Genomic DNA, 57,671 nt, shown 5'->3' with positions numbered 1-57,671 from the left:
TCGGTGTGCACCGTGACGGCGCCGGCGCGGGCCAGCGCCAGCACCTCCGCCAGCTCGGCGCGGCTGCCCCAGTACGGCGAGCAGACCGACACCTCGTACGCGGTGGTGCCGAAGCCGACCGGCAGGGCGCCGCCGCCCAGCCCGACGATCGTGACGTCGGCCTCCGGCGCGGCCATCGCCCCGGCAGCGGCGGCGGTCGGCGGGGCGCCCACGAAGTCCAGCACCAGCTGGGCGCCGAGGCCGCCGGTCCGCTCGCGGACCGCCGCGGCGGCGCGGTCGTCGGAGAGCACCGTCTCGTGCGCACCGACCTCGCGGGCGAGCGCCAGCTTCTCCTCGGCGACGTCCAACGCGATCACCTGCGCGGCGGTCATCGCCCGCAGCAGCTGGATCGCGACGTGCCCCAGGCCGCCGGCGCCGATGACCACGGCGGTCGAGCCCGGCACCAGCTTCGCCAGCGACCGCTTGATCGCGTGATACGGCGTCAGACCGGCGTCGGTCAGCGGCACCGCCGCGACCGGGTCGAGCCCGCCGAGCGGCACCAGATGGCGCGGGTCGTCGACGACCATGTACTCCGCCATGGCACCGGGCGCGCCCAGCCCGGGCGGGAAGATGCCCAGCCCGGCGGCGCGGTGGCAGTAGTTCTCCCGGCCGCGGGCGCACGCCGCGCAGGTGCCGCAGCCCCACGGCCCGTAGACCGCGACCTGCTCGCCGACGGTGAGCCCGGTGACGCCCGCGCCGAGCGCGGCGACGGTGCCGACGCCCTCGTGGCCGAGGGTGAGCGGCAGCGGGAAGCGCAGCGCGTCCGCGGGCATCCCCATCACGGCGATGTCGGAGTGGCAGACGCCGGCGGCGGTCACCTCCAGCAGCACCTGCCCCGGCCCGGCCTCGGGCTCGGGGACGGTGACGACCTGCGGCGCCCCGCCGACTTCCCGGTACTGAACAGCCTTCATCTCGCGCTCTTCTTTCGATGTGTCCCGAAGGTTCCCGTATCCCCCCGCTCCCCCGGCTTCCCCGCCCGGTCGCGCCGTGGTCAGCGCGCGGAGTACCCGCCGTCCACCAGGTGGTAGCTGCCGTTGATGAACGACGCGCGGTCGGACAGCAGGAAGGCGGTCAGCTCGGCGACCTCGTCGGCGGTGCCCAGGCGGCCGGCCGGGTGCAGCGAGATCAGGTGCGCGCGGCCCTCGGCGTCGTTGTGGGCGAGCAGCGGGGTGTCGATGAAACCGGGGCCCGCGGCGTTGATGCGGACGCCGCGGTCGGCGTATTCGAGGGCGGCGGTCTTGGTGAGGCCGACGACACCGTGCTTGGCGGCGACGTACGCGGGGGACCCGGCGAAGCCGTTGGTTCCCAGGATCGAGGCCATGTTGACGATCGCGCCGCGGCCCGCGGCGGCCATCACCGGCAGCTCGTGGCGGAGCGAGTGGAAGACGCCGTTGAGGTTGGTGTCGATGACCTTGTGGTAGGCGTCGACGTCGTACGCGCCGGTGGGCGCCGACGGGCCGGCGATCCCGGCGTTGTTGACCGCCAGGTCGAGGCTGCCGTAGGTCTCGACGGTGAAGGCGACGGCCGCGGCGACGGAGTCCGCGTCGGTGACGTCGACGGCGACGGCCGCGGCGCGCGCACCCTCCGCGGTCAGCTCCGCGGCGGCGGCACGGGCCTTCGCCTCGTCGAAGTCGGCGAGGACGACGGCGGCGCCGCCGCGGACCAGACGGCGGGCGACGGCCAGACCGATGCCGGAGGCGCCGCCGGTGATCAGCGCCGCCTTCCCGGCGAACTCGTCGGGGACGACGGCGGGGGCGGCAGGGACGCTGTTGTGCTGCATGTGCTCAGATCCTTGGTGGACCGCGGTGAGCCTTACGGGTCTCGGGGCTCCGGGGCGGGTCCTTCGTGGTGGTGCGGGAACCGGTCCGGCTCCCCGGGGTGCGCCGCCGGGGCGGCGGGTCCGAGCGCGTCGGCCAGGGCGGCGAAGGCGCGCTCGACGAGTGCGGGCAGGGCGGCGACCTCGCCGCCGCGGACCCAGGCGTGCTGGGCGGCGACCAGGGCTCCCGCCCCGGCGCCGACGAGTACGGCGGGCCGCAGATCGACGGCCGGGTCGGTGCCCATCCGGTCGGCCAGGATCGCCACCGAGTCGTCTTGAGCCGCGACCCGGGCGTGCTGGAGCGCGGCGTAGAGCGTCGGCTCCTGATCGGCGAGGGTCAGCAGCGCGAAGACGCGCGGCCGGCGGTGCCAGGCCGGGTGCACGGGGTCGGCGACCCAGTGGAGGACGGCGGCGCGGTAGGCGGCGAGCGGCGGTTCGGCCGCGGGCCGGGCGCGCAGGGCGTCGTTGATGCGCTCGGCGTCGGCCCGGATGCAGTCGGCGACGGCCTCTTCCTTGCCGCTGAAGTAGCGGCTGAAGGTCCGCCGGGCGACGTCGGCGCGCTCGGCGATGTCCTCGACGCCGAACTCCCGCAGCCCGCGGTCGAGCGCCAGCTCCAGGGCGGCCTGCGCCAGCGCCTCACGGGTACGGCGCGACCGGCGGGCCCGCCGGTCGGGCCGCTCCCCTTCGCTCTTCTCCGCGCTCATGCCGCCACCGTACACCCGAAAATGTCCCAGCGGGACATATGTCCCGACGGGACACCGGGTGGGACGCCGGACGGCCGGACGAAGACACGAACGGGTGCGGCCACTCCGGCCGCACCCGCGCGGGGCTCAGTGCCCGGTCGTGCCGCCGTTGTCGCGGCGGTCGAGGGCGCGCTGGAGGGCGGCCGCCGCGTTCTTGCGGTCGGCGTCGTTGCTGCGACGGGCGGAGTGACGGGTCCTGCGGACGGCGGTCTCGGCCATGATGCACGTCTCCCATGCCTAGGCCCCACGGCCCGGACGAGCCGGACGGAAAGGGTCACATCAATCGGAAGGCCGGAGGGGCGGGGGCCGGCGCGGCAGGGGTCACCTGCCCTCAGCGCGAGCCACATCCGCCGTCGCTCGATGGAGCGATTCGTTCGGCTCCTACAACGCTAGGCGAGCGGAGCCGTGATGTCTGCACAATTACTTGGCCTTCCTACTATCTGAGACGGCGAGCCGGCGGCGGCCGCCGCCGGCCCCTCTTCCGCGGCGCCCCGCCCCAAGATCGTCAAGGCCGGCCCCGTTGGTCATACGACCTGGTGAACGCGGCCCGGAAGCGACCGACCCGGCACGGCCACCGCCCTACGGTGGCGGCGTCGCTTGTGCCACCGGGCCTAGCCCGCCCGAACTTGAGGAGGAGGTGCTGCACCATGACCGCTCTCGCACACGAGGCGCCCGAGACGACGACGCCAGGACCTGATCTGGACGAGGTCCTGTGGCAGGCATGGAAAGCCATGGAACTCCCCGAGGGCTTCCACGCCGAGATCATCGAGGGGTTCATCGAGGTGTCGCCCACCGGACGTTACGCACACGCCCGGATCGCCAACCGGCTACGCCGCGCTCTGGACGCCCACCTGAGCGGGGACGCCTACGCCGCCTACCAGGACATCAACATCGTCCACGGCCGCAAGGTCTGGATCCCCGATCTCGTCATCGCGCCCGAGGATGCCGACGCGCACGTCACCGACGACGGCATCGGACTGCGAGCATCGGCCGTGGCGCTGATCGCCGAGGTGGTCTCCCCCGGGCACGACGTCATCACCCGCGACCGGATCCGCAAGCGTGCCGCGTACGCCCGCGCCGGGATTCCGGTGTACGTCCTCATCGACGACTTCGACGAGCAGGGCACCGTCACCGTGCTCACCTCCCCCTGCCCGGAGAAGGGCACCTACGCCGATTCCTTCCGCAGGCCCTACGGCGCCGAGGTCGCCGTTCCGGAAGGGCCGGCCAAGGGCTTCGTGCTCGGCGGCGCCGTCACCGGCCCCCCGCGGGCGTCCTGACCCCCACGCATGCGAAGCGCCCCCGGCCGGTCGGGCCAGGGGCGCTTCGTGCGGCAGGAAACCGCAGGTCACCGGCGAACTGGGGGGAGGTCGCAGGCCGGTGACCACCGGGGGCGCGGCAAGGCCACCCGGTGTTCGGGGTGTCAGCCCATGTGCGGGTAGCGGTAGTCCGTCGGGGCGACCATCGTCTCCTTGATGGCGCGCGGGGACATCCAGCGCAGCAGGTTGAACTTCGAGCCGGCCTTGTCGTTGGTGCCGGAGGCGCGGCCGCCGCCGAAGGGCTGCTGGCCGACGATGGAGCCGGTCGGGCGGTCGTTGACGTAGAAGTTGCCGGCCGCGAAGCGGAGCTTCTCGGAGACCTCGGCGACGACCTGCCGGTCCTTGGCGAGGACGGCGCCGGTCAGCGCGTAGGCCGACGCGGACTCCATCTGCTCGACCGTCTTGTCGAAGTCGGCGTCCTCGTAGACGTGGACGGCCATGATCGGGCCGAAGTACTCGGTCTTGAAGACCTCGTTCTCCGGGTCCGAGCAGACGATGACGGTCGGGCGGACGAAGTAGCCGACCGAGTCGTCGTAGGTGCCACCGGCGACGATCTCGCAGGTCGGGTCGGCCTTGGCGCGGTCGATGGCGGCCTTGTTCTTGGCGAACGAGCGGTCGTCGATGACGGCGCCGATGAAGTTCGACAGGTCGGTGACGTCACCCATGGTGAGGCCCTCGACCTCGGCGACCAGCGCGTCCTTGAGGCCGCCGTCCCAGGTGGAGCGGGCGATGTAGGCGCGGGAGGCCGCGGAGCACTTCTGGCCCTGGTACTCGAAGGCGCCACGGGTGATGGCGGTCTTGAGGATCGCCGGGTCGGCGGTCGGGTGGGCGACGATGAAGTCCTTGCCGCCGGTCTCGCCGACCAGACGCGGGTAGGAGCGGTAGTTGGTGATGTTCTCGCCGACGGCCTTCCACAGGTACTGGAAGGTGGCGGTCGAGCCGGTGAAGTGGACGCCGGCCAGCTCCGGGTGCGGCAGCGCGACCTCGGAGACCTCCTTGCCGTCACCGGTGACGAGGTTGATGACGCCCTTGGGCAGGCCCGCCTCCTCCAGCAGCTCCATCAGCAGGATCGCCGAGTGGGTCTGCGTCGGGGACGGCTTCCACACGACGACGTTGCCCATGAGCGCCGGGGCGGTCGGCAGGTTGCCGGCGATGGCGGTGAAGTTGAAGGGCGTGATCGCGTAGACGAAGCCCTCCAGCGGGCGGTGGTCCAGACGGTTCCACACGCCGTTCGGCTGGATGGGGGGCTGCTCCTGGAGCAGTTCCCGGGCGAAGTGCACGTTGAAGCGCCAGAAGTCGACGAGCTCACAGGGCGCGTCGATCTCGGCCTGCTGGGCGGTCTTGGACTGACCCAGCATCGTCGAGGCGGCGATGGTCTCGCGCCACGGGCCGGACAGCAGGTCGGCGGCCTTCAGCAGGATCGCGGCGCGGTCGTCGAAGGACATCGCGCGCCACGCCGGGGCGGCGGCCAGGGCGGCGTCGATCGCCTCCTGCGCGTCGGCCTTGGTGGCGTTCGCGTAGGTGCCGATGACGGCCTTGTGGTTGTGCGGCTGCACGACGTCGAAGCGCTCGCCGCCGCCCATCCGCTTGACGCCGTTGATGGTCATCGGCAGCTCGACGGGGTTACCGGCGAGCTCCTTGAGCTTGGCCTCCAGGCGGGCCCGCTCCGGGGTTCCGGGGGCGTAGCCGTGGACCGGCTCGTTGTACGGGGCGGGGACGTGGGTCACAGCGTCCATGACTGCCGTGTCTCCTTCGTTTCGACGTCGGTTTCCATCGTGGTGCGAGCGGCGCGGCCGCTGCGGGTGGGCGGCGCGGGCGCTGCGAGGGGACTCATGCCCCACCCTCCAGCATCCACCCGCGCCGGCCCGTCCGGGGCCGTCAGCCGCGGGTGGCGAGCGACCGGAGGAAGAAAGCCAGGTTGGCGGGGCGCTCGGCGAGGCGTCGCATGAAGTAGCCGTACCAGTCGGTGCCGTACGGGATGTAGACGCGCATCCGGTGGCCCTCGGTGACCAGGCGCTCCTGCTCGGCCTCGCGGATGCCGAAGAGCATCTGGAACTCGTAGTCGCCCGGCTTGCGGCCGTTGCGCTGGGCGAGGTCCTGGCCGATGGCGACCATGCGCGGGTCGTGGGAGCCGATCATCGGGTATCCGTCGCCCGCCATGAGGATCTTCAGGCAGCGCACATAGGCCTTGTCGACCTCGCGCTTGTCCTGGAAGGCGACGGTCGCGGGCTCCTTGTAGGCGCCCTTGACCAGCCGGACCCGGGAGCCCTCGCCGGCCAGCGCATGGCAGTCGTCCTCGGTACGGAAGAGGTAGGACTGGACGACGGCGCCGGTCTGCGGGAAGCGCTCGCGCAGCTCGGAGAGGATGGCGAGGGTGGAGTCGACGGTGGTGTGGTCCTCCATGTCGAGGGTCACCGTCGTACCGGCCTCGGCGGCGGCCTCGACCACCGGGAGGACGTTCTTGAGGGCCAGTTCGTGGCCGCCGGTCAGCGCCTGGCCGAAGGCCGAGAGCTTGACCGACATCTCGGCCTTGGTGCCGAGGTCCTGCTCGGAGAGCGCCTCGGTCAGGCGGAGGTAGGCATCGCGGTTGCGGAGCGCCTCGGAGGGGTCGGTGATGTCCTCGCCGAGGTGGTCGAGGGTGACCTCCATCCCCCGCGCGGCCAGCGACCGCACGACGGCCATCGACTGGTCGAGCCGTTCACCGGCGACGAATCGGTCGACCACCGGGCGGGTGATCGGAGCGGCCGCGACGATGCGGCGGATGCTGTCGCTGCGCGCGGCGGCGAGAAGCACGGGACCCAGCATGGGGCACCTCCACGATTCAGGATGACAAATGCCGGGCGGGCGCCGTTTGGGGGCGGGCGCTGCGGCAAGGTGAGCCACCTGAAACTTAAGGATCTCGCCACCTTTCAGCCATCGACAGCTGTCACGCCTTCGTGTCCCGGATCTCAGACAGATGTATGAGAATGAAACAGACGGCGAGAGGGACGGCCGCGCCACCGGGCCGCCGATGCGGGCGGCGCGCGGGCCGGGGGGAACGGGTACGGCAAGTGACACGGAAGGAGACGGCCGGCGGATGCGGGGCGACTACCAGCAGCTCGTGGACGACATCTCAGCGGCGCTCGGAGCGCCCGCGACCCTGGAGGACCGCGATTTCGGGCTGATCGCGTTCGGCGCGCACGAAGGCGACGACGATCTCGTCATGGATCCGGTGCGCACCCGCTCGATCCTCCAGCGACGCTCGTCGGCCGCGGTGCGCGCCTGGTTCGAGGCGTTCGGCATCGCCCGCGCCAAATCGGCCCTACGCATTCCGCCGGACCCGGCGGCAGGCGTGTTCAAAGGCCGGATCTGTCTGCCCGTACGCCACCGCGGCATCGTGCACGGCTACGTCTGGCTGCTGGACGACGGCCACCTCACCGACCTGGAGCTGGGCGGCCGGGACACCCCGCCCGACCCGCGCATCGAGCACGCCATGGAGACCGCGTCGCGGATCGGCGCACTGCTCGCCGAGGACGCCCGCGCCGGTTCGGAGCTGGGCGATCTGCTGCGCGAACTGCTGCTGGCGCACCCCGCGGACCGCCCGGCCGGCGCCGTGCTGCTGCGCGACGCGCTCCGCGAGACCCTGCGCTTCACCCCGGGCGCGCCGCTGACGCTGGTCGCCGTGCTGCCCTGGGACACCACCGACACCGACGCCGCGCCGCCGCCCAGCCTGCCCGGGCTGCTGGCCGCGTGCGCGATGTACCCGGAGGGGCCGGGCGGCCGGGCCGACACCCCGGGGACGCTGCCGCTGGACGGCACCACCCCGCCCCGCGGCATCCCCGTCCTCACCGCCCCGCGCCCGCGCCAGCCGGCCCCCGCGCTGGCCGCGCTGGTACGGCTGCGCTCACCGGGGGCGCTCGGGCCCGCGCACACCGTCGCCGAGCATCTGCTGCGCTCCCCGCGCGCGGGCGCCGTCGCACCGCAGCCGGGCCGCGGCGCCGTCCGCAGCCAGCCGCAGCCGGAGGCCCGGATCGGCGCCGGGGTCGCCGGAATCGCCGCCGGGACCACGGAGTTGGCCGCGCTGCCGGGCGCCTGGCACGAGGCGCTGGACGCGGCCCGCGCGGCGCGCGCCGAGCCGAGGCTGGGCACCGTCGCGGAATGGGCGGCCCTGGGTTCGTACCGCTTGCTCACCGCGTTGCCCACCGAGCCCCCGGACGCCGCCGTGCGCCCGCTGCTGGACCCGGCCCACACCGAACTGGCCCGCACCGCCGAGGCGTTCCTCGACTGCGCGGGTCAGGCCGGCCGCACCGCTCAGGTCCTCGGCATCCACCGCCAGACGCTCTACTACCGGCTGGGCCGCGTCGAGAAGCTCACCGGCCTCGATCTGGACGACGGCGAGGACCGGCTGCTGCTGCACATGGGACTGAAGGCCTCGCGGTTGTAGCGCTTTCCGGGGCCCGTAGTTTCATGAGCACTTCCGCGTGATCATGAGCAGTGATTACGTTCAGCAGCCGTCAGTAGTCGACTGTTCACGATCTTCCGGTTTGGGCGGTACCGGACGTTCGCATCGTTCAAGAATGGCGACGGAGCGTCCACGCAGGGGCCACGGCAAGCGCACGGTCCCGACGGCGTCGCTCCGGTCCGGGGACGGATCGGCTTGTGGGTTCCCATTCGCCCAGCTCCGGTTGAGGGATCTCACCGAGTCCGAGCTGTGGCGCCGGGTTCGTTCGGTACACGGGAAGGCGCACTACTCGGGCGACTACGCGTCCTCGACGACGGGCGGCCAGGTCGTCCACGAAAGCCGGCCGGAGCTGGCGCGTCTGCTGCTCGTGGACTTCGATCCGGTGGTGTGCGGCATCTTTGCCCAGCCTTGTCGCATGGTGGCGCGGATCGACGGCAAGGTGCGCAGTCACGTTCCGGGCTTTCTCCTGCGGTCAGCTTCGACGGTGAGCAGTTCACCGTCGCGGAGATCGAGGGCCGACGGATTCTCCTGCGGCAGTCAGGACCGGCCAGGCCACCGAAGCTGAGGCAGGCCGACATCTCGGTGCTGCTCCCCCATCCCACCACCGCGGTCTTGGCGCCAGCCCCGGAGGCGGAGACGGCGACTGCGCTTGCGCTGAAGGGAGAGCCGCGTGCGACTTCGCGCCAGGGAAGCCGGTGCTGCACCGCTACGCCGTCAAGGCCGCCGAGCTCGGCGTCGGGGTCAGTACGGTCCGCCAGTGGACGGCGGCGCTGAAGAAGTCGGGCCCGGCCGGACTCGTCACGGACCGGCCGGTACGCAGTGTGGTGGAGGGGGCGGATCCCCGCTGGGCGGAAATGGCCGAGTCGGTCCTGAAAGCGAACGTCAAGGCGGATCACCGGGTGCGGGGGCTGATCCTGACCGAGATCGAGGAGCGACCGGTCAAGGAACACGGGAAGGGCACAGTTCCGCGGCCGGCCCGCTTGACTTCCTGGCCGCGGTGGCCGTCGCGAAGGCTCTGGACCTACCGCTGTCGGTGGCCGTCCTGGTGGTCGTACTGCTGTCCATCGAGGTCTCCAACATCTTGCCGACCTTGCCGGGCCAGCTGGGCACCTTCGAGGCGGCCGTGCTGGGCGCTACAGCGGGCATCCTCGGGCAGGCTGATGGTCCGGCCTTCGCATTGGTCTTCCATGCTCAACAGATCCTTCCGCAGATCCCTCTGGGGATGATCGCCATGGCAGACACCGCTGTTTTGCGAAACCGATCGAAACGGAATTCATGATGACCGAAATGTGGAAAACAGATACTCCCAAGGTAGTTACCCTCCCTTCAGGGCGGATAATTCGCGGACGCGGACTCAGATACGACCTGCCGGAGGGGCAAACTCCCACGTTAGCCGTGCACTTGACGGACCACGAGCCGCCCGAGCAGCCGTGGGAGTCCCTGTGGGTTCCCTGGCGCGACTTCTGGCTTCCCGCCGACCCGATGGACGCGATGCGCAAACTTCGCGTCGCCTACGACCGGGCCACGGACGAACGCGTGGAGATCTGCTGCGGAGGCGGCATCGGCCGGACTGGTACGGGGCTCTCGGCACTCTGCATCTTCGAAGGCATGGATCCCAAGGAAGCGGTCAAATGGGTACGGCGGAATTACCACCCCCGTGCGGTGGAAGTACCGTGGCAACGACGCTTCATCCGCCAGGTCCACGCCGCCGACGCATCCGGCTCGGGACAGTCGTAGCCGCCGGCTCCTGCGGTGTGCGACGGATACACGCCGCCGCGACATGGTGATCCACTGACGGTGGACAGGAAAAGGGCAGAATGCCCGGCTGGAAAATTCCAGCCGGGCATTCTGCTTTGCCGCTTTGCCTGTGCCCTCTCGGTCGCGGTCGCCCCCTGGAACATCAAAGCGGCCGACAACAGCCGTGCTCGCGGGTCTGCTCGACGACGCCGTTGCTCGTGCGCAGTGATCAGCTCGGCGCTGGAGGTGTCGGTGACCACGTCCCTCGCGAGGTGTGGCCCCTCCTGAACGAGGTCGGCGTGGTGGGCTGTTGCCGCTGCGGGTCGTTTGCCGGACCGTCGTGTCCAGGTTCGGGGCGGGGAGGCAGCGATGGCGTCGTGGCTGGATGAACTGGAACGGCAGGCGGCTACTGCGTAGGGCGGATCGTTGACCTCCAAGGGCCCGGGTTCCGGGCGGCCGGACGGCGTCGGGTGCGGCGTCGCGGGCCACGGCGGGCGGGGGGCCACGGGCGGGCGGTCGCGGGCCACGGGCGGGCGGGGGCCGGGCGCCGGCCCCCGCCGCTCCCCCGGGTGCGACGCCCCACCCGGCTACCGGCGGCGCTCCGGCCCCGGTCCCTTGCGACCTCCTCTACGGGTGGACATGCCGTCGTCGAACTCCACTTCCTCCTTGCGGAGTTCGGCGTTGATCTCGCGCTGCTCGGTGACCCGCTCGGTCTCCAGCCGCACCCGCTCCACCGGCACGGTCCGCTTGGTGACCACGGCCTCCTCCTCGTGGAGGACGACCTCGACCTCGCCTTCGCCGAGCCGCGGCGCGGTGCGCCCGCGCATCCGCTCCTCCTCGCTGATCGTCTCGCGGACCAGCCGCACCTCCTCGTGGCTGACGGGGACGGTGCGGTGCACGTCCTCGGTCACCACGTGCTTGCGCAGATGCGCCCGGCCGGCCTCGCGCTCCTCGGTGCCGATCTGGATCCGCTCCTCGGAGAGCACGATCTCGGGGATCTGTTCGCGGGTCTTCCCGGCCTCCGTGGCCTCGCCCTCCGCACGGCCGCGGGACATCGCCGCCCCGCCACCGGCGCCGGCGCCGGCCATCGGCCGGCCGGTGTGCTCGGTGCGGGCCGCGCGCTCGCCCTCGGCCATCGTGCGGTCGCGCTCCCCGGCCCGGGTGCGGTGCCCGGCGGCGGCCATCCCGGTGGTGCCCTTCATCGTCCCGGGCGTACCGGTCGTGGTGCCGGCCGGACTGCCGGTGTCGGCGCCCGTGGGGCCGCCGGCCGTCCCCGGCCGCTTCAGCCCGTAGTGGCGGTAGAGCTGATCCTCCTCGGAGGGGTCGAGGTGTCCGTCCGCGTCGATCCGCGGCGCCTCCTTGATGGTTTCCTTCGTGTGCGGAACGTGCAGTTCGTCGTCGACCCGCCGGGCCCCGGCGAGCGGGATGAAGGTCTCCTTCATGCCGAACAGCCCGGTCCGCACCGTGATCCACTCCGGTTCGTTGGTGGCGTCGTCCCGGTAGACCTGCTGGACCGAGCCCACCTTGGCGCCCTCCGCATCGACCACGTTCAGGCCGGTGAGGTCCTGAGGGGTGCCACCCAGGGGTGCATTCATGGCGTCTTCTCCTTCCGCACGCGCCGGAGGGGGCACGCGCATTTCCCATTGCGCGTCCACCCGACCCGCGCAGCGACTCGGGAACGGACCCACCGGGCGGCTCCGGGGCCCCCGGGACGGTCCTGACGCCGCTCCCGCCCGCCCCGGTCACTACTCCATTCGGGTGAAGGCAGGGCGCGGGAGCCGCCGGGCCGCTCACCCGGCCGGACGCGCACCGGTCGCGGCCCTGCGCCCGTACCGTGCCCGGGCACACGAACGGGCCCGGACCCCGCGGCAGCGGAATCCGGGCCCGTCGGGAACGGTGCGGCTCAGCCGAGGTTCACGGCGCGCACCGACGAGGCGCCGATCTCGTCGGAGATCTCCGCGAGCACGCTCGCCGGGATGGTGTCGTCGACGGTCAGCGCGACCAGCGCCTCGCCGCCCACGTCCGCCCGCGAGACCTGCATCCCGCCGATGTTGATCCCGGCCTCGCCGAGGATCCGGCCGACGGTGCCGACGACGCCGGGGCGGTCGCCGTAGCGCAGGAACGCCATGTGGTCGGCGAGCGCCAGGTCGATGGAGTGCTCGCCGACGGCGACGATCTTCTGGACGTTCTTGTGGCCGGAGAGCGTGCCGGAGATCGACACCTCCTGGCCGTCCGCGAGGGTGCCGCGGACCGTGACGACGTTGCGGTGCTCGGCCGACTCGCTGCTGGTCGTCAGCCGCACCTCGACGCCGCGCTCCTGCGCGAACAGCGGGGCGTTGACGTACGACACGGTCTCGTCGACGACGTCCTCGAACACGCCCTTGAGCGCGGAGAGTTCAAGCACCTTGACGTCGTGCTGGGTGATCTCGCCGTACACCTCGACATCGAGGCGGACCGCGACCTCACCGGCGAGCGCGGTGAAGATCCGGCCCAGCCGCTCGGCCAGCGGCAGCCCCGGCTTGACGTCCTCGGCGATGACGCCGCCCTGGACGTTGACGGCGTCCGGCACCAGCTCACCGGCGAGCGCGAGCCGCACCGAGCGGGCCACCGCGATACCGGCCTTCTCCTGCGCCTCACCCGTCGAGGCACCGAGGTGCGGGGTCGCCACGACCTGGTCGAACTCGAACAGCGGCGAGTCGGTGCAGGGCTCGGAGGCGTAGACGTCGAGGCCGGCGCCGGCCACCCGGCCCTCCTTGAGGGCGGCGGCGAGGGCCGTCTCGTCGACGATGCCGCCGCGCGCGGCGTTGACGATCCGGACCGACGGCTTGACCTTGTGCAGCGCGTCGTCGCCGATCAGACCGACCGTCTCGGGGGTCTTGGGCAGGTGGACGGTGATGAAGTCGGAGACCTCGAGCAGCTCGTCCAGCGAGAGCAGCTTGACGCCCATCTGCGCGGCGCGGGCCGGCTGGACGTACGGGTCGTAGGCGACGACCTTCATGCCGAACGCGGACATCCGCTGCGCGACCAGCACGCCGATCCGGCCGAGACCGACCACGCCGAGGGTCTTCTCGCTCAGCTCGACGCCGGTGTACTTGCTCCGCTTCCACTCGCCGTTCTTCAGGGCGGCGTTGGCCTGCGGGATGTTGCGCGCGGTGGCCACCAGCAGACCGCAGGCCAGCTCGGCGGCGGTGACGATGTTGGAGGTCGGGGCGTTGACCACCATCACACCGGCCTTGGTGGCGGCGGAGACGTCGACGTTGTCCAGGCCCACACCGGCGCGGGCGACGACCTTCAGCTTCTTGGCGGCGGCGATCGCCTCGGCGTCGACCTTCGTCGCGGAGCGCACGAGGATCGCGTCGACCTCGGCGATGGCGGGCAGCAGCTCGGCGCGGTCGGCGCCGTTGCAGTGCCGGATCTCGAAGTCGGGGCCGAGCGCGTCGACGGTCGCGGGCGACAGTTCCTCGGCGATGAGTACGACAGGTTTGCTCACGTGGTCTTCAGTCCTCACTAGTCCTTCGCGGACGGCCGTCCCGACGGCCGAAGGCGGTGAAGGGGGCAGCCGCGTGAAGACGCACGACGTTGTGAGCCTGACGCGCTTGTGCCTGGCAGTGTAGTGGCGGCCCGGGACTTCTCCTGCGCCGGAGCGTCAGGATCACCCGAGCGGGGTTCTACGCGATGGACAAGGCGGCCGCGTCCCGCTCGTGCGGGCCCGCGGCCGCAAGGGTGACGGGGGCCGCGGGCGGTGCCGCGGCCCCCGTCACCCGGATGCTCACGCCTCGTCGTCGACCCAGCTCATCAGCTTGCGCAGCTGCTTGCCCGTGGTCTCCAGGAGGTGGTTCTCGTCGGCCTTCTTGTACTCGTTGTACTTCGGCAGACCGGCGTTGTACTCCGCCATCCAGTTGTTGGCGAAGGTGCCGTCCTGGATCTCGCCCAGGACCTTCTTCATCTCGGCCTTGGTCTGGTCGGTGATGATCCGCGGGCCGGTGACGTAGTCGCCCCACTCGGCGGTCTCGGAGATCGACCAGCGCATCTTCTCCAGGCCGCCCTCGTACATGAGGTCCACGATGAGCTTCAGCTCGTGCAGGCACTCGAAGTACGCGATCTCGGGCTGGTAGCCCGCCTCGACCAGCGTCTCGAAACCGGCCTTGACCAGCGCGGCGGTGCCGCCGCACAGCACGGCCTGCTCGCCGAAGAGGTCGGTCTCGGTCTCCTCGGTGAAGGTCGTCTTGATGACGCCGGCGCGGGTGCCGCCGATGCCCTTGGCGTACGAGAGGGCCAGCGCGAAGGCGTTGCCGGAGGCGTCCTGCTCGACGGCGGCGATGCAGGGCACGCCGCGGCCTTCCTCGTACTGACGGCGGACCAGGTGGCCGGGGCCCTTGGGGGCGACCATGCAGACGTCCACGCCGGCCGGGGCCTTGATGAAGCCGTAGCGGATGTTGAGGCCGTGGCCGAAGAAGAGGGCGTCGCCGTCCTTGAGGTTGTCCTTGACGGACTCCTCGTAGACCTTCGCCTGGATCGGGTCCGGCACCAGGATCATGATGACGTCGGCCTCGGCCGCCGCCTCGGCGGGGGTGACGACGCGCAGACCCTGCTCCTCGGCCTTGGCCTTGGACTTGGAGCCCTCGTGGAGGCCGACGCGCACGTCGACACCCGAGTCGCGCAGCGACAGCGCGTGGGCGTGGCCCTGGCTGCCGTAACCGAGGACCGCGACCTTGCGGTTCTGGATGAGGGACAGGTCGGCATCGGCGTCGTAGAACAGCTCGGCCACTTCGGGTATCTCCTTGGTTCTGGCGGGTGCCCACACAGTACGTCGGGCGGGGTGCGGAAGGTTGCGGGGTCTCGCGATGCGAGCGGCGCGGGCGCCCCGGGTCGGGCGACGCCCGCGCAGGTCAGGCCGTGCGGTCCAGGGCGCGCAGCGAACGGTCGGTGATGGACCGGGCGCCGCGCCCTATGGCGATCGTGCCGGACTGGACCAGCTCCTTGATGCCGAAGGGTTCGAGCATCTTGAGCATCGCCTCCAGCTTGTCGCTGGAGCCGGTGGCCTCGATCGTGACGGCGTCGGGTGAGACGTCGACGGTCTTGGCGCGGAACAGCTGGACGATCTCGACGATCTGCGAACGGGTCTCGTTGTCGGCGCGGACCTTCACGAGGACGAGCTCACGCTGGATGGCGTGGCCCGGCTCCAACTCGACGATCTTCAGGACGTTGACGAGCTTGTTGAGCTGCTTGGTGACCTGTTCGAGGGGGAGCGACTCGACACTCACCACGATGGTGACGCGGGAGATGTCGGGGTGTTCGGTGACACCGACCGCGAGGGAGTCGATGTTGAAGCCGCGGCGGGAGAACAGCGCGGCGATCCGGGCGAGGATGCCGGGGGTGTTCTCCACCAGGACGGAGAGCGTGTGCTTGGACATGTCGTCTTCTCTCTATCTTCCGTGACGTCCCGGGCTCAGTCGTCCGCGCTGTCGCCGAAGTCGGGGCGCACGCCGCGGGCGGCCATCACCTCGTCGTTGGAGGTGCCGGCGGCCACCATCGGCCAGACCTGCGCGTCCTCGTGGACGATGAAGTCGATCACGACCGGGCGGTCGTTGATGGCGTTGGCCTTGGCGATGACGGCGTCCAGCTCGGCCGGGTCCTCGCAGCGCAGGGCGACACAGCCCATCGCCTCGGACAGCTTGACGAAGTCCGGGACGCGGGTGCCGCGCGGCTTGTCGTCGACGGGCCCGGCGTCCGGACCGCTGTGCAGCACGGTGTTGGAGTAGCGCTGGTTGTAGAAGAGGGTCTGCCACTGGCGGACCATCCCGAGCGCGCCGTTGTTGATGATCGCGACCTTGATCGGGATGTTGTTCAGCGCGCAGGTGGTCAGTTCCTGATTGGTCATCTGGAAGCAGCCGTCGCCGTCGATCGCCCAGACGGTGCGGTCGGGCATGCCCGCCTTGGCGCCCATCGCGGCGGGGACGGCGTAGCCCATCGTCCCGGCGCCGCCGGAGTTGAGCCAGGTGGAGGGCTGTTCGTAGTCGATGAAGTGGGCGGCCCACATCTGGTGCTGGCCGACGCCCGCGGCGTAGATGGTGCCCTGGGGGGCGAGCTTGCCGATGCGCTCGATGACCTGCTGCGGGGAGAGGCTGCCGTCCTCGGGGAGTTCGTAGCCCAGCGGGTACGTCTCGCGCCAGCGGTTGAGGTCCGTCCACCAGGCGGCGTGGTCGCCGCGGTGGCCCGCCTCGTGCTCCGCCTGGACGGCGACGATCAGATCGGCGATGACCTCGCGTGCGTCACCGACGATCGGCACGTCCGCGACGCGGTTCTTGCCGATCTCCGCCGGGTCGATGTCGGCGTGGATGACCTTGGCGTACGGGGCGAAGGAGTCCAGCTTGCCGGTGACGCGGTCGTCGAAGCGGGCGCCGAGGGTGATCAGCAGGTCGGACTTCTGGAGCGCGGTGACGGCGGTGACCGAGCCGTGCATGCCGGGCATGCCGACGTGCTGCGGGTGGGTGTCGGGGAACGAACCGAGCGCCATCAGCGTGGTGGTGACGGGCGCGCCGGTCAGCTCGGCCAGCACCTTCAGCTCGGCGGTGGCGCCCGCCTTCATCACGCCGCCGCCGACGTAGAGCACCGGGCGCTTCGACTCGACGATCAGCCGGGCCGCCTCGCGGATCTGCTTGGCGTGCGGCTTGGTCACCGGGCGGTAGCCGGGCAGTTCGGTGTGGGGCGGCCAGGCGAAGGTGGTCTGCGCCTGCATCGCGTCCTTGGCGATGTCGACGAGGACTGGGCCGGGGCGGCCGGTGGCGGCGATGTGGAACGCCTCGGCGATCGTCCGCGGGATCTCGGCGGGGTCGGTGACCAGGAAGTTGTGCTTGGTGATCGGCATCGTGATGCCGCAGATGTCCGCCTCCTGGAAGGCGTCCGTGCCGATCGCGCCGGAGGCGACCTGACCGGTGATCGCGACCAGCGGGACGGAGTCCATGTGGGCGTCGGCGATCGGGGTGACGAGATTGGTGGCACCCGGGCCCGACGTGGCCATGCAGACGCCGACCCTGCCGGTGGCCTGCGCGTAGCCGACGGCGGCGTGGCCCGCGCCCTGCTCGTGCCGCACCAGCACGTGCCGGACCTTCGCGGAGTCCATCATCGGGTCGTACGCCGGAAGGATCGCACCACCGGGAATGCCGAAGACCGTGTCGGCCCCCACCTCCTCCAGGGAGCGGATGAGGGACTGCGCACCCGTGACGTGCTCGACGGCGGCGGCGCGCTGCGCTCCTTGGGCGTGACGGGTCCGCGGCTGCGGATGGTGGGCCCCGGTGGCCTGCTCGGTCATCTGCGTCTCTTCTCGAAGCTGAGGGTTTTGGCGTGGTTTGGGGGGTCTGGTGCAACAAAAAACCCCTCGTGCCGGGAGGCAAGCGAGGGGAGCGCGTCGGTGCGGTCAGTCGGGCTTCGTGGTTACCCGGCTTCAGCCGACGCGCTGTCCAAGTACGAGAATTCGGGTGCGCATGGCACTGACCCTCCCCCCGGCGCGCCATGAGTGTCAAGTGGGTGGGACAGAGGTCTCACTATGTGAACGAAGTGGCGGGTGGACGATGGCGTCGGGACCCGATCCGCCGTGCCGAACGGGCAGGCCACTGCCGGTCAGCACCACCGCGCGGCCCGGTCCCGGCTGGCTCGGCAGCGGGGTGGAGCCGGCCGTCAGGACGCGGCGCAGCCGGTGTTCGTCGAGCGGTCCGGAGAAGGCGGCGCCCTGGCCGTGGGTGCAGCCCATCGCGCGCAGGGCGAGCACCTGCTCGGGCAGGTCGACGCCCTCGGCGACCGACTGCATCCCCAGGTCGGAGGCGATCCGCAACAGGCCGGAAGTGATCTTGTGCAACCGGGCGGACTCCGCCACGCCGTCGATCAGCCCGCGGTCCAGCCGCAGCACGTCGATGGGGAGCCGGCGCAGCGCGCCGATCGCGGCGTACCCGCTGCCGAAGCCGTCGAGGGCGATCCGGACGCCCAGCCGGCGCAGCGCGACCAGGCGGCTCTCCAGCTCGTCCAGCGGGGTGCGGGCATCGCTCTCGGACAGCTCCAGGACGAGCGAGCCGGCGGGCAGGTCGTGCCGGGAGAGCAGCGTCTCGATGGTGTTGGGCGGCAGGGAGCGGTCGAGGAGGCGGCGGGCGGAGAGCCGGACGGCGACCGGCACCCGGTGGCCCGCGCGGTGCCGGGCGGCGGCCTGCTCGACGGCGGCCTCCAGATGCCAGCGGCACAGCTCCGCGGTGCGGTCGCCGCTGTCGTCGGCGAGCCGCCCCCGCTCGCCGACGCGCAGGAACTCCGCCGGGGTGAACAGGATGCCCTGGGCGGAGCGCCACCGGGCGTGTGCGGCGACGGCGGCGACCCGGCCGGTGGCCAGCTCGATCACCGGCTGGTGCAGGAGCAGGAACTCGCCGTCGTGCAGCGCGCTGCGCAGCCGGGTGGCCAGCTCGGCGCGGCGGGCCACCTCGGCCTGCAGCTGCGGGGCGTACAGCTCGACGCGGCCCTTTCCGGCCTGCTTGGCGCGGTACATCGCGAGGTCGGCGTTGCGCATCAGACCGGCCGGGGTGATGCCGGGCTCGGCGAAGGCCACGCCGATGCTGGCGGCGACCCGTACGTCACGCCCCTCGATGCGGTACGGCTCGGAGAGCGTGATGCGGAGGCGGTCGGCGATCTCGTGGATGCGGAACTCCCGGGTGGCGGGGTCGCAGGTGGCGTCGCCGGTGATCAGGGCGGCGAATTCGTCACCGCCCAGCCGGGCCGCTATGTCGCCGGAGCGCACCGAGTCGCCGAGCCGCCGGGCCGCCTGGATGAGGAGTTCGTCGCCCGCCTGGTGGCCGATGGTGTCGTTGACCTGCTTGAAGCCGTCGAGGTCGATGTAGAGCACGGCGGTTCCGTGGTCCCCGGCGCGGCGGCCGGCCAGCGCCTTGCTGACGCGTTCGGTGAACAGGGCGCGGTTGGGCAGGTCGGTGAGGGCGTCGTGGGAGGCGTTGTGCTGGAGCTGCGCCTGGAGGCGGACCCGCTCGGTGACGTCCCGGGAGTTGAAGATCAGGCCGCCGTGGTGGCGGTTGACGGTGGACTCGACGTTGAGCCAGCCTCCGCCGCCCTCGGCTTCGCCCGACCGGGAGGCGCCCCCTCCGCCCGGGCGCCGGTCGCCGGCGCGGAAGCGGCACTCGATACGGGTGGTGGGCTCGTCCTGCGGCGAGGCGGCGAGGAACCGGCGGACCTCGTGGAGGAACCGGCCGAGGTCCTCGGGGTGGATGAGCGCGGAGAGTTCGGAGCCGACCAGTTCCTCCGCGTCGCGGCCGTAGACCCCGGCGGCGGCGGGGCTGACGTAGCGCAGCACCCCGCTGGGCGCGGCGATCATGATGACGTCGCTGGAGCCCTGCACCAGGGAGCGGAAGTGGTTCTCCTTCTGCGCCAGCTCCTGGGTGAGGGTGAGGTTGTCGAGCAGCACGATGCCCTGGCGGATGACCAGGGCGAGGACGACCGTGCAGCCGGTGAAGAGGACGCCGCGGTCCAGGCGCCGCCCGTCGAGGACGTTGGTGAGGATGCCGAGGGTGCACACGCCGGCGGCAAGATACGGCGCCAGCGCACCGAGCGAGCCGGCGAGCGGCCGGGCCCCGGCGTACAAGGGGCCGCGCGGCTCCCGTGCGGCGTCCTCCGGCGCGCCCCCCGTGGCGCGGCGGGTGAACCAGGGGCGTAGGCGAGGAGGATCGAGCCGGCGAACCATCCGGCGTCGAGGATCTGGCCGGAGCGGTAGTGCTCGCGCAGCAGCGGTGAGGTGAACAGCGCGTCGCACAGCACCGTCAGGGCGAGGGCGGCGATGGCGGTGTTGACCGCCGAGCGCTGGGCGCAGCCGCGCCGGAAGTGCAGCGCGAGGACCATGCTGACCAGGACGATGTCCAGCAGCGGATAGGCCACCGCGAGCGCGCACCGGGCGACGGAACGGCCCTGGAAGTGCGCGGTGTTGGCGAGGGCCAGGCTCCAGGAGAGGGTGAGCAGGGAGCCGCCGATCAGCCAGGAGTCCAGCCCCAGGCAGGTCCAGCCGGCGCGGGTGACCGGCCGCTTGGCGAGGACCAGCAGTCCGACGATGGCGGGCGGCGCGAAGAGCAGGAAGCAGAAGTCGGCCGGGGAGGGGCTGGGCACCGGGGCGCCCTCGACGACCTCGTACCAGCCCCAGATGCCGTTGCCGAGTGCGGCCATCGCCGAGGAGCCGGCGAAGAGCGTCCAGGCGGGGCGGGTGTGCGGGTCGCAACGGCGGGCGTACAGGGCGCAGGAGACGGCCGCCACCAGCGCGGCGAAGCTGAGCCCGAAGTCCCCCATGACCAGCGCGGCTTTGGGGGAGCCCCAGCCGAGGGCGGAGCCGACGGCGTAGCCCCCGCAGACGGCCGCGAGCGCGATCTGCGGCAGCAGGCTCGGCGGCCGGTCGGCGGGGAGCGGCGAAGGGGAGAGCACCGCGCCCGGCGCGCTCACCGGACCCTCCCGCAGGCCGCGCTCCGGCTGTGACGCGGTCGGCGCACCGGGGGCCGCTGCCCCCTTCTCCCCGGTGCTCGTGGATCGCGTGTCTCGCGGTGTGCCCATCGGCCGTACATCGCCCGTCGCCCCCCTCGCGTTCCGGATGCTTCACGGGCGCCGCTTGCCTCGCCGGCGCCGTCCCCGCTCGGGACGATACACCAGATCGGTCACTCAGGGATATAGGTTCTCTACGGAGCGTAACTATGCGTGAAGTGTGGACACGCAGCGCATTCATACGGCCCCGTAGCGCTACACCGGTCCATTCCGCTCCGCCGTGGCGACGGTGTTCCGCAGCGGCCGGCCGGCGGCGAAAAGGGTCAGCTGATCGCGCAGGAGGCGCTTCGCGCGGGGCAGAAAGGCAGAGCTGGGGCCACCGACGTGTGGAGTGATGAGCACGCCGGGGGCGCGCCACAGGGGGTGTTCGGCCGGAAGCGGTTCCGGATCGGTGACGTCGAGTGCCGCCCGCAGCCGCCCGGAGGCGACCTCCGGGAGCAGTGCGGCGGTGTCGACGACCTTGCCGCGCGCGACGTTCACGAGCAGGGCCCCGTCCTTCATCCGGGCCAGGAAACCGCGTCCCACCAGGCCACGGGTGTCTTCGGTGAGCGGTGTGGCCAGGACGACGACATCGGCTTCCGGCAGCAGCTCGTCGAGCGCGGAGAGTGGATGCACAGGGCCGCGCACGGTCTCACGGGCGGTGCGCGCCAGGCGCGTCACCCGCGCGCACTCGAAAGGAGTGAGCCGGTCCTCGATGGCACTGCCGATCGACCCGTACCCCACGATGAGAACGGACTTGTCGGCCAGCGCGGGCCGGAACTCCGGGCGCCACTCCCCCGCGTCCTGGGCGCGGACGAAGCCGGGGACGCCGCGGAGCGCGGCCAGGATGAGCGTCAGCGCCAACTCGGCGGTGCTGGCGTCGTGCAGCCCGCGGGCGTTGCACAGGCGGGTGCCGGGCGGCAGCCGGTCCAGGGCGGGCAGAATGTGCTCGACGCCGGCGGTCAGCGTCTGCACCACCCTGAGTCCGCTCATCCGCGCGAGCGGTCGCAGCGACGTCGCCTCGTCCTTCATGTACGGCACGGCGTAGAAGACGCACCGGGCGGGGTCGGCGGGATACTCGGGACCCGCGTCCCAGTGGACGTAGTTCAGGCCCGTGGGGAGACCGTCGATCTCTTCCGGGGGAATCGGGAGCCAGACGTCGTGCGGGCTGCCGTGCGGGTCTGCGGTTGCCATGGTCCGAGGCTATGCGAAGGACCGTTCCTCCAGACGTTAGTTTGGTCTGGCCCTTGACCGGGGGCGAGGGGACGGAGGCACGACCAGGTGGAGCGCAGGACAATCGGCGCGGCAACGCTCGAAGTAGGCGCAATCGGGCTCGGCTGCATGCCGATGAGCTGGGGGTACACCGAGTCGCAGCGGGATTTCGAGAGTTCGCTGCGGGCCGTGCACACCGCGCTCGACCGGGGGTGCACCCTGCTGGACACCGCCGACATGTACGGACCGTTCACCAACGAGCTGCTGGTGGGCCGGGTGCTCAAGGAGCGGCGCGCGGACGCGTTCGTCTCGACCAAGGGCGGGCTGCTCGTGGGCGAGCAGCACATCGTCGCCAACGGGCGGCCCGGTTATGTGAAGCGCGCCTGCGACGCCTCGCTGCGGCGGCTGCGGACCGACCACATCGATCTGTACCAACTCCACCGCGCGGACCCGGAGGTGCCGATCGAGGAGACCTGGGGGGCGATGGCGCAGCTGGTGGCGGCGGGCAAGGTGCGGTCCCTGGGGCTGTGCGCGGTGGGCGCCCGGGCGCTGCGGCCGACGCGGACGGACCGGCCGGTGCCCGGCGGGCGGCGCCCCGGGGCGCGCACCCATCAGTTGACGCTTCGTCAGCTGGAGCGGATCCAGCAGATCTTCCCGGTCAGCAGCGTGCAGGCGGAGCTGTCGGTGTGGTCGCCGGAGGCACTGGACGAGCTGGTGCCGTGGTGCGAGTCGCGCGGCGTCGGCTTCCTGGCGGCGATGCCGCTGGGCAACGGCTATCTGACCGGCACCCTCACCCCGGGCCAGGGCTTCGAGCCGGAGGACATCCGGGCCCGCCATCCGCGCTTCACCGCCGAGATGATGGCGGCGAACCAGCCGGTGGTGGCCGGGCTGCGCCGGGTCGGCGCCCGGTACGGCGCGACGCCGGGGCAGGTCGCGCTGGCCTGGGTGCTGGCGCAGGGCCGCCATGTGGTGCCGGTCCCGGGGACGAAGAAGGAGCGCTGGGCGGCGCAGAACGCCAAGGCCGCCGACCTGGTGCTGGACCGCGCGGACCTGGCGGAGATCGCCTCCCTGCCGCCCGCCCGCGGGTCCTGGTACTGACCGGGAGCGGGCCCCGCCGGTGGCTGCCGGGCGCCGGCCGGCCCGGGCCCCGCTGCCGTGCCGTCCGCCCCGTGCGGGCCTGACGCCGCACCGCCCGGGCGCCCCGTACCGCCGCCGTGGTGGGCGTCCGTGCGGCGGCGGAGGGAATCGCGGTGTCGGCCGCCGCGCGGGGCGGCGCGGGTGTGGTGTCCTGGGGCGGGCCCGGGCGGCCGGATGTTCCGGTGTCCGCGCGGCCGTACGGGCGGCCCCGCCGGCCCGGTGCCCCGCGGCCGTCCGGCTTCCGGCTCCCCCGCGCTCCCGGCCTCGGCCGGGCACCGGGCCCGCGTGGCCGGTCCGCGTGCCACGGCGTCGGGCCCGGCGCGTGCAGCGCGTTCGGCGCGTGCGGTGGCCGGACGGCGCGCGGGCCCGGCGTGCGCGCCGCCCCGGCGCGTGCGGTGGCCGCCCGCGCACCGCTCCCCCGACGAGAGGAATCCGCCGTGCCACACCGCCTTCCGACCGCCGTGACGGCCACCGCCGTGCTGCTCCTCGTGGCGGGCTGTGCCGCCGAGGGGGCCCGGCCCGTCCCGGGCGCGCCGTCCCCGCAGCGGTCCGCCGCCGCGGCCACCGGACCGGAGCGGGACGCCTCCCCGCCGCCCGCCAAGGGGTCGGCCGAGGTGACCCGCACCCTGGCCACCGGGCTCGACTCCCCCTGGGGCGTCGCCGCGCTGCCGGGCGGCGATCTGCTGGTGGGCTCCCGCGACAAGGGCACCCTCGTCCGCGTCTCGGCCCGCGACGGGCACAAGACCGAGGTGGGGTCGGTGCCCGGTGTCGTCCCGGGCGGCGAGGGCGGTCTGCTGGGGCTCGCCGTCTCCCCGTCGTTCCGCGGCGACCATCTCGTCTACGCGTACTTCACCACCGCCTCCGACAACCGCATCGCCCGGATGAGCTACGACGACACCCGGCACCCCGGTGATCAGCTGGGGGCGCCGAACACGGTGCTGCGGGGGATCCCCAAGGGCCATTTCCACAACGGCGGGCGGCTCGCCTTCGGGCCGGACCGGATGCTCTACGCATCGACCGGGGAGACCGGGCACAAGGCCCTCTCGCAGGACAAGAGGTCCAAGGGCGGCAAGATCCTACGGATGACGCCGGACGGCGCGCCCGCACCCGGCAACCCCGATCCCCGGTCGGTCATGTACTCCTACGGCCACCGCAACGTCGAAGGGCTCGCCTGGGACAGCGGCAAGCGGCTGTGGGCCGCGGAGTTCGGCGAGGACACCTGGGACGAGCTGAACCTCGTCGAACCGGGCCGCAACTACGGCTGGCCGGCCCGGGAGGGCAAGGGCCCGACGGCCGGCGGCTACGTCAACCCGGTCCTCCAGTGGAAGCCCGCCGACGCCTCGCCCAGCGGGCTGGCGTACGCCAAGGGCTCCCTGTGGATGGCCGCGCTCCGCGGTGAGCGGCTCTGGCGCATCCCGCTGAACGGGGCGAAACCGGCGGCGGCCCCGCAGGCGTTCTTCACCAAGCGCCACGGGCGGCTGCGCACCGTCCTGCCGGCGGACCACGGGGCGCTGTGGCTGGTGACGAGCAACACGGACGGGCGGGGGGACCCGCGGAAGGGTGACGACCGGATTCTGCGGGTGGAGGTCAGCTGACGGGCCCTCACCCGGCATGGCCGAAGGCCCACCGGATCGGACCGGTGGGCCTTCGGGGTGTCGCAGGGACCGGGCGCCGTCAGCCGGCGGGGGCCTGGACCGGGGTCTTGGGGATGGTGGGCAGGCTCGCCAGGAGGTCGAAGTACATGCCCACGGAGATGAGCAGCCCGAGGACGCCGAGGGCCAGACCGCCCCAGGCGACGGCGCGGGTCCAGGTGGCGCGCGGCCGGTTGAAGAGCACCGCGCCGCCGACGGCCACGGCGAGCAGCGCGAAGACGCCGTTGATCAGCGCGGTGGTGTGCCAGGGCGTCGCGTAGACGGCGGCGATCTGGTCGGTGGCCTTGCCGGACTGGAGCTTGATCTGCCCCAGCAGGGTCTGCCGTTCGGCGAGCAGCGTGCCGAGCCAGGTGCCGGTCACCGAGGCGAGGCCGAGCCCGGCGGCGACGACGGCGCCCGCGCCCCGCTTCACGCCGGCGGAGACGGGGGCCGCCTCACCGGCGTCGTCGGCGTCGGCCGCCTCCTCGGTGTGCCCGGTGTCCTCGGCCGCCGCGCCGCCGTCCGGTTCCGTCCCGCCCGGCTCGTCCGCGGCGGGGGCCGCGTCGTCCCGGTCACCGGCCGGGTTCCCGGCGTCCTTCCCCTCCGTCCGCGGGGTCTCCGCGGCGGTGTCCGCCGCCGCGGACGGGTCGTCGGTTCGCGTCGCGTCGCGCTCGTCGGTCGTCGTCGTCCTGGTCGTTCCCATGGGCGCGACCGTAGGGGCCGCGTCTGAGAGCGGGATGAGAGTCGGATGAACGCGGGGACAGCGACGGGGCGCCGGGCCCGGCGGGAGCCCGGCCGCACGGTGCCGCGGCGCCCCGTGCGGCCGTACGCCACCGCACCGGGACGGGCGCGCGCCCCACCGCGGGAACGCGCCCCCTCTCACGCCCCGTCAGCCGGTCACCGACTCCGCCCCGTTCTCGATGTGTCCCATCAGACGGCGGCGGAACGAGGCGTCCTCGGCCGCCGTCAGGGCCAGGTCGTACCAGCCGTGGGCCGCGGCCGCCGGATGGGCGACGGTGCGGGTGGCGCCGGCCCGGACCGTCAGCGTGCGCGGTGCGGCGTCGCCGTAGGCGAGCGGGGCCAGGGTGAGGGTGAGGTCGGCGGAGCCGCCGTTGACGACGGTCAGATGCACCTCGCGGCGGTCCGCGTCGAGGCGGGTGCGGACGGCGACCGCGGCGGCGGCGCCCCGGGCGCTCCCGGCGAACTCCCGGCGGAAGCCGTTCGGCCCCGTGACGGTGAAGCGGTACGCACCGTCCTTGACCGGCACGTCCCAGGTGCCCTTGCCCGCCACGTCGCGGTGCCGGGGCGTGCCGTACTCCTTCGCGTACGGGTACAGCGCCAGGTGGGCGGAGGCCGCGCCGTCGTTGCGGACGGCCAGCCGGAAGAGGCCGGCGGCCGCGTCCAGCGCGCCGTCTGCGTCCGGCTGGTAGGGCAGCGGGCGGGCCGGGCGGACGCCGGGCTCCTGCTCCGGCAGCGCCTGGTGGGCGGGCGGCTGCGGCGCCCAGCGGCCGCTGAACGGCGGGATCGCACCGGGCTGCGCCACCGACGGCTGCCTGCGGCCGCGGCGGAAGTCGAACGCGCCGGTCAGATCGCCGCAGACGGTCCGCCGCCAGGCGCTGATGTTGGGCTCGCGCACCCCCGTCCACCTCTCCAGGAACCGGGTGATCGAGGTGTGGTCGAACACCTGCGAGCAGGCGTAACCGCCCACCGTCCAGGGCGAGATGACGATCATCGGTACCCGCATGCCCAGACCCGTCGGCTTCCCGTCCCAGAACTCCCCCTCGGTCCCGGGCGGCGGCACCGGCGGCGGGACGTGGTCGAAGAACCCGTCGTTCTCGTCGTACGTCAGGAAGAGCGCGGTGTGCCGCCACACGTCCGGGTTGCGGCCGAGGGCGTCGAGGACCTTGTAGACGATGGTGGCGCTGGCGACCGGCGAGGAGGAGCCGGGGTGCTCGGAGTCGGCGGCCGACGGGACGATGTACGACACCTCGGGCAGCTTCCCGCTCGCCACATCGGCGGCGAAGGCGGTGGCGGTGGAGTCCGGCTCACCGCGGCGCAGCGCCCGCTCGAAGAGGCTGCGCTCGTCCGCGCCGAGCGCCCGGACGCCCTCCTCCAGCTGGGCCAGCAGCTCCTTGCGCCCGGCGGCGTCGGCGGCGGCCACCTTCCCGTAGAAGGCGGTCATGTTCGCCGCGCCGGCCACCTTGGCCAGGGCCTTCCTCGCCACCGCCTTGAAGCTCGCGTAGAACTCCAGGTTGTTGTCGGTGAAGTTGTCCCACTCCTGGTAGACGCGCCAGCTGCGCCCGGCCTTCTCCAGCCGCTCCGGGTACGTCGTCCAGGTGTAGCCGGGGTGGTTGTCCTCGTCGTACGCGTCGTTGCCGACGGCGCGTTTGCCGCTGCCCGGCTCGAAGCCCGTCCAGCCGCTGACCAGGTGGTTGCGGTTGGGGCTGGTGGAGGAGTGGATGGCGGAGTGGTACGCGTCGCAGACCGTGAAGGTGTCGGCCAGCTCGTGGTGGAGCGGCACGTCGCGGCGGTCGTAGTGGGCCATGGTGGCGGCGGTCTTGGCGGTGACCCAGTTGTTCATCCAGCCGTCGTTCCACGCCTTGGCGCCGCCGTCCCACTCGTGGTTCAGCGCGCCGATGTACTGGAGGTCCTTGTGCTGGGCCGCGGCCGCCTCGCGCACCGAGAAGGGCAGGACGGTGCCGGCGCCGAGCAGCCCCGGCTGCTCGAAGACGCTGCGGCCGCCGGGGAGTTCGACGGCGTTGCGGTCGGCGTAGCCGCGGACGCCGCGCAGGGTGCCGAAGTAGTGGTCGAACGACCGGTTCTCCTGCATCAGCACGACGACGTGCCGGATGTCGCCCAGCTCCCCGCCGCGCCGCTCCGGCCGCGCCGCGTCGGCGGCCAGCGCCTGCTGGAGCGACGGCGGCAGCAGCGACCCCACGGCCGCCACACCAGCCGCCGCGGCGCCCACTTGCAAGGCCCGCCTACGAGATACCTCCGGTGCCACGCCCGACCTCCCAGTCGACAGTCAACGGCCTTCGGCCAGACCGTTGAGAGGGTGCGACGGGGACGCTAGCGGCGCGGTGTGACCTGTGACAGGTATCGAGGTGACAACTTTGGGAACACGTGACCGAAACCGTGCGGTACGAATCCGCGGCGGACCGCGACCCTACGGGCCCGGGGCGGCTCAGCCGTCCAGCAGCGCCGGCGCCAGCTCCCGGAGCTGACCGAGCCCGGGGTCCGCCGCGTCCGCCGTCAGCGGCTGGACGGCGACGTGGTCCGCGCCCGCGTCGAGGTGGTCGCGCACCCGGCGCCGGACCGCGTCCACATCGCCCCAGGCCACCAGCGCGTCGACCAGCCGGTCGCTGCCGCCGTCCGCGAAGTCCGCGTCGCCGAAACCGAACCGGCGCAGGTTCCCGACGTAGTTCGCCAGCGTCAGATAGCGGCGCACGTACTGCTCGCGGGCGAGGGCGCGGGCCGTCGCCGGGTCGCTCTCCAGCAGCACCGCCTGCTCGGGCGCGAGCAGCGGACCGTCGCCGAGGACCTCGCGGGCGTGGGCGGTGTGCTCCACGGGCACGAAGTACGGATGGGCGCCGGACGCGCGGTCCCGGGCCAGCTCCAGCATCTTCGGACCGAGCGCCGCCAGGACCCGGTCGGGCTCCGCCGCGGGCGCCGGGCCGTCGTACGCCGCACCGTCCAACGCGTCGAGATAGCCGCGCATCGCGGCCAGCGGCTTGGCGTAGGTGTGGCCGCGCATCCCGACGAGCGGCGCGTGGCTGGCGCCGAGGCCCAGCAGGAAGCGGCCGTCGTACGCCTCGGCGAGCGTACGGGTGGCGGCGCCCGCCGCGGCGGCGTCGCGGGCCCAGATGTTGGCGATGCCGGTGGCGACGGTGAGCCGTCCGGTGGCGGCGAGCAGCAGCCCGGCATGGGTGAACGCCTCCTTCGAGGTGGGCCCCTCCCCCACCCACAGGGCGCCGTAACCGAGCCGTTCGATCTCCGCGGCCGCCTGCCGGCCGGCCGCCGCCGGCAACACCCCGAGACCGCCGTGCCAGACACCGATCCGTCCGATCCGAGTGGCGAGAGCGCGCTGGGACACCGTTCCTCCAGAGGGTCGGGGGACGTCAGCGTCCCGTTCCGTGCCGTCTACAGCGCCCCGGCCCCGCCCGGCATTCCTTGATCGGAAGACGGATTTGCACGGCGGGCGCACGCGAACGGCGGCCGCCCTCCCGGAAGTTCCGGGAGGACGGCCGCCGCATCGCGTGCCGGGCGGGCGTCAGCCCTCGACGCCCAGCTTCTCCAGGATCAGCTCGCGGACGCGGGCCGCGTCGGCCTGGCCGCGGGTGGCCTTCATGACCGCGCCGACCAGGGCGCCCGCCGCGGCGACCTTGCCGCCGCGGATCTTGTCGGCGATGGCGGCGTTGCCCGCGATGGCCTCGTCGACGGCGGCGCCGAGCGCGCCCTCGTCCGAGACGACCTTCAGGCCGCGCTTCTCGACGACGGTGTCCGGGTCGCCCTCACCGGCGAGGACACCCTCGATGGTCTGCCGGGCCAGCTTGTCGTTGAGGGAACCCTCGTCGACCAGCGCGGCGACCCGGGCGACCTGCGCCGGGGTGATCGGCAGGGCGGCCAGTTCGATGCCGTCCTCGTTGGCGCGGCGGGCCAGCTCGCCCATCCACCACTTACGGGCGGCGGCGGAGCCCGCGCCCGCCTCGATGGTGGCGACGATCAGATCGACGGCACCGGCGTTGAGGATCGACTGCATGTCGTGGGCGGAGACGCCCCACTCCTCGCGCAGCCGGTTGCGGCGCACGCGCGGCAGCTCCGGCAGGCCCGCCCGCAGCTCCTCGACCCACTCGCGCGCGGGGGCCACCGGCACCAGGTCCGGCTCGGGGAAGTAGCGGTAGTCCTCGGCGTTGTCCTTGATGCGGCCGGCGGTGGTGGAGCCGTCCTCCTCGTGGAAGTGCCGGGTCTCCTGCACGACCGTGCCGCCGGAGGAGAGGACCGCGGCGTGCCGCTGGATCTCGAAGCGCGCCGCCCGCTCCACGGAGCGCAGCGAGTTGACGTTCTTCGTCTCCGAGCGGGTGCCGAAGGTCTCGGTGCCGTTGGGGCGCAGCGAGAGGTTGACGTCGCAGCGCATCTGGCCCATCTCCATGCGCGCCTCGGAGACGCCCAGGGCCCGGATCAGCTCCCGCAGCTCGGCGACGTACGCCTTGGCGACCTCGGGGGCCCGCTCGCCGGCGCCCTCGATCGGCTTGGTGACGATCTCGATGAGGGGGATGCCGGCGCGGTTGTAGTCCAGCAGGGAGTGGGACGCGCCGTGGATACGGCCGGTGGCGCCGCCGACGTGCGTCGACTTGCCGGTGTCCTCCTCCATGTGGGCGCGCTCGATCTGGACGCGGAAGACCTCGCCGTCCTCCAGCTGTACGTCGAGGTAGCCGTCGTAGGCGATCGGCTCGTCGTACTGGGAGGTCTGGAAGTTCTTCGGCATGTCCGGATAGAAGTAGTTCTTCCGGGCGAAGCGGCACCACTCGGCGATGGAGCAGTTCAGCGCCAGGCCGATCTTGATCGCCGACTCGACACCGATCGCGTTGACGACCGGGAGGGAGCCGGGCAGGCCCAGGCAGGTGGGGCAGGTCTGCGCGTTGGCGTCGGCACCCAGCGTGGTGGCGCAGCCGCAGAACATCTTGGTCTTGGTGCCGAGCTCGACATGGACCTCCAGGCCCATGACGGGGTCGTAGGACGCGAGGGCGTCCTCGTACGACACCAGGTCAGTGACTGTCACGGTGAAACTTTCCCTCTCAGCCCAGCAGGACGTCGTCGTCGCCCAGGCGCTTCAGTTCGCGGTAGAGGATCGCCAGGCCGGTGACGATCGCCGCGGCGGAGACGCCGGCGTCGATCAGCCGCAGCGTGTCGTGCTCGTGGCGGGCCTCGCGGGCCTGCTTGAGCACGCCGAAGGCACCGAACGCGGTGGTGCCGATCGACAGGTACACACCGGACTTCGACTTCTTGAAGTTCTTGGCCTTCTTGCCGATGTTGCTCACAGTGACGGTGCCTCCTCCAGCAGCGGGTGGCCCCACTTTTCCACGAAGGCGGCCTCGACGGCGGCTCCGACCTGGTACAGCCGGTCGTCCTTCATGGCGGGGGCGATGATCTGCAGCCCGACGGGCAGGCCGTCCTCGGGCGCCAGGCCGCAGGGCAGCGACATGGCGGCGTTGCCGGCGAGGTTCGTCGGGATGGTGCACAGGTCGGCGAGGTACATCGCCATCGGGTCGTCGGCGCGCTCACCGATCGGGAAAGCGGTGGTGGGCGTCGTCGGCGAGACGATGACGTCGACCTTCTCGAAGGACTTCGCGAAGTCCTGGGTGATCAGCGTGCGGACCTTCTGCGCCGAGCCGTAGTACGCGTCGTAGTAGCCGGAGCTGAGCGCGTAGGTGCCGAGGATGACGCGGCGCTTGACCTCGTCGCCGAAGCCGGCCTCACGGGTGAGGGCGGTGACCTCCTCGGCGGACTTCGTGCCGTCGTCGCCGACGCGCAGGCCGTAGCGCATGGCGTCGAACCGGGCGAGGTTCGAGGAGCACTCGGACGGCGCGATCAGGTAGTACGCGGAGAGCGCCAGGTCGAAGGAGGGGCAGTCCAGCTCGACGATCTCGGCGCCGAGGCTCTTCAGCAGCTCGACGGACTCGTCGAACCGCTGCACCACACCGGCCTGGTAGCCCTCGCCGCGGAACTGCTTGACGACGCCGACGCGCATGCCCTGGACGGTGCCGTTGCGGGCCGCCTCGACGACCGGCGGGACCGGCGCGTCGATGGAGGTGGAGTCCAGCTCGTCGTGGCCGGCGATCGCCTCGTGCAGCAGCGCCGCGTCCAGAACCGTACGGGCGCAGGGACCGCCCTGGTCGAGGGAGGAGGAGAAGGCCACCATGCCGTAGCGGGAGACCGCGCCGTAGGTGGGCTTGACGCCGACGGTGCCGGTGACGGCAGCGGGCTGGCGGATGGAGCCGCCGGTGTCCGTGCCGATGGCGAGCGGCGCCTGGAAGGAGGCGAGGGCCGCGGAGGAGCCGCCGCCGGAGCCGCCGGGGATCTTGGTGAGGTCCCAGGGGTTGCCGGTCGGGCCGTAGGCGCTGTTCTCGGTGGAGGACCCCATGGCGAACTCGTCCATGTTGGTCTTGCCGAGGATGACGACGTCGGCGTCCTTGAGGCGCTTGGTGAGCGTCGCGTCGTACGGCGGGATCCAGCCTTCGAGGATCTTGGAGCCGACGGTGGTGGGCATGGACTGCGTGGTGAAGATGTCCTTCAGCGCGAGCGGGACACCGGCCAGCGGGCCGAGCTTCTCGCCGCGGGCACGCTTCTCGTCGACGGCGCGGGCCTGGGCCAGCGCGCCTTCGCGGTCGACGTGGAGGTAGGCGTGCACCTTCTCGTCCACGGCCTCGATACGGGCCAGGTGGGCCTCGGTCACCTCGACGGCGGTGACCTCGCCGGACGCGATCTTCGCCGCGGTCTCGGCGGCGGTGAGCTTGATCAGGTCTGCCATGTCGGTCACTCCTCCCCCAGGATCTGCGGCACCTTGAAACGCTGCTGCTCCTGGGCGGGGGCGCCGGAGAGCGCCTGCTCGGGAGTGAGCGACGGACGGACCTCGTCCGCCCGCATGACGTTGGTCAGGGGCAGCGGGTGGGAGGTCGGCGGTACGTCTTGGTCGGCGACCTCGGAGACGCGGGCGACCGCGCCGATGATGTCGTCGAGCTGTCCGGCGAAGTGGTCGAGCTCTTCGTCCTTCAGCTCCAGACGCGCCAGCCGGGCGAGGTGGGAGACCTCCTCGCGCGTGATGCCAGGCATGCAGCGTTCCTCTGCTGGTTCTCGGAGTTCTACGTGAACAAGGATCCGACGGGGATCCGGCAAGTGTCTGCCGGGTATCTGTCAGAGATTTACGTGAATCTGTACGGCCCAATCCTATGGCCCCGGCGTACGGAGGCGCGCCTGCGTTCCTGCGGGACGGACGGGCGGCGGCGCCGGGCGGGCCGCGGTGCCGTACGGGCGCGGGGTCAGCGGTCCCCGGAGGGCGGGGCACCGGGGTCGCCGGGCGGGCCGTCGGGGTCGCCGGGCGCGGCCGGATCGCCGGGCGCGGCCGGATCGCCGGACGGGGCGGCTTCCCCGGGACCGCCGGGCGGAGGCGGGGTGCCGGGAGAGCCGGGCGCGGCCGGTGACGGCCGGTCGGTGGGGTGGGAGCGGGACGGGGGGACGGCCGGTGGCCGGGTCCTCAGTTCAGGACCTGTCCCGAAGGGCGGTCCCCCGCCTTCTCCGCCGCCAGGGCGGCCGTCTCCGATTCCCGGTGCCAACCGCTCTTGCCGCGGGCGCGCAGCCAGGCGGTGGTCTCGTCCGGTGGCATCGCCGCCGCCACCAGCCAGCCCTGCACGGCGTCGCAGCCCAGGTCGCGCAGGCGCTCCCAGGTCTCGTCGTCCTCCACGCCCTCGGCGACGACCAGCAGCCCGAGGGAGTGGGCGAGATCGAGGGTGCAGCGGACGATCTCGGCGTCCTCGTTGTCGACCGCGAGCCGGGCGACGAAGGAACGGTCGATCTTCAGCTCGCTGACCGGCAGCCGCCGCAGATGGACCAGGGAGGAGTAGCCGGTGCCGAAGTCGTCGAGGGACATCTTGACACCGTGGCCGGTCAGCCCGGCGAGGGTGTCGGCGGCCCGCTGCGGGTCCTCCAGCAGCACATGCTCGGTGATCTCCAGCTGGAGGGCGCCGGGCGGGACGCGGTGCCGGGCGAGGCGGGCGGCGACCGCGCCCGCGAAGCCCGGCGAGTGGACGTCGCGCGGCGAGACGTTGACCGCGACCGGCACCTCCAGGCCCATCGCCCGCCACCGCGCCACCTGGGCGAGCGCGGTCTCCAGTACGTACTCCGTCAGCCGGGGCATCAGGCCGGAGGTCTCGGCGATGGCGATGAACTCGTCGGGAGGCACCCGCCCGCGGTCCGGGTGCACCCACCGCACCAGTGCCTCCAGGCCCGCGACCTGACCGTCGAAGCCGACCTTCGGCTGGTAGTGCAGCTCGACGTCGCCGGCGTCCAGGGCGCGGCGGAGATCGCCGAGGAGGCCGAGGCGGTCGGGGGTGTTGCCGTCGCGCCGGGCCTCGTAGACCTCGACGCCGCTGCGGTCCCGCTTGGCTTGGTACATCGCGACGTCGGCGCGGCGCAGCAGGCCCTCGGCGTCCAGTGCGTGGTCCGGGAAGACGGCGACCCCCGCACTCGCTTCGAGTACGAGGGTCAGTCCGTCGAGGTCGAGGGGGGAGCCCAGCGTGGCGACGAGGTTGCGGGCCACCCGCTGGGCGCTGGTGAGGGAGTCCGCGGTGGGGAGCAGGACGGCGAATTCGTCCCCGCCGAGCCGGGCGGCCTCGGCGCCGCGTGGCAGGGCTTCGCGCAGCCGGTCGGCGATCTGCAGCAGCAGGCGGTCGCCCGCGAGATGCCCGAGGGTGTCGTTGACCGAGCGGAAGCGGTCGAGGTCGATCAGGACCAGGGCGCACCGGGTCTCGATCCGCTCGGCCTCGTCCAGCGCGGACCAGGTGCGCTCCAGCAGCCACTGGCGGTTGGGGAGCCCGGTGAGCGGATCGCGCAGCTGCTCCTCGGCGCGGGCGCGGGCGATCCAGAGCGTGGAGTCGAGGGCGATGAGCGGGACGGCGTAGAACGGCAGCAGCAGCGGGGCGTGGTCGGCGGTGACGGCGATCAGCGGAGCGATGCCGAACAGGGCGACGCCGACCAGCATCTGACGCGTCATCGCGGTGCGGGTGACGGTGGGCAGGCCGCCGCCGCGCGGCAGCAGGGTGCACCACAACAGGCCGCGGGTGACCAGGAGATAGCAGGCGGCGGCCGCGACGACCTGCGGGAGGACGGAGAGGTCCCAGGCCTCGGGGTGCCAGGGGTGGCGGACCGTGGCGGTGCTGCCGAGGGCCGTGCTGCCGAGCGCGGCGGCCCCCACGCCCAGCAGGTCGACCGCGCCGTGCAGCACCGCCTGCCGCCAGCGGTGACGGCGGGCCGCGCCGACGAGGACGACGACGGCCAGGCTGACCAGGGCCGCGGGCATCCAGCCGTAGAGCAGGACGACGGCGAGGGCGAGGGCCGCGCCGGAGCCCGTCCCGCCCCACCAGCGGTCCCGGCCGAGGGCGACGAGATGGCCGACGATGATGCCGGTCAGGACCGCCAGCGACCAGCCGACGGTGCCGGAGGGGAACAGCGCCCGCCGCTCGCCCAGCGTCCAGATCACCCCGGTCAGGAGGGTGAGGCCCGCGAGGACGGTGAAGGCGGCGGGCAGCGCGGGCACGACAAGCCGGCGGAGCCGCGGCGCCGGAGCGGCGCTGTCGGTCGGTTTCATTCCGATCCCTCTCACAGCCGGCTGTGCCCGCGCCACGGCAGGCGCACCCCTCAACAGTAGGACGCGAAGGGCCCCTACGGGCAGCGATCGGCAGCGGTTGCCCGAATGCGACCCGGCCATCCCGATCACTCTGGTATGCGCCGAAGGGGCGAGCCCGTCACTCCTCCTCGGGCGGCGTGACCGCCACCTCGCGTGCCGCGTCGGGCCCTTGTTCCAGCAGCACCGCGAAGCCGTCGTCGTCCAGCACGGGCACCTTCAGCTGCATCGCTTTGTCGTACTTGGAGCCGGGGTTGTCACCCACGACGACGAATCCGGTCTTCTTGGAAACGGAACCGGTCACCTTCGCACCGAGACTCTGCAGGGCCTCTTTCGCGCCATCTCTGGTGTGGGACGCCAGGGTGCCGGTGACGACGACGGTGACGCCTTCCAGGGGGCGCGGGCCCTCGTCGGCCTGCTGCTCCTCCTCCATCCGGACGCCGGCCGCGCGCCAGCTCTCGATGATCTGGCGGTGCCAGTCGACCTCGAACCACCGCTTGAGGGAGGCGGCGATGGTGGGCCCGACGCCCTCCACGGCGGCCAGCTCCGCCTCGTCGGCCTCGCGGATACGGTCGATCGAGCGGAACTCCCGGGCCAGCGCCTCGGCGGCCACCGGGCCGACATGACGGATGGACAGGCCGGTGAGGATCCGGGCCAGCGGGCGTTCCTTGGCCGCCTGGATGTTCTCCAGCATGGCCAGGGCGTTCTTCTTCGGCTCGCCCTTCTGGTTGGCGAAGAACGTCACGATCTTCTCTTCGCCGGTCTTCGGATCCCGCTTGGGCAGGCCGGAATCCGGGTCCAGGACATAGGACTTGATGGGCAGCAGCTGCTCGATGGAGAGGCCGAAAAGGTCCCCTTCGTCCTTGAGCGGCGGCTCGGCGGGCTCCAGCGGCTGGCTGAGCGCGGTGGCGGCGACATAGCCGAAATTCTCGATGTCCAGGCATTTGCGCCCGGCGAGGTAGAAGAGCCGCTCGCGGATCTGGGCGGGGCAGGAGCGGGCGTTGGGGCACCGCAGGTCGATGTCGCCCTCCTTGGCCGGCTGCAGCGGCGTACCGCACTCGGGGCAGTCGGCGGGCATGACGAACTCCCGCTCGCCGCCGTCGCGCAGATCGACCACCGGGCCGAGGATCTCCGGGATGACGTCGCCCGCCTTGCGGATGACGACGGTGTCGCCGATGAGGACGCCCTTGGCCTTGACGACGTCCTGGTTGTGGAGCGTGGCGAACTCGACCTCGGAGCCGGCGACGGTCACCGGCTCGACGACGGCGTACGGCGTGACGCGGCCGGTGCGGCCGACGCCGACGCGGATGTCGACGAGCTTGGTGTTGACCTCCTCCGGCGGGTACTTCCAGGCGATGGCCCAGCGCGGGGCGCGGGAGGTGGAGCCCAGCCGTCCCTGGAGCGGGATCTCGTCGAGCTTGACGACCACGCCGTCGATCTCGTGCTCGACGGCGGTGCGGCGGGTCTCGGCGTCGCCGTAGCGGGCGATGAACTCGCGGACGGCGGCGAGGGAGTCGACGACGCGGTTGTGCGCGGCGGTGGGCAGGCCCCATTCCCGCAGCAGGTCGTAGGCGTGCGACTGGCAGTCGATGTCGAAGCCCTCCCGGGCGCCGACGCCGTGGACGACCATGTGCAGCGGCCGGGTGGCGGTGACCTTGGGGTCCTTCTGGCGGAGCGAACCGGCGGCGGCGTTGCGCGGGTTGGCGAACGGGGGCTTGCCGTCGGCGACGAGGCGTTCGTTGAGCTCCAGGAACTTCTCCATCGGGAAGTACACCTCCCCGCGGACCTCGACCAGCTCCGGGATCCGCTCGCCGGTGAGGCGGTGCGGGATCTCGGCGATGGTGCGGACGTTGGGCGTGATGTCCTCGCCGGTGCGGCCGTCGCCGCGGGTGGCGGCGCGGGTGAGGCGGCCGTGCTCGTAGGTGAGGTTGACGGCGAGGCCGTCCACCTTCAGCTCGCACAGGAAGTGGTAGCCGGCGCTCTTCGGGTCGCCGCCCAGCTCCCCGGCGAGCCGCTCGGCCCAGGCGGCCAACTCCTCGTCGTCGAAGGCGTTGTCCAGGGAGAGCATCCGCTGGCGGTGCTCGACCTCGGTGAATTCCGTGGCGTACGCGCCGGCGACCTTCTGGGTCGGGGAATCCGGGGTGCGCAGCTCGGGGTACTGCTCCTCCATCGCCTCCAGGGAGCGCAGCAGCCGGTCGAACTCCGCGTCACTGATGACCGGAGCGTCCTTCACGTAGTACCGGAAGCGGTGCTCCTCGATCTGCTCAGCGAGCTGCGCGTGCTCCTCCCGCGCCGCCGCGGGCACCTCTGATGCCGCTGCGTGCTGTTCGCCAGCCACCGTGTTGTCCTCCCGTGGTCCGTGAGTGGTCGTCACTCAGGGTTGTCTGCGAGCGAGGTCGCGGCCCGGACGACGTGGGCGAGCACGGAGCGGGCGTATGCGGGCGAAGCGCCCGCGAGCCCGCACGACGGGGTGACGACCACGGACTCGGCGAGAGTCCCCGGCGTCAGCCCCAGCCTGCGCCACAGCGTCCTGACACCCATGACGCTACCGGCAGGGTCTGACAATCGGCCGTCCGTGCCGGGCACCACCCCGGCGAAGAGCGTGGTGCCGCCCTCCACCGCCTCACCGATCGCCTCCTCCTCACGCTCGGTGAGCAGGGAGAAATCGAACGAGATGCCCGCTGCGCCGGCCCGGCGCAGCAGCGCGAACGGGACGGCGGGCGCGCACGAGTGGACGACGACGGGGACGCCGTCCGCCGCCTCGACGAGGGTCCGCAGCGCACCCTCGACGACGGCGCGGTCGACGGCGGGGTGGGTGCGGTAGCCGCTGGCGGACTTGATCCGGCCCTGGAGCACGGCGGTGAGCGACGGCTCGTCGAGCTGGAGCACCGGCTGCGCACCGGGCACCCGGCGCCGCAGGTCGGCGAGGTGGGCACGGACGCCCTCGGCCAGCGAGGCGGTCAGGTCGCGGCAGGCGCCGGGGTCGCTGACCGCCGCCTCGCCGCCCCGCAGCTCCAGGGCGGCGGCGAGGGTCCACGGTCCGACGGCGGAGACCTTCAGCGGGCCCGCGTATCCCTGGGTGAACTCCTCCAGGGCGTCGAGGTCCTCGCCGAGCCAGGCGCGGGCCCGGCGGGTGTCGCGCCCGGGGCGGTCGCTGACCCGCCAGCCGCTGGGCTCCACATGGGCGTACACCTCGACGAGAAGGCCGCAGGTCCGGCCGATCATGTCGGCGCCGGGGCCGCGGGCGGGCAGCTCCGGCAGGTGCGGGAAGGTCTCCAGCGAACCGGTGACGGTCTTGACCGCCTCGCGCGCGTCGCCGCCGGGCATCGAGCCCACGGCCGTCGCCGTCCCCGCGCCCCAGGGGCGCGCGCCCCGCCCGTCCGTGCCGCTGCGCTCACTCGTGCTGTTCTCGCTCACCCCGAAAGCGTATGACGCGCCGCGTCACCCGGTGGCGGGCGGCCCGCCCGGGGCGCACGGACGCGCCCCGGGCGCGGGGGTCAGCGCCCCGGGCGGACCGAGAGGTCGTTGATCTCGGCGTCCCGCGGCAGGTCGACGGCGGTGAGGATGGCCGTCGCGACCGACTCGGGGTCGATCCAGCGCGTCGGGTCGTACTCCTTGCCCTCCTGCTGATGCGTGCTGGCCTGCATCGGCGTGGCGGTCCGCCCCGGGTAGACGGAGGTGACCCGCACGCCGTTGCCGTGCTCCTCGCCGCGCAGCGCGTCGGCGAGCGCCTTCAGGCCGTGCTTGCTGGCCGCGTACGCGCCCCACTCGGGGTTGGCGCGCAGCCCGGCGCCGGAGTTGACGAAGACGACGTGGCCCTTGGCGACGCGGACCAGCGGCAGCAGCAGCCGGGTCAGTTCGGCGGGGGCGACGAGGTTGGCGGCGAGCGTGCGCTGCCACGCCTTGGCGCCGAAGTCACCGATCGCGCCCAGTTCGAGGACGCCGGCGATGTGCATCAGCGAGTCGAGGCGCTCGGGCAGCGGCTGCTTGCCCAGCGCCCAGTCCAGCTTCTCCGGGGTGGCGAGGTCGCCCACGAGCGTGCGGGCGCCCGGGTACTGCGCGGCCAGCTCCTTGGCCCGCCCGGCGTCCCGGGCCAGCAGCCACAGGTCCTCCCCGCGCTCCGCCAGCCGCCGTGCGACCGCCGCTCCGATGCCCGACCCTGCGCCCGTGATCAAGTGCGTACCCATGCCCCCGATCCTAACGAGCCGCCGAGGGCAACCGCCGCGTACCCCCACAAGGGCCGCATCTCGCCGGACCGTCGGTGACCTGGGCGGATGGCGTGGCGGGCCGGGTCAGGCGGTGATGCCCGCCTGCTCCTCCAGGTAGGCCAGGGCACCCACGCCGTCCTCGGCGAAGAAGACCAGTTCGGTCAGGGGCAGCGGCAGGAAGCCCTCGGTCTCCATGCGCTGGAACTGGTCCTTGAGGCCGTCGTAGAAGCCCGCGGTGTTCAGCAGGACGACCGGCTTGGTGTGCATCCCGTGCTTGCGCAGCTCCAGGATCTCGGTGGCCTCGTCGAGCGTGCCGGTGCCACCGACCATGATCACGACCGCGTCGGCCCGCTCCAGCAGCTGTGCCTTGCGTTCGGCGAGGTCCCGGGTGACGACCATCTCGTCGGCGCCGGCGCGCGCCTTGTGGGCCAGGAACTCCACGGAGACGCCGATCAGCCGTCCGCCGGTCTCCTGCACACCGTCCGCCATGACCTTCATCAGGCCGGTGTCGGAGCCGCCCCACACGAGGGAGTGGCCGCCCTTGCCGATCAGCTGGGCGAACTGACGGGCGGGGGTGGTGTAGCGGTCGTCGAGGTCGGCGGCGGAGCAGAAGACGCAGATGTTCATACGCGCCAGCTTACGAGCCGGGGTGCGGCGCCCCTCGGGTGGCCGCGGTGGTGTTGCGGTGGTGCCGTGCCCGGTGGGCCGACCGGCACCGCCGGCCCCGCACGTCGTTGGGCGGGGCCGCCGGGCGCGTCAGATCAGGCCCTGGGCGAGCATCGCGTCCGCGACCCGCTCGAAGCCCGCGATGTTCGCGCCCGCGACATAGTCGCCCGGCAGGCCGAAGCGCTCGGCCGTCTCGTAGCAGGTGTCGTGGATGTTCCGCATGATCGCGGCGAGTTCACCCTCGGCCCGCTCGAAGCTCCACGCCTCGCGCGCGGAGTTCTGCCGCATCTCCAGCGCGCTGGTGGCGACGCCACCCGCGTTGGCCGCCTTGCCCGGCCCGAACGCGACGCCCGCCGCCTTCAGCAGCGTCACCGCCTCCGGGGTGGCCGGCATGTTCGCGCCCTCCGAGACGGCCTTGACGCCGTTGCGGACCAGCGTCCGGGCGGCGTCCGCGTCCAGCTCGTTCTGGGTGGCCGACGGCAGGGCGACCTCACAGGGGACGTCCCACACGCTGCCGCCCGGCACGTACCGGGCCGAACTGCCGCGCCGCTCGGCGTACTCGGAGATCCGGCCGCGCTCGACCTCCTTGATCTCCTGGAGCAGCGGCAGGTCGATGCCCTTCTCGTCGACGACGTAGCCGCCGGAGTCCGAGCAGGTCAGGACGTGTGCGCCGAGCGCCTGGGCCTTCTCGATGGTGTAGATGGCGACGTTGCCGGAGCCGGAGACGGTGACCTGCCGGCCGTCCAGCTCCTCGCCGCGCCGCTTGAGCATCTCCTCGGTGAAGAGGACGTTGCCGTACCCGGTGGCCTCCGTGCGGGCCTTGGAGCCGCCCCAGTCGAGGCCCTTGCCGGTGAGCACCCCGGCCTCCCAGCGGTTGGTGATCCGCCGGTACTGGCCGAAGAGGTAGCCGATCTCGCGGCCGCCGACGCCGATGTCGCCGGCGGGTACATCGGTGTGCTCGCCCAGATGCCGGTACAGCTCCGTCATGAACGACTGGCAGAACCGCATGACCTCCGCGTCGGACCTGCCGTGCGGATCGAAGTCGCTGCCGCCCTTACCGCCGCCGATATTGAGGCCGGTGAGGGAATTCTTGAAGATCTGCTCGAAACCGAGGAACTTCACGATCCCGAGATTGACCGAGGAATGAAACCGCAGCCCGCCCTTGTACGGGCCGAGCGCGCTGTTGAATTCCACCCGGAAGCCCCGGTTGACGCGGATCGCCCCGGAATCGTCCTGCCACGGCACCCGGAAGATGATCTGCCGCTCGGGCTCGCAGATCCGCTCCACGATCCTGGCCTCGGCGAACTCCGGACGCGCCGCGAGCACCGGGGCCAGCGTCTCCAGCACCTCCAGCGCCGCCTGGTGGAATTCCGGCTCTCCCGGATTGCGCCGCACCAGCTCCGCGTGCAGGGCCTCGTGCCACCCCGGGCGAACCCCGGAACGGCCCTCGGACTGAACAGTCGACATGCTTTCGGATCCCTTCATGACCGACGAAAAGCCGCTCGCGCCCCGATTCCCGACGAAATCGAAAGGGGTGGCGGCTTACTGAACGTCCTGTCGCAGCTCCGAGACTATTTGCCGCAGGGCCTCACATCGAGAGCACTGTGGGGAAAACCTCATCCGCACCGCGGAATCCGGCCGCGCCGCACGGCGGGAAGGCCCGCGTACGGAGCCTTCCCCTCCGGGCGCCGGCCCCTACGCCTCCGCCGCCGCCCGGCGCCGGGTCGTGGCGATGGTGGCGGAGCCGACGACGCGGGTGCCGTCGTAGAGGACGACGGCCTGGCCGGGGGCGACGCCGCGGACCGGTTCGGCGAAGGTGACGTGCAGCTCCTCGCCATCGGTCAGCTCGGCGGTGACCTCCGTCTCGCCGCCGTGGGCACGGAGCTGGGCGGTGTACGTGGCCGGCCCGCCGGCCGGCGGGCGGCCGCACCAGCGGGGGCGTATCGCGGTGAGGGCCGTGACGTCGAGGGAGGCGGCGGGGCCGACGGTGACGGTGTTGTCGACCGGGGAGATGTCGAGGACGTAGCGCGGCTTGCCGTCCGCGGCGGGGGTGCCGATGCGCAGGCCCTTGCGCTGGCCGATGGTGAAGCCGTAGGCGCCGTCGTGGCTGCCCAGACGGGTGCCGGACTCGTCGACGATGGCGCCCTCGGCGGTGCCCAGCCGCTTGGCGAGGAAGCCCTGGGTGTCGCCGTCGGCGATGAAGCAGATGTCGTGGCTGTCCGGCTTCTTGGCGACGAACAGGCCGCGCCGGGCGGCCTCCTCGCGGATCTCCGCCTTGGTGGTGCGGGTGTCGCCCAGCGGGAACATCGCGTGCGCCAGCTGCCGGTCGTCGAGCACGCCGAGGACGTAGGACTGGTCCTTGGCCATGTCGGCGGCGCGGTGCAGCTCGCGGCTGCCGTCCTCGCGCAGCACGACGGTGGCGTAGTGGCCGGTGCAGACGGCGTCGAAGCCGAGGGCGAGGGCCTTGTCGAGCAGCGCGGCGAACTTGATCTTCTCGTTGCAGCGCAGGCAGGGGTTGGGGGTGCGGCCCGCCTCGTACTCGGCGACGAAGTCCTCGACGACGTCCTCGCGGAAGCGCTCGGCGAGATCCCAGACGTAGAAGGGGATGCCGATGACGTCGGCGGCGCGGCGGGCGTCGTGGGAGTCCTCGATGGTGCAGCAGCCGCGGGCGCCGGTCCGGAACGACTTCGGATTCTCGGAGAGCGCGAGGTGCACGCCGGTCACGTCGTGGCCGGCCTCGGCGGCGCGGGCGGCGGCGACGGCGGAGTCGACACCGCCGGACATGGCGGCGAGTACGCGCAGGCGGGGTGCGTCAGTCATAACTTCTCCAGAGTAGACGGAACCACCGACAGCCCAGTACGCGTTGTCCAGCGCATGGGGAAGACGGAGCGGACCGGGTCCGGCATCGGCAGACGGCGTGCGCTGTGGATCGGCGGCGCCGCGGTGGCGGCCGTCGGTGCCGGCATCGTCACCTCCCGCGAGGGGCTGCTGCCGGGCGCCGCGAAGCCGCGGACGCCCGGCGCCGTCGATCAGCCGGGCGCGGAGTGGGTGGCGGCGTCCCCGGCGAACTGGCGGCGGGCCGAGCGCCCGGACGACTACCGCATAGACCGGGTGGTGATCCATGTCGTCCAGGGCAGCTTCGCGACGGCGCTGAAGGTCTTCCAGGACCCCTTCCACGCGGCCGCCTCGCACTACGTGGTGCGCAAGGACGGCCATGTGGCGCAGGTCGTCCGGGAGCTGGACGTCGCGTTCCACGCGGGCAACCGCGCGTACAACGAGCGCAGCATCGGCATCGAGCACGAGGGGTTCGTGGACCGCCCGGAGTCCTTCACGACCGCGATGTACGCCGCCTCGGCGCGGCTGACCGCCGGGATATGCCGCCGCTACGGCTTCCCCGCCGACCGCCGGCACATAGTGGGCCACTCCGAGGTACCGGGCGCCGATCACACCGATCCGGGGCCGCACTGGGACTGGGACGCCTATCTGCGGCTGGTCCGCGGGGAGCTGCGCAAGGCCCCGGCCAAGGGCGCCGCGTAGCGGACCGCCCCGGGCGCGCGGCCCGGAGCGGCCGTGCCGGTCAGCTCAGGCCGGCCTGCCGGGCGCGTTCGACCACGGGGCCGATGGCCTCGGCGAGCGCCGCGACGTCCTCGGCGGTCGAGGTGTGGCCCAGGGAGAAGCGGAGCGTGCCGCGGGCCAGCTCGGGCGAGGTGCCGGTGGCGAGCACGACATGGCTGGGCTGGGCGACGCCCGCGGTGCAGGCCGAGCCGGTGGAGCAGGCGATGCCCCGGGCGTCGAGGAGCAGCAGCAGGGAGTCGCCCTCGCAGCCGGGGAAGGAGAAGTGCGCGTTGGCGGGGAGGCGGCCGGCCGGGTCCGGGTCGCCGCCCAGGACGGCGTCGGGCGCGGCGGCGCGCACCGCCGCGATCAGGTCGTCGCGGAGGGCGCCGATCTCGCGGGCGAACTCCTCGCGGTGGGCGACGGCGTGGCGGGCGGCGGCGGCGAACGCCACGATCGCCGGGGTGTCGAGGGTGCCGGAGCGGACCTGGCGCTCCTGGCCGCCGCCGTGCAGCACGGGCACGGGCGTCCACTCCCGGCCCAGCACCAGCGCGCCGATGCCGTAGGGGCCGCCGAGCTTGTGGCCGGAGACGGTCAGGGCGGCGAGGTGGGAGGCGGCGAAGTCGACCTCGGTCTGGCCGACGGCCTGCACCGCGTCGGCGTGCAGCGGTATGCCGAACTCCCGGGCGACGGCGGCGAGTTCACGGATCGGCTGGACGGTGCCGATCTCGTTGTTGGCCCACATGACGGTGGCCAGCGCGACATCGGCGGGGTTGCGGACGACGGCCTCGCGCAGCGCGTCGGGGTGCACCCGCCCGTAGGAGTCGACCGGCAGCCACTCGACGCGCGCGCCCTCGTGGGTGGCGAGCCACTCCACGGCGTCCAGCACGGCGTGGTGCTCGACGGGGCTGGCCAGGACGCGGGTGCGGGCCGGGTCGGCGTCCCGGCGGGACCAGTAAAGGCCCTTGACCGCGAGGTTGTCGGCCTCCGTGCCGCCGGCCGTGAAGACGATCTCGCTGGGGCGGGCGCCGAGGGCGGCGGCGAGCGATTCGCGCGCCTCCTCGACGGTGCGCCGGGCCCGCCGCCCGGCGGCGTGCAGCGAGGACGCGTTGCCGGTGACGGTCAGCTGAGCGGTCATCGCCCGCACCGCTTCGGGGAGCATCGGTGTGGTGGCCGCGTGGTCGAGGTAAACCATGGTGCCCCGATTCTACGGGCGGCCGCCGGGGCCCCCGGGGGCGCGTCCGCGGCGCGCGGGGGCGCCGCCGCGGCGGGGCGCGAGGCGCCGCCCGCCGGATGCCGCGGGCGCTTCCGGTTCGTCCGCGTTGTCCGGGGCGGGCCCCGGTGCGGTCAGCCGCCGAGCGGCGCCCGGGCCAGCTGGCGGGACTGGGCGACGAGGCGGTCGGCGCTGTCCCAGACCTCGGCGTCCTCCTCCAGGAAGCCGCCGGCGAGGTTGCGGGTGGCGATGGCGACGCGCAGCGGGCCCGGCGCCGGGCGGCAGCGGATGTGGCAGGTCAGCTCGACGGTCGGCACCCAGCCCGTAAGGCCCAGGTCGAAGGCGGTGGGCGGCATGGCGTCGACGGTCAGCAGCAGGGAGAGCGGGTCCGGTTCGCGGCCGTCGGCGAGGCCGAACCAGCCGCGCATCTCGCCCTTGCCGGAGGGCGCGCCGACGGCCCAGCCCGCGGTGGCCGGGTCGAGCCGGATGTCGAGGCGGTCGGCGATGGCGGTGCTGCCCGGTATCGCCGATCCGCCGTCGGGGGCGCTGTCGGTGCCCAGGCAGTGCGCGTACGGGGGCAGCGCCGGGGGCTTGGCGCTGGTGCGGACGTCGTCGGGGAGCGCGGCGAGGTCGCCGTAGGAGGCGAGCACCCGCATCCGCTCGACCTCGGTGCCGTCCGGTGCGGTCTGGACGAGGGTGGCGGTACCGGTGGACAGGGTGCGGCCGGCGCGGACCACCTCGGTGCGGACGGTGGCGGGGCCGGGTACGGACGCCGTCAGGTAGTGCGCGGTGACCGAGAGCGGGTCGGGGTGCGGCAGGGCGTCGCCGAGGGCGCGGCCCATGAGGGCGAGGAGGTAGCCGCCGTTGACGGCCTGGATGATCGTCCAGCCGGCGGACAGCTCCGCGTCGTAGTGCCCCGGGGCGCGGCGCACCACGGCCGTGTCCCGGTCGAACTCGCTGTTACCAAGGGTCACCTGTGCCATGGCCGGAACGCTACACCGAAAAGTTACCGACCGGTAGTGTCAGTTTGCGGTGCCCGGCGGGCGGCCGGGCCGCCGCGGCCTGGGATGATTCCGGGATGCTCCACGTGCTCTACCTGATCGGCGTCTCCGCGTTCGCCGCGAGCGGGGTGCTCGCCGCCTACCGCGCGAACATGGACCCCTTCGGCGGTCTGGTGCTCGCCTTCGCCGCCTCCATCTCCGGCGGCACGCTGCGCGATCTGATCCTCAACCGGCACCCGCTGTACTGGACACACGACTGGGTCCTGCTGACGGTGATCATCTGCGTCGGCACGGCCACCATGGTCTATCTCCGCTTCTGGACCCTGCCGCGCAAGTCCCTGCTGGTCGTCGACGCGGTCGGGCTCGCCGTCGTCACCGTGATCGGGGCACGCGCCGCCATCGACGCGGGCGCCACCCCGCTCGCGGTGATCATCCTGGCGGTGCTGACGGGGGTGGCCGGCGAGGTCATCCGAGATGTGCTGTGCGGGGAGTTCCCGCCGCTGCTGCTGCGCGAGGACGTCTACGCCATCGCCGCGCTGGCCGGCGCCGCCCTGCTGCTGGCCCTGCACCACCTCGGCATCGGCGGCACCGCGGCCACCGCCGCCTCCGCCGGACTGGTCTTCGCGCTGCGGATGGGCGCGGTCTACCTCGGGCTGCACCTGCCCCGGCCGCACCGGTCGCCGGGCCGGACGGGCGCGGACGGCTGATGCGGCCGGGGCGGCGGCGCTACGGCTTCGGCAGCGGCGGCCGGGCGCCGGTGTTCAGCCAGGCGTCGAAGAGGTCGCCCAGTCGCCGACCGGAGATCTTCTCGGCCAGCGCGATGAACTGCGAGGTCTCGGCGTTGCCGTAGCGGTGGGCCGCGGTCCAGGCGGGCAGCAGCGTGAAGAACGCGCGGTCGCCGATGCGTTCGCGCAGCGCCTGAAGGGTCATCGCGCCCCGGTCGTAGACCGCATCGGAGAACATCGTGTCCCGCTGCGGATCGGCGACCTTGATCTTCCAGAACGGGTCGCCGGCGGGTATCGCGGCGTACGCCTCACGGAACGCGTCGTGGGCGCTCTTGGTGCCCTTGTGCTCGGCCCACAACCACTGCGCGTAGCTCGCGAAGCCCTCGTTGAGCCAGATGTGCCGCCAGTCCTTGACGGAGACGGAGTCGCCGAACCACTGGTGGGCCAGCTCGTGGACGATGGTGGACTCGTTGCGGACCGCCGAGTAGGCGGGCTTGGACTGCACCTCCAGGGAGAAGCCCGCCTGCGGCATGTCGTCGACGATGGCGCCGGTCTCCTCGAAGGGGTACGGCCCGAACACCTTCGACCAGTAGTCGGTGGCCTCGGCCGTGACGCCGTAGACGTCGACCTTTCCGGTGGGCAGCGTCGGGTCGGTGGCGACGTAGATCGGCGTGCCGCCGGGCGTGGTGCCGGTGCGGACGTCGAACTTCCCGATGGTGGCGGTGGCCAGGTACGTCGCCATCGGACGGCTCTCGCGCCAGTGGGCGTACGAGCGGCCGCCGCGCTCGCCGGACTCGATCAGCCGCCCGTTGGAGACGCCGGTCAGCCCCTTGGGCGCGTCGATGCGGATGTCGTACGTCGCCTTGTCGCCGGGGTGGTCGCTGGAGGGGAACCACGTGGACGCGGCGTTCGGCTCGCAGGCCACGAAGACGCCGTCCTTCGTCTTCATCCAGCCGTAGTCGGAGCCGAAGATGATCGGCCCGCCGAGCGGCTGGGGCACGCCGCCGTAGGTGACGGTCACCGTGAACGTCCGGCCGTCGCGCAGCATCCGCGCGGGCCGGACGGTGAGTTCGTCGCCGGCTCTGGTGAAGCGCGCCGGGCGGCCGTCGACCCGGACGGCGGTGACGTCGAGCTTTTGGAGGTCGAGGTCGAAGGCGCTGAGGTTCTGGGTGGCGCGGGCGGTGAGGGTGGTGCGGCCGTCGAGGCGGCCGGAGGAGGGGTGGTAGCTGACGCCCAGGTCGTAGTGGAGGGCGTCGTAGCCGCCGTTGCCGAGGTCCGGGAAGTAGGTGTCGCCGGCGCCGGGCGCGCCCGGGGTGCCGACGGGCGCGGCGGCGACGCTGCCGGGCGCGGTGGCCACACCGCAGACCGTGGCGACGACGGTGCAGGCGGCGGCCAGGGCGAGCAGCCGGGGGCGGCGGAGTGCGGATACGGAGAGTGCCATGGTGAGCCCATCTCTTCGAACACACGGATGCTGGTGTTCCAGCGGGCCGACTCTGCACGGCGGCGCCGCCCGCGGTGCGGGACTTTGCCAACTCGTCATGCGGGCCCGGTGCGCACCGCGCTCGGGACGCCCGCGGGGCGCCGTGCGCGCCCCCTGGCGGGCGTCCGGGGCCCGGCGGCGGTTTCGCCGGAAGAAGAAGAAACACCGCCGGGGCGCGATGGGTTGCACGGCGTCCCGGAAAAAGATGCGGACCGGCCAGAATTCAGCCGGGAAAATTGGATCAACGAGGGATGAAGGAACGTCAATTTTACCCTTTCTTTAGTTGTCTGGAGGAAGTTGACGCCTGTTAATCTGACCTCCGTCATCCCACGACGGCGGAGAGGGGCGAGCGGCATGATCCACCCACCGGGCGCCCGCCGCTGTCACCGGGATGACGATCCACCGGAGCCGTACCGACCCACGCGGCGACCCCCTCGATTGCGCCGCTGAATACGGTCTCCGTTCTCCGATGCCCTCCCGGGCATTTCCTTTACCGCCACCCTTTCGGGCAGGAATTCTTCCGGTCCGGAATGAGCTGACGCGCGGTTTTCCACCGCCGGACAGGCACCACCCGTGCGCCGCCCGGCCGCACACCTCCCGCAGCTTCACGAGTCCCCGCTCGCCCTACGCAACGGAGGAACGTCTGTGACCCCCCTCGCCTCACCCCTCGCTCCCGCCCCTGCCGCACCCGGCGCGATGCCGCCGCGCCGGCCCCCTTTATCCGTCGCGCCCGAGGACGGCTCCCCCGCCGGCGTACGGCCGCACCCGGAGGCGGAGCGGACGGCGCCCGGCGACGCCGACGGGTTCGACGCCCGGCTGGAGGCGGCGCTGGAGGCGCTCTCCGCCCGCATCGGCCCGCTCTTCGCCCGCCCCGAACCGCGCGCCCAGGCCGTGCGGTACGTCCGTGCGCTGCTCGGCGGCGTCGGCGCCGGGAACAGCTGGCGGCTCGCCCACCGCGTCGGCGACGGCTCGCCCTGGCGGATGCAGCGGCTGCTCACCCGGGCCCGCTGGGAGGTGGACGCCTTCCAGGACGCGGTCCGCGGGCAGGTGCTGGAACACCTCGGGCACCCCGACGGTGTCCTGACGCTCGGCCAGGTCGACACCGTCAAGAGGGGTGACAAGTCGGTGGCCGTCGCCCGCCAGTACGCCATCGCCGCGCGCCGCGTCGAGAACTGCCAGACCACGCTGCTCGCCTGCTACACCTCGCCGCTGGGCACCGCCGTCCTCGACCGCGAGCTGTATCTGCCGCCCGCCTGGACCGAGGACGCGCTCCGCTGCCATCAGGCCGGGGTGCCCGCCGACCGCACCGTCCACCGGCCCCGGACGGAGCTGGCGCAGCGCCTCGTGGAGCGGGCGCGCGCCGCACGGACCCCGTTCGCCTGGGTCAGCGGCGATCTGACGCGCGGCCAGGACCCGGAGCTGCGCGACTGGCTGGAGCGGCGGGCGGTCGGCTACGTCCTGCCCGTCTCCACCGGGCACCCGGTCCGTGCCGTCGGCGGGGTGGCGCTGCCCGCCGGGGTGCTGGCCCGCGGCGCCGCGGGGCACGGGGTGCCGGACGCCGTCGCGCCGTCCTGGGAGTGGTCGGCGGTGCCGCTCGGCGCGACCGGGTCCGGTGGGCGCGGCGGCTTCGTCCGGCTGCTGCTGACCCGCCGCCATCCGGGGAGCGGGCGCACCGGCCACTATCTGGCGTACGCACCGCGGCACACCGCCCTGCCCGTGCTCGCCGCCGTCGCGCGCGGCGGGCGGGACACGCTGCGCGCCGCGCCCCGGGCGTGCGAGAGCGTGCAGTTCACCCGTACCGAGGTGCTGACGTGGACCGCGTGGTACCGGCACACCGCGCTCGCCCTGGCGGCACTCGGCGTTTACGCGGTCGCGGGCGCGGCGCACGGAAAAGTACCGCAGTAGCTTCCCCGTACCGCCGGGCGCACCGCATTCCATTGCGATACGCGAGCGGAGTCTGCTTTTCTGAACTCGGTGCCGGCCGGTGGATTTCGCCGTACCGCACCACTGCCGCGGGGAAAGGAGATACCACGTGCTCCCCCACGCCGGTAATCCCTGTATGTCGTTCGCACCGAAATCCTTCTCGGGTTGATTCCGGAACCGGTAAGACCCCACACATGGGAGAGTGCGTAGACCGTCATGGCAACGACCATCAACACGCCGACAGAAGAAGTTCCGCCCGGCTTATCCCTCGCGACCGCGCCGCCGCCGATCATCGGCGAATCCCCGGAACTGCGGCTGGCCCTGGCCTCGCTGCAGGCCCAGGCGCAGACGCTGAACGAAATGATCCGGACCACCGTCGACGCCCTCGCATCCCCCCAGGCGGCGCCGGTGCCCGGCAGCCAGGCCTTCGCGGAGATCGCCCGGCGCACCGTGCCACGCTGGCACTTCGCCATGCTCAACGACACCGTGCGCAACGACGCGCTGGTCACCGCGGTGCGCCGGGCGATCCCGCCGGGCGCCACCGTCCTGGACATCGGCTCCGGCACCGGGCTGCTGGCCATGGCCGCGGTGCGGGCGGGCGCCGGGCACGTCTACACCTGCGAGGGCAATCCGCTGCTCGCCGAGATCGCCCGGCAGATCATCGCCGAGCACGGCATGTCCGACGCCATCACCGTGCTCACCAAGTTCTCCACCGCCATCGAGGTCGGCCGGGACCTGCCGCGCCGGGCCGATGTGCTGATCTCCGAGATCGTCGACTGCGGGCTGATCGGCGAGGGGCTGCTGCCCACCGTGCGCCACGCCCGCGAGCATCTGCTGGCCCCCGGTGGCGTGATGATGCCGGTCGCCGCCCGCATCCACGGCCAGTTGGTCGACAGCCCGGCCATGGTCAACCTCAACCGCGTCCACGAGGCGCACGGCTTCGACGTGTCGCTGATGGAGACCGTCGCCACCCGCGGCCACTTCCCCGTGCGGATGCACACCTGGCCGCACCGGCTGCTCTCCGAGCCGTTCGAGATGGCCGCGTTCGACCTGGCGCACGATCCGCTGCTGCCGGGCAGCCGCCGGCTGACGGTACCGGTCACCGCGGACGGCCGGGCGCACGGGCTGCTGTCGTGGTTCTCGCTGGAGCTCTGCGACGGCGTCGACCTGCGCAATGCGCCGGACAATCCGGAATCGCACTGGATGCAGGCGCTGATCCTCCTCGACAAACCGGCCTCCGTCACCGCGGGCGAAAGCCTCGACATGGAACTGCGATGGACGGAAACCCAGCTCACCGTCGTCTGAACCGCACCGCCCCTTCGACCAGAAAGGCACCGTGACATGAGCCACGCACCGAATGCGTACGTTCCTTTCGAGCTGCACGGTCAAGAACTCCGCGATGCGGTCGTCCGGTACGCGAGCAATCCGATCTACCTCGACAACGAGGAATGGCAGAACGACGACAACCCCTACCGCCGCCAGCTGCGCCCGCAGGTACTGCCGCATCTGGACTACGATGCGGTGCCCGGCCGCGAGAACATTCTCGACTACAGCAGCCTGGCCGTGCAGCGGGTGCTCACCAGCGTCTACGAGGCGGATCTCGTCTTTCTCCCCAAGTCCGGTCTGAAGGACGGAAAGTGGGAGGATTTCCAGCAGTTCTACAGCCCGAGCAACCGCGCCCTCGGCGAGGCGATACGGCCGGCGCTGGAGAGGTACGCGTTCGGATTCCTCGACGACGAGGTCGAGATCTCGGGAAAGTGGACGAAGGAGAGTTTCCACGCCTACATCGAGTCGCTGGGCGCGAACGACCCGGCCGAGGCGTCCCGCACCGAAAAGGCGATCCTCTCCTCCACCGACCGCGAGCGCGCCGCCCGGATGTGGCTGATCCAGTTCGCCCCGGACTTCCTCTCCGAGGCGTCGCCGATGATCCGCAACGTCCTCGGGCACTACGGCGCCGCCCAGTCCGAGTGGTTCAAGATCATCATCGATGAGTACGGCTACGGCGTCCACGACACCAAGCACAGCCGCCTCTTCGAGCGGACGCTGGAGTCGGCGGGGCTCGCCTCCGACATCCACCGGTACTGGCAGTACTACCTCAACAGCAGCCTGCTGATGAACAACTACTTCCACTACCTGGGCAAGAACCACGAACTGTTCTTCCGCTACGTCGGCGCCCTCTACTACACCGAGGCGACGCTCGTCGATTTCTGCCGCCGCGCGGCCTCCGTCCTCACGTCGGTATTCGGTGAGAAGGCCGACGTGGAGTACTTCACCGAGCACGTCCACATCGACCAGCACCACGGCCGGATGGCCCTGGAGAAGCTGATCGACCCGCTCATCGAGGAACACGGCGAGCACATCATCCCGGAAATCGTCCGGGGCATCGAGGAGTACCGCGTCATCCAGGACATCTCCGACGACGATTTCGCCACCCAGATCGCCTGGATGGACAAGGGGCCGGAATTCAAGAAATTGCACGCACCGGTGTGGGAGGCGATCGAGAGCGGCAAGGTGACCGCGCCCGTCGCCGATATCGTCGAACCTTACGGCGAACTCTCCAACACCCACTGCCATGACGGCGACGAACTGTGCCACATCGTCTCCGGCACTATGAAGTTCGTCAGCGGATTCGACTCGTACCAGATCCTCGAAGCCGGGGAGGGCACCGTCATCCAGAAGAACCGGCTGCACGGCGCCATCATCGAATCCGAGGAATGCGTCTACCAGATCCACTCCGTCGGGGACTACAAGAAGTGCTTGTCCTGACGTTCGCGGCCACCGGCCGCGGGAATTGTGTGGAGGTCGACGGCACCCCGTACGTCTATGTGCGGACCGCGTCGGGTTCCTTCGTCATGCGAGCCGACTGCCCGCACCGCGGCGGTCCGCTCCATCTGGCCGCGGAAGGGCCCGAGGGCAAGTCCTTGATCTGCCCCTGGCACGAGCGGCGCACCGCCACGGCATGGATGCGGCAGCGGATTCCCGCCGTCCGCACCGGGCGGACGGTGCGGGCCGTCCTCCCCCATCCGCCGCAGGCCGAGGTCGCCCACCGGCACCGCCCGCTGTCGCCGGCGCTGGCCTGCTGAGCCGGCGACACCCTCGCACCACCGAACGGCCGGTGCCGTGCCCGGACTCCCCTGGTCCCGGGCACGGCACCGGCCTGACCACGTCCGCCCGTGTCCGCTTATATCCGTTTGCGTCGGTCCGTGCACGAGTGAAGGAGCGGTTGTGCCCGGTCTTCTCTTCCTCGGCACCTCACTGCTGGTCATCGCCACGCCCGGCCCCGATGTCGCGCTGGTGACCCAACTGGTGCTGCGCACCGGCGCACGGCGCCCGGCGGCGGTCGCGGCCCTCGGCATGATCACGGCCGGCGCGCTGCACGGCGTCCTGGCACTGACCGGCGTCGCACTGCTGCTACGGACCGACCCCGCACTGTTGACCGCCCTCCAGTGGTGCGGGGCGGTGGTGATGCTGGTGTGGGGCACGAGGGCCCTGCGGGCGGCCGTGCGGGGGCCCGGTGCGGTGAGGGGCGGGCGCGGGCCCGCGATCGGGGAGGGAACGGGACCGGATGCCGGGGCGTCGGGCGGGGCCAAGGTTGAGGCCGGGGCCGCCTGGGCCGGACCTGGGGCCGAGGCCCAGGTCGAGGTTGGGGCCGCCGGGACTGGGGCCGAGGTCAGGGCCGGGGCCGGGGCCGCCGGGGCTGGGGCCGAGGCCGGGACTGGGGCCGAAGCCGGGCCCGGGTCCGGGGCCGAGGCCGGGGCTGGATCCGGGGGCAGGGCCGAAGCTGGGCTCCGTCCCGGTGTCGGGCCCGCTCCGGTCGGAGCGCCCGCCGCACGTCGCTGCTTCTGGACGGGGATGCTCTGCACCGGCGGCAACCCGAAGGTGGGCCTGTTCCTGCTGGCGTATCTGCCGCAGTTCGTGCCGCCCGGGGCGCCGTGGGCGCTGAGCATGGGCGCGCTGACCGGCGCCTATCTGTCCCTCGCGGCGCTCTGGCTGGCCGGTGTGATCACGGTGGTGCATCTGCTGCACCGGCTGGCCCGCTCCCGGCGGCGCACCCCCCGGGCGCCCGGCCGCGGCCTGCGGATCGCCGACGGCGTGGTGGGCGTGGTCTTCATCAGCTTCGCGATCAGGCTGGCGTGGCACTGATGGCACGGCTGCGGAAGCGGGCCCCGGCGCGGACCGGCGGCGGGAGCACACCGCAGCGGGGATACGGCTCAGCCGCCCGCCTCCAGTCCGAGCAGCAGCCGCTTGGCGGCCAGCCCCCCGGCGTACCCGGTGAGCTTCCCGGAAGCGCCGATCACCCGGTGGCAGGGCAGGACGACACAGAGCGGATTGGCCCCCAGCGCCGCGCCGACCGCCCGCGCCCCGCCAGGCCGCCCCAACTTCTCGGCGAGCTGCGCATAGGTGCGGGTGTGACCGTACGGGATGAAGGCGGCGAGCGAGAGCACCACCTCACGGCGGAACGGAGTGGCCAGCCGCAGATCCATCGGCAGGGAGAAACCGCGTCTGCGCCCGGCGAGAAAGTCGGCCAACTGGGCGCGCACCCGGGCGAGCTGCTCCTGCTGCGGCGCGGGCAGCCCCGCATCCTCCTCGGTGCAGCGGGGTGTCACCCGGGCGAGTTGCTTGCGGACCTCTTCGGGGAAGGCGAAGCCGCAGTAGAGCAGGGCGTCGTCGGAGACCGCGAGCGTCATCCGTCCGATGGCGGTCTCCTGCGTGGCGAGGCCCACGCTCTCCGGCTCGGCCTTCTTCTTTCTGGGCATGACGGACTCCTTCGGGAAGCAAACGGTCGACGACCGGGACCGCCCCGGCGCCGCACCGGGCGGCCGGGCGACCGCACCGGGCGGCGGGACGGCCGGGCAGCGGCGACCGCCGCCCGCGTGGATGCGGGGCGGACCAGGTGCGCCGCGGCGGTCGGCTCAGGCGGCGAGCGGCCGGCAGGACCGGCACGGTCGGTATCCGGCCCGGCGGGCGTCCCGGGCGGACCGGAAGGGGACTTGGTGCCGCGGGGTGATGCGGCGGGCGTGCGCGCAGAGCGGATGGCAGTAGATATGGGTGGTGTCGCTGCCGAGGAAGGCGGTATGCGTCCGCACCAGGGCGCGCACCCGCTCCGGGCTGACCCCCTCGGCCTCCCGCAGCGCCGCACCGATCGCCCCGCCGTACGCCGCGTCGTACGGCACCCCCTCGTCGTCGGTGACACGGTGACAGGGAATCAGCAACTGCGCCGGGTTACGGGCCAGGGCCGCGGCCACCTGCGCGAGATCGCCCCGCCGCGCGTCGCGCCGCGGCTCGCCGTGGTGTCCGTCGCCGTGTTGTCCGTCGCCGTGCGGTCTTTCGCCGTGCGGTCTTTCGCCGCGTCGTCCTTCGTTGTGTCGTCTTTCCTCGCGTTGTCCTTCGTCGCGTTGGGCTTGTCCGCTTCGGACTGCTCCGCTTCGCAACGCGTCGCGTGGCAGATCCTCGTGTGGCACATCGCCGTGTGGTGACTCGCCGCGTGATGACTCGTCGTGTGGCAGTGCCTCGCTCCGGGGCGCGCTCTGCTGGGGCTCGCCCTCCCGGCTCCCGGAGGTCGGGGCCGTCGGGCCGTGCAGCCCGGCCTCCCGCAGCACCCAGGAGACGGGGCGCAGTTGGCCGTGCGGGATCGAGCGGACCGCGCCGAGGACGGCGGACTCGGTGTCCGTCAGCCCCGCCCCCGCCAGTTCGATCCGCAGCTGCCGGGCGCGACCGGTCCGCACCGCTGGGCGGACCCCGGGGGCGGGTGCGGTGCCCGGCACCGCGCTGCGGCCCGTGACCGCCAGATGCCGCTCCTCGAAATCGCGTGCCGTGCCGACCGCGGCGGCCAGGACGGCTCCCGTCACCAGCGGGCCGCTCTGTGCCACGTACAGCCCCCCTGCGGGGGCCTCGACACGGACATAGGTGTCGTAGCGGTCCTCGGGGATACCCACGTACCGCAGTACCTTCAGTTCGAAGGGGGTCGGGTCGGTGTCCGCCAGCTCCGCCAGCGCCCGTGCGAGCGCCGGCTCTCCGGCACTCCACCCGTTCACTCCTCCACTCACGTCCTCACCTCCCTCAGGTGTGCCGCTTCCGGCCCCAGTAACTCCCGTAACGCCAGCAGCCCCCGTGACACCTGCGCCTTGACGGTGCCGACCGGGCACCCCTGCACCTCGGCGACTTCCGCATAGCTCATGCCCAGCACATGCCGCATCACGACCGCGGTGCGGGAGCGTTCGGGCAGCTTGCCGAGGGCGGCGCCCAGCATCTCCCGCTCCGCCGTCCGCGACGCCCACTCCTCCGGGCCGGGACCGGTGTCCGCCCATCTGTCGGAGTAGTCCTCCACGGAGGCGGCCGAGACCGGACGCCGGACCTTGGACCGGATGTCGTTGCGCCACACATTGGTGGCGATGCTCAGCAGCCAGGCCCGCGGGTGCAGTTCCCCGCGGCGCTCCGGCGTGTAGTCCCGCAGGGCCTTGTAGGCCCGCAGGAAGGTCTCCTGTCCCAGATCGTCCGCCTCGGTCACCGACCCCGTCACGCGGTACAGATAGGTGCGCACGGCCGAGCCGTGGATCCGCACCAGCTCCGAGAAGCCGCCGTCCAGATCCCGGGCCAGATGCTCGGTCAGTCGCTCAGACATCTTGTCCTTCACCCAATGGACACCGTTGACACTTCGCCAGTTCCGCGGAATGCGGGGATTGCGGTGGTGCACCGGGCCCGCCGCTCAGTCGAGCAGCACGGCCCGGTCGCCGGTGCGTATACCGCCGGGGCGGATCACTTTCGCGTAGATGCCGAAACACATTCCGCTGGATTGCCGGAACGTCTTGAGGATGCGCCCGTCGTAGGGCAGGCCCTCCCGGTCGTGGTTGACCATGACGCAGCGTTCGGTGCGCTCCACGACCTCGAACCGCGCCTCGCCGACGGCCAGCCTCCGGCCCACCCAGGCGTCCTCCACGGGGCCGGTGGCCTCCGCGGTGTCCAGCAGGATGTTGGGACGGAAGCGGTGTACGTCGATGACGGAGCCGGGCAGCAGCGCCCGGGCGTGGGCCAGGGAAGCGGTCGTCACGAGGTGGACGATGCCGGGCCCGGCGTCGAGCAGCGAGACGTTCTCCTCGGTGGCGAGGGTGACGTCCTTGCCCAGCGCCTTGGAGAGCGCCTCATGGACTCCGGGGTCGTCGCCGCGCCACTGCTCACCGCCGGGAAAGGCGATGCAGGGCACCTCGCCGTCGTAACGGGAGGAGAACAGCCGCAGGTCACGGGTGGAGGCGAACCTCGGGGTGCTCTTCCCGGCGCCGTACTTGCCCTGCGGGGTACGGACGGCCCACAGGCGGTCGCCGGTCACCCCGCGGGCGTCGACGGCGAGGGCGGTGTGCCGCTCGCCGAGCATCGACTTCACCGGGAATCGCTGCAGAAGGCTGACGGTGCCGGCGGCGGTACCCGCGCCGGCATCGGTGGTGTCCGGCATGGTCAGTGCTCCTTCCAGAACTCGCGCAGCAGGGCGTGGACCGTCTCCGGCTCCTCGACATGGCCGAACGAGCCGCTGCGCTCCAGCATTTCGAAACGGGTGCGCGGCGCCCACCGGACGAACTCCCGCTGCAGGGCGGGGTAGAGCGCCCGGTCGTACCGGCCGGCCAGCACCATCAGGGGCGCCTCGATCTCCGCCAGCCGCGGCCGGAAGTCGGGGATGCGGAGGATTTCGCCGCCGATCGTGAAGTCGACGTCGGCGCCGCAGAAGAGGGGGTAGAGCGCGAGGTTGCGGGCGCCCGGCTCGGTGGCGAGCCGCGAGGCGTGATCGGGGTGGTGGAAGCGGACCAGTTTCACCGCGGCGGCGAACTCCGCCTGCATCTGCGGGTCGGTGGAGGGCACGCCCCGCTCCCGCAGGGCGGTGATCCGCTCCCACACCTCCGG

Annotated in this window: 47 protein-coding genes and 1 pseudogene (2 of these 48 running past the window's edge); 13 read left to right on the top strand and 35 right to left on the bottom strand. The window is 72.5% G+C overall.

The genetic code is table 11. The annotated features are described in order from the left end of the window. The 4 genes from ABT345_RS12180 to ABT345_RS12165 form a co-directional block, all read right to left on the bottom strand. Positions 1-950: the 5' portion of an NAD(P)-dependent alcohol dehydrogenase gene (locus ABT345_RS12180; RefSeq protein WP_345085931.1), read on the bottom strand. The gene continues 91 nt to the left of window position 1, outside the view; the window shows 950 of its 1,041 coding nt (coding positions 1-950); the start codon lies at positions 948-950; its stop codon lies beyond the left edge, outside the window. 80 nt (positions 951-1,030) lie between these two features. Then, complete coding sequence (locus ABT345_RS12175; RefSeq protein ID WP_345085933.1) at positions 1,031-1,819, bottom strand: SDR family NAD(P)-dependent oxidoreductase; 789 nt, start codon at positions 1,817-1,819, stop codon at positions 1,031-1,033. A gap of 32 nt (positions 1,820-1,851) precedes the next feature. Next, positions 1,852-2,559: a TetR family transcriptional regulator gene (locus ABT345_RS12170; RefSeq protein WP_345085935.1), complete on the bottom strand. Its 708-nt coding sequence runs from the start codon at positions 2,557-2,559 to the stop codon at positions 1,852-1,854. A gap of 126 nt (positions 2,560-2,685) precedes the next feature. Beyond that, entirely contained in the window at positions 2,686-2,817 is a 132-nt protein-coding gene (locus tag ABT345_RS12165) for a hypothetical protein (RefSeq protein ID WP_345085937.1), read from the bottom strand. A gap of 428 nt (positions 2,818-3,245) precedes the next feature. On the opposite strand from ABT345_RS12165, the gene ABT345_RS12160 reads away from it, so the two are divergent. Continuing rightward, complete coding sequence (locus ABT345_RS12160; protein ID WP_345085939.1) at positions 3,246-3,875, top strand: Uma2 family endonuclease; 630 nt, start codon at positions 3,246-3,248, stop codon at positions 3,873-3,875. Positions 3,876-4,018: 143 nt separating this feature from the next. On the opposite strand, the gene pruA is transcribed toward ABT345_RS12160, so the two are convergent. Both pruA and ABT345_RS12150 read right to left on the bottom strand, forming a co-directional pair. Further along, a complete protein-coding gene (pruA, locus tag ABT345_RS12155) occupies positions 4,019-5,650 on the bottom strand; it encodes an L-glutamate gamma-semialdehyde dehydrogenase (RefSeq protein WP_345085941.1) in 1,632 nt (543 codons plus the stop codon). Between the two features lie 142 nt (positions 5,651-5,792). Then, positions 5,793-6,719 carry a proline dehydrogenase family protein gene (locus ABT345_RS12150; protein ID WP_345085943.1) on the bottom strand — a complete coding sequence of 309 codons (927 nt, stop codon included), beginning with the start codon at positions 6,717-6,719 and terminating at the stop codon, positions 5,793-5,795. 271 nt (positions 6,720-6,990) lie between these two features. Between ABT345_RS12150 and ABT345_RS12145 the strand changes: the two genes are divergently transcribed. From ABT345_RS12145 to ABT345_RS12135, 3 genes are all read left to right on the top strand, one after another. Then, positions 6,991-8,337, top strand: coding sequence for a helix-turn-helix domain-containing protein (locus tag ABT345_RS12145; RefSeq protein WP_345085945.1), 1,347 nt, complete (start codon positions 6,991-6,993; stop codon positions 8,335-8,337). A gap of 688 nt (positions 8,338-9,025) precedes the next feature. Next, a complete protein-coding gene (locus tag ABT345_RS33240; protein WP_502965931.1) occupies positions 9,026-9,634 on the top strand; it encodes a lysylphosphatidylglycerol synthase domain-containing protein in 609 nt (202 codons plus the stop codon). Beyond that, positions 9,634-10,092, top strand: coding sequence for a protein-tyrosine phosphatase family protein (locus ABT345_RS12135; protein ID WP_345086644.1), 459 nt, complete (start codon positions 9,634-9,636; stop codon positions 10,090-10,092). Before ABT345_RS33240 ends, ABT345_RS12135 begins: the two co-directional genes overlap by 1 nt. A gap of 587 nt (positions 10,093-10,679) precedes the next feature. Here ABT345_RS12135 and ABT345_RS12130 read toward each other — a convergent pair. From ABT345_RS12130 to ABT345_RS12100, 7 genes and pseudogenes are all read right to left on the bottom strand, one after another. After that, entirely contained in the window at positions 10,680-11,687 is a 1,008-nt protein-coding gene (locus ABT345_RS12130; protein ID WP_345085950.1) for a PRC and DUF2382 domain-containing protein, read from the bottom strand. A 308-nt stretch (positions 11,688-11,995) separates the two neighbouring features. Further along, positions 11,996-13,582: a phosphoglycerate dehydrogenase gene (gene serA, locus ABT345_RS12125; protein ID WP_345085952.1), complete on the bottom strand. Its 1,587-nt coding sequence runs from the start codon at positions 13,580-13,582 to the stop codon at positions 11,996-11,998. 279 nt (positions 13,583-13,861) lie between these two features. Further along, on the bottom strand, positions 13,862-14,860 hold the full coding sequence (gene ilvC / locus ABT345_RS12120) for a ketol-acid reductoisomerase (protein ID WP_345085954.1): 999 nt from the start codon (positions 14,858-14,860) through the stop codon (positions 13,862-13,864). Positions 14,861-14,981: 121 nt separating this feature from the next. After that, positions 14,982-15,506: an acetolactate synthase small subunit gene (gene ilvN / locus ABT345_RS12115; RefSeq protein ID WP_143942544.1), complete on the bottom strand. Its 525-nt coding sequence runs from the start codon at positions 15,504-15,506 to the stop codon at positions 14,982-14,984. Positions 15,507-15,541: 35 nt separating this feature from the next. After that, complete coding sequence (locus ABT345_RS12110; RefSeq protein ID WP_345085958.1) at positions 15,542-17,404, bottom strand: acetolactate synthase large subunit; 1,863 nt, start codon at positions 17,402-17,404, stop codon at positions 15,542-15,544. Between the two features lie 207 nt (positions 17,405-17,611). After that, positions 17,612-20,562: pseudogene (locus ABT345_RS12105) on the bottom strand (putative bifunctional diguanylate cyclase/phosphodiesterase). Positions 20,563-20,853: 291 nt separating this feature from the next. Continuing rightward, positions 20,854-21,831, bottom strand: coding sequence for a 2-hydroxyacid dehydrogenase (locus ABT345_RS12100; protein WP_345085960.1), 978 nt, complete (start codon positions 21,829-21,831; stop codon positions 20,854-20,856). An 87-nt stretch (positions 21,832-21,918) separates the two neighbouring features. On the opposite strand from ABT345_RS12100, the gene ABT345_RS12095 reads away from it, so the two are divergent. Together ABT345_RS12095 and ABT345_RS12090 are read left to right on the top strand one after the other, a co-directional pair. Further along, positions 21,919-22,947, top strand: coding sequence for an aldo/keto reductase (locus ABT345_RS12095; RefSeq protein ID WP_345085962.1), 1,029 nt, complete (start codon positions 21,919-21,921; stop codon positions 22,945-22,947). A 476-nt stretch (positions 22,948-23,423) separates the two neighbouring features. After that, positions 23,424-24,581 (top strand): PQQ-dependent sugar dehydrogenase, encoded by a 1,158-nt coding sequence (locus tag ABT345_RS12090; protein WP_345085964.1) that lies wholly within the window; start codon positions 23,424-23,426, stop codon positions 24,579-24,581. Positions 24,582-24,660: 79 nt separating this feature from the next. Here ABT345_RS12090 and ABT345_RS12085 read toward each other — a convergent pair whose 3' ends face one another. The 14 genes from ABT345_RS12085 to mnmA form a co-directional block, all read right to left on the bottom strand. Further along, a complete protein-coding gene (locus ABT345_RS12085; protein WP_345085966.1) occupies positions 24,661-25,320 on the bottom strand; it encodes a hypothetical protein in 660 nt (219 codons plus the stop codon). A 186-nt stretch (positions 25,321-25,506) separates the two neighbouring features. Then, complete coding sequence (locus tag ABT345_RS12080; RefSeq protein ID WP_345085968.1) at positions 25,507-27,621, bottom strand: phosphocholine-specific phospholipase C; 2,115 nt, start codon at positions 27,619-27,621, stop codon at positions 25,507-25,509. Positions 27,622-27,801: 180 nt separating this feature from the next. Beyond that, positions 27,802-28,710 (bottom strand): TIGR03620 family F420-dependent LLM class oxidoreductase, encoded by a 909-nt coding sequence (locus ABT345_RS12075; protein ID WP_345085970.1) that lies wholly within the window; start codon positions 28,708-28,710, stop codon positions 27,802-27,804. A gap of 177 nt (positions 28,711-28,887) precedes the next feature. Next, on the bottom strand, positions 28,888-30,396 hold the full coding sequence (gene gatB, locus ABT345_RS12070) for an Asp-tRNA(Asn)/Glu-tRNA(Gln) amidotransferase subunit GatB (RefSeq protein WP_345085972.1): 1,509 nt from the start codon (positions 30,394-30,396) through the stop codon (positions 28,888-28,890). A gap of 16 nt (positions 30,397-30,412) precedes the next feature. Further along, positions 30,413-30,655, bottom strand: coding sequence for a hypothetical protein (locus tag ABT345_RS12065; RefSeq protein ID WP_345085974.1), 243 nt, complete (start codon positions 30,653-30,655; stop codon positions 30,413-30,415). Beyond that, complete coding sequence (gene gatA, locus ABT345_RS12060) at positions 30,652-32,145, bottom strand: Asp-tRNA(Asn)/Glu-tRNA(Gln) amidotransferase subunit GatA (protein WP_386459130.1); 1,494 nt, start codon at positions 32,143-32,145, stop codon at positions 30,652-30,654. Before gatA ends, ABT345_RS12065 begins: the two co-directional genes overlap by 4 nt. 5 nt (positions 32,146-32,150) lie before the next feature. Then, entirely contained in the window at positions 32,151-32,447 is a 297-nt protein-coding gene (gene gatC / locus ABT345_RS12055; RefSeq protein WP_345085978.1) for an Asp-tRNA(Asn)/Glu-tRNA(Gln) amidotransferase subunit GatC, read from the bottom strand. Positions 32,448-32,868: 421 nt separating this feature from the next. Next, positions 32,869-34,977, bottom strand: a complete 2,109-nt coding sequence (locus ABT345_RS12050; RefSeq protein WP_345085980.1) for a putative bifunctional diguanylate cyclase/phosphodiesterase — start codon at positions 34,975-34,977, stop codon at positions 32,869-32,871. Between the two features lie 157 nt (positions 34,978-35,134). Continuing rightward, complete coding sequence (gene ligA, locus ABT345_RS12045) at positions 35,135-37,351, bottom strand: NAD-dependent DNA ligase LigA (protein WP_345085982.1); 2,217 nt, start codon at positions 37,349-37,351, stop codon at positions 35,135-35,137. A gap of 32 nt (positions 37,352-37,383) precedes the next feature. Next, positions 37,384-38,430, bottom strand: a complete 1,047-nt coding sequence (locus ABT345_RS12040; protein ID WP_386459134.1) for a methionine synthase — start codon at positions 38,428-38,430, stop codon at positions 37,384-37,386. An 80-nt stretch (positions 38,431-38,510) separates the two neighbouring features. After that, on the bottom strand, positions 38,511-39,200 hold the full coding sequence (locus tag ABT345_RS12035; protein ID WP_345085984.1) for an SDR family oxidoreductase: 690 nt from the start codon (positions 39,198-39,200) through the stop codon (positions 38,511-38,513). A 105-nt stretch (positions 39,201-39,305) separates the two neighbouring features. Beyond that, positions 39,306-39,848: an LOG family protein gene (locus ABT345_RS12030; RefSeq protein WP_345085986.1), complete on the bottom strand. Its 543-nt coding sequence runs from the start codon at positions 39,846-39,848 to the stop codon at positions 39,306-39,308. Between the two features lie 129 nt (positions 39,849-39,977). After that, complete coding sequence (gdhA, locus tag ABT345_RS12025) at positions 39,978-41,354, bottom strand: NADP-specific glutamate dehydrogenase (RefSeq protein WP_345085988.1); 1,377 nt, start codon at positions 41,352-41,354, stop codon at positions 39,978-39,980. Between the two features lie 228 nt (positions 41,355-41,582). Next, a complete protein-coding gene (gene mnmA / locus ABT345_RS12020) occupies positions 41,583-42,707 on the bottom strand; it encodes a tRNA 2-thiouridine(34) synthase MnmA (RefSeq protein WP_345085990.1) in 1,125 nt (374 codons plus the stop codon). A gap of 54 nt (positions 42,708-42,761) precedes the next feature. Between mnmA and ABT345_RS12015 the strand changes: the two genes are divergently transcribed. Beyond that, entirely contained in the window at positions 42,762-43,424 is a 663-nt protein-coding gene (locus ABT345_RS12015; RefSeq protein ID WP_345085992.1) for an N-acetylmuramoyl-L-alanine amidase, read from the top strand. A 40-nt stretch (positions 43,425-43,464) separates the two neighbouring features. Here the strand turns inward: ABT345_RS12015 and ABT345_RS12010 are convergent, their stop codons facing one another. Together ABT345_RS12010 and ABT345_RS12005 are read right to left on the bottom strand one after the other, a co-directional pair. Then, a complete protein-coding gene (locus tag ABT345_RS12010) occupies positions 43,465-44,634 on the bottom strand; it encodes a cysteine desulfurase family protein (protein ID WP_345085994.1) in 1,170 nt (389 codons plus the stop codon). 152 nt (positions 44,635-44,786) lie between these two features. Beyond that, positions 44,787-45,635, bottom strand: coding sequence for a thioesterase family protein (locus ABT345_RS12005; RefSeq protein ID WP_345085996.1), 849 nt, complete (start codon positions 45,633-45,635; stop codon positions 44,787-44,789). Positions 45,636-45,730: 95 nt separating this feature from the next. On the opposite strand from ABT345_RS12005, the gene ABT345_RS12000 reads away from it, so the two are divergent. Then, complete coding sequence (locus tag ABT345_RS12000; RefSeq protein WP_345085998.1) at positions 45,731-46,360, top strand: trimeric intracellular cation channel family protein; 630 nt, start codon at positions 45,731-45,733, stop codon at positions 46,358-46,360. Positions 46,361-46,379: 19 nt separating this feature from the next. Here ABT345_RS12000 and ABT345_RS11995 read toward each other — a convergent pair whose 3' ends face one another. Further along, positions 46,380-47,819, bottom strand: coding sequence for a M1 family metallopeptidase (locus ABT345_RS11995; protein ID WP_345086000.1), 1,440 nt, complete (start codon positions 47,817-47,819; stop codon positions 46,380-46,382). A 684-nt stretch (positions 47,820-48,503) separates the two neighbouring features. On the opposite strand from ABT345_RS11995, the gene ABT345_RS11990 reads away from it, so the two are divergent. The 5 genes from ABT345_RS11990 to ABT345_RS11970 all read left to right on the top strand — a co-directional run bounded on the left by ABT345_RS11990 (position 48,504) and on the right by ABT345_RS11970 (position 53,924). After that, a complete protein-coding gene (locus tag ABT345_RS11990; RefSeq protein WP_345086002.1) occupies positions 48,504-49,763 on the top strand; it encodes an IS701 family transposase in 1,260 nt (419 codons plus the stop codon). A 234-nt stretch (positions 49,764-49,997) separates the two neighbouring features. Next, positions 49,998-51,086 carry a class I SAM-dependent methyltransferase gene (locus ABT345_RS11985; RefSeq protein WP_345086004.1) on the top strand — a complete coding sequence of 363 codons (1,089 nt, stop codon included), beginning with the start codon at positions 49,998-50,000 and terminating at the stop codon, positions 51,084-51,086. Positions 51,087-51,122: 36 nt separating this feature from the next. Beyond that, positions 51,123-52,547 (top strand): iron-containing redox enzyme family protein, encoded by a 1,425-nt coding sequence (locus tag ABT345_RS11980; protein WP_345086006.1) that lies wholly within the window; start codon positions 51,123-51,125, stop codon positions 52,545-52,547. Next, on the top strand, positions 52,535-52,864 hold the full coding sequence (locus ABT345_RS11975; RefSeq protein WP_345086009.1) for a Rieske 2Fe-2S domain-containing protein: 330 nt from the start codon (positions 52,535-52,537) through the stop codon (positions 52,862-52,864). Before ABT345_RS11980 ends, ABT345_RS11975 begins: the two co-directional genes overlap by 13 nt. 142 nt (positions 52,865-53,006) lie before the next feature. Continuing rightward, entirely contained in the window at positions 53,007-53,924 is a 918-nt protein-coding gene (locus tag ABT345_RS11970) for a LysE family translocator (RefSeq protein WP_345086011.1), read from the top strand. 68 nt (positions 53,925-53,992) lie between these two features. Here the strand turns inward: ABT345_RS11970 and ABT345_RS11965 are convergent, their stop codons facing one another. The 5 genes from ABT345_RS11965 to ABT345_RS11945 form a co-directional block, all read right to left on the bottom strand. Further along, a complete protein-coding gene (locus ABT345_RS11965; protein WP_345086013.1) occupies positions 53,993-54,538 on the bottom strand; it encodes a methylated-DNA--[protein]-cysteine S-methyltransferase in 546 nt (181 codons plus the stop codon). Positions 54,539-54,694: 156 nt separating this feature from the next. Then, positions 54,695-55,828 (bottom strand): Ada metal-binding domain-containing protein, encoded by a 1,134-nt coding sequence (locus ABT345_RS11960; protein ID WP_345086015.1) that lies wholly within the window; start codon positions 55,826-55,828, stop codon positions 54,695-54,697. After that, a complete protein-coding gene (locus tag ABT345_RS11955; protein WP_345086017.1) occupies positions 55,825-56,403 on the bottom strand; it encodes an RNA polymerase sigma factor in 579 nt (192 codons plus the stop codon). Before ABT345_RS11955 ends, ABT345_RS11960 begins: the two co-directional genes overlap by 4 nt. 84 nt (positions 56,404-56,487) lie before the next feature. After that, the gene (locus ABT345_RS11950) at positions 56,488-57,228 is read right to left on the bottom strand and encodes an MOSC domain-containing protein (RefSeq protein WP_345086019.1); all 741 of its coding nucleotides are present in this window, start codon (positions 57,226-57,228) and stop codon (positions 56,488-56,490) included. Between the two features lie 2 nt (positions 57,229-57,230). Then, positions 57,231-57,671, bottom strand: partial view of an alpha/beta fold hydrolase gene (locus tag ABT345_RS11945; protein WP_345086021.1) — the end only. The gene runs 468 nt beyond the window's last position; 441 of the gene's 909 nt are visible here — the last part of the coding sequence; its start codon lies off the right edge, out of view; the stop codon is at positions 57,231-57,233.

This window comes from Streptomyces sp. NPDC000404, from assembly GCF_040300365.1.
GTDB classification, from domain to species: Bacteria; Actinomycetota; Actinomycetes; order Streptomycetales; family Streptomycetaceae; genus Streptomyces; species Streptomyces ramulosus.
Note: the sequence above shows the minus strand (reverse complement) of the source record. Positions and strands in the feature narration are given on the sequence as shown.

Bases quoted from the DNA above. Each gene is read 5' to 3' on its own strand.
- ABT345_RS12175 (WP_345085933.1), bottom strand. From the start codon at position 1,819: ATGCAGCACAACAGCGTCCCTGCCGCCCCCGCCGTCGTCCCCGACGAG.
- ABT345_RS12170 (WP_345085935.1), bottom strand. From the start codon at position 2,559: ATGAGCGCGGAGAAGAGCGAAGGGGAGCGGCCCGACCGGCGGGCCCGC.
- ABT345_RS12165 (WP_345085937.1), bottom strand. From the start codon at position 2,817: ATGGCCGAGACCGCCGTCCGCAGGACCCGTCACTCCGCCCGTCGCAGC.
- ABT345_RS12160 (WP_345085939.1), top strand. From the start codon at position 3,246: ATGACCGCTCTCGCACACGAGGCGCCCGAGACGACGACGCCAGGACCT.
- pruA (WP_345085941.1), bottom strand. From the start codon at position 5,650: ATGGACGCTGTGACCCACGTCCCCGCCCCGTACAACGAGCCGGTCCAC.
- ABT345_RS12150 (WP_345085943.1), bottom strand. From the start codon at position 6,719: ATGCTGGGTCCCGTGCTTCTCGCCGCCGCGCGCAGCGACAGCATCCGC.
- ABT345_RS12145 (WP_345085945.1), top strand. From the start codon at position 6,991: ATGCGGGGCGACTACCAGCAGCTCGTGGACGACATCTCAGCGGCGCTC.
- ABT345_RS12135 (WP_345086644.1), top strand. From the start codon at position 9,634: ATGACCGAAATGTGGAAAACAGATACTCCCAAGGTAGTTACCCTCCCT.
- ABT345_RS12130 (WP_345085950.1), bottom strand. From the start codon at position 11,687: ATGAATGCACCCCTGGGTGGCACCCCTCAGGACCTCACCGGCCTGAAC.
- ilvN (WP_143942544.1), bottom strand. From the start codon at position 15,506: ATGTCCAAGCACACGCTCTCCGTCCTGGTGGAGAACACCCCCGGCATC.
- ABT345_RS12110 (WP_345085958.1), bottom strand. From the start codon at position 17,404: ATGACCGAGCAGGCCACCGGGGCCCACCATCCGCAGCCGCGGACCCGT.
- ABT345_RS12100 (WP_345085960.1), bottom strand. From the start codon at position 21,831: ATGGCAACCGCAGACCCGCACGGCAGCCCGCACGACGTCTGGCTCCCG.
- ABT345_RS12085 (WP_345085966.1), bottom strand. From the start codon at position 25,320: ATGGGAACGACCAGGACGACGACGACCGACGAGCGCGACGCGACGCGA.
- gatA (WP_386459130.1), bottom strand. From the start codon at position 32,145: ATGGCAGACCTGATCAAGCTCACCGCCGCCGAGACCGCGGCGAAGATC.
- gatC (WP_345085978.1), bottom strand. From the start codon at position 32,447: ATGCCTGGCATCACGCGCGAGGAGGTCTCCCACCTCGCCCGGCTGGCG.
- ABT345_RS12050 (WP_345085980.1), bottom strand. From the start codon at position 34,977: ATGAAACCGACCGACAGCGCCGCTCCGGCGCCGCGGCTCCGCCGGCTT.
- ABT345_RS12035 (WP_345085984.1), bottom strand. From the start codon at position 39,200: ATGGGTACGCACTTGATCACGGGCGCAGGGTCGGGCATCGGAGCGGCG.
- ABT345_RS12030 (WP_345085986.1), bottom strand. From the start codon at position 39,848: ATGAACATCTGCGTCTTCTGCTCCGCCGCCGACCTCGACGACCGCTAC.
- gdhA (WP_345085988.1), bottom strand. From the start codon at position 41,354: ATGTCGACTGTTCAGTCCGAGGGCCGTTCCGGGGTTCGCCCGGGGTGG.
- mnmA (WP_345085990.1), bottom strand. From the start codon at position 42,707: ATGACTGACGCACCCCGCCTGCGCGTACTCGCCGCCATGTCCGGCGGT.
- ABT345_RS12015 (WP_345085992.1), top strand. From the start codon at position 42,762: ATGGGGAAGACGGAGCGGACCGGGTCCGGCATCGGCAGACGGCGTGCG.
- ABT345_RS12010 (WP_345085994.1), bottom strand. From the start codon at position 44,634: ATGGTTTACCTCGACCACGCGGCCACCACACCGATGCTCCCCGAAGCG.
- ABT345_RS12005 (WP_345085996.1), bottom strand. From the start codon at position 45,635: ATGGCACAGGTGACCCTTGGTAACAGCGAGTTCGACCGGGACACGGCC.
- ABT345_RS12000 (WP_345085998.1), top strand. From the start codon at position 45,731: ATGCTCCACGTGCTCTACCTGATCGGCGTCTCCGCGTTCGCCGCGAGC.
- ABT345_RS11995 (WP_345086000.1), bottom strand. From the start codon at position 47,819: ATGGCACTCTCCGTATCCGCACTCCGCCGCCCCCGGCTGCTCGCCCTG.
- ABT345_RS11985 (WP_345086004.1), top strand. From the start codon at position 49,998: ATGGCAACGACCATCAACACGCCGACAGAAGAAGTTCCGCCCGGCTTA.
- ABT345_RS11980 (WP_345086006.1), top strand. From the start codon at position 51,123: ATGAGCCACGCACCGAATGCGTACGTTCCTTTCGAGCTGCACGGTCAA.
- ABT345_RS11965 (WP_345086013.1), bottom strand. From the start codon at position 54,538: ATGCCCAGAAAGAAGAAGGCCGAGCCGGAGAGCGTGGGCCTCGCCACG.
- ABT345_RS11955 (WP_345086017.1), bottom strand. From the start codon at position 56,403: ATGTCTGAGCGACTGACCGAGCATCTGGCCCGGGATCTGGACGGCGGC.
- ABT345_RS11950 (WP_345086019.1), bottom strand. From the start codon at position 57,228: ATGCCGGACACCACCGATGCCGGCGCGGGTACCGCCGCCGGCACCGTC.